The sequence below is a fragment of the Pseudomonas sp. S36 genome, assembly GCF_016647875.1.
Classification (GTDB): Bacteria; Pseudomonadota; Gammaproteobacteria; order Pseudomonadales; family Pseudomonadaceae; genus Aquipseudomonas; species Aquipseudomonas parafulva.
The window spans coordinates 1-53908 of the sequence record NZ_JACVVG010000005.1 but is presented as its reverse complement, the minus strand read 5'-3'; the positions used below and the strand labels follow the sequence as shown (position 1 = coordinate 53908).

Sequence of the window (53908 nt, the reverse complement as noted above, 5' to 3'; positions counted from 1 at the left end):
CGTTGCCTGCTTGCTGGTTCAGGTTCAGCCGGTAGCTCAGGCGTTCGCTCAGGCTGCCACCGCTGTCCAGGCCCACTTGTTGGCGATCCCAGGAGCCATAGCCCACACGCAGGTGGTTGCGCACCTCGCCGGCGAGGGGTTTCTTGGGAATCACGTTGACTACCGCGCCGGTCGCCCCTTCGCCGTGCAGCACGGATGCCGGGCCACGGACCACCTCGATGCGCTCGACCATCCACGGGTCCACCGGGAAGGTCTGGGTGCCCGCCCCGGTGTACAGGCGTGCGCCGTCGAACAAGGTCATGACCGAGCCGTGGCCGGTGAAGCCACGGGCAGACAGCCCTGTGCCGCCATCGCCCGGTGAGCCGATGAAGGTGATGCCGGGCGAGCGCGTGACGGCCTCCTGCACGGTGGCATTGTTGCGCTGCTGGATCTCGGCGGTGCCAAGGGTGCTGGTACTGGCCGGGGTTTCCAGCGGGCTGAGGCCAAGGCGCGACCCTGCCTGGCTGGGCGTTGCCAGGTTGGCGGCCGCGCTGTCATAGGCACCTGTGACCGCCGTGGAGGGCAGGGCCAGGGCCGCTGCCGGGAGGGTGTCGGCCTGGGCCGGCACGGCGACGGCCAGGCAGGCCGCCAAGGGGTGTAGCTTGAAGATACGGGACATGTCGTTCCACTGCTGCAGGAAAGAAGGAATCCCGGTGGAATACACGCAAAGGCGCACCTGGCACGCAGGCGCGCGCAGGCACTGGCCTGCGCCCGCCCACCGCGGGTTGCCATAGGGAGCTTCAGGCCGGTCTCCGGGCTTGCGAGGGGCATGAACCTTTCACCTTCCCATGCAGGTGCACAGTGGTGTGTCGAAAGGTTCGCTCGCTTACCGTTGCGGGGGCAGCGCCGGACTTGTCGTGGCTACACGACGCACCGGCTTCCCGTTTCACCCTGCGCACGGCGGCGCAGGGCACCTGAAACTGGCGCGCATCTGACCATTGAACAGCGCGGGCGTCAAATGCGCGGGTTGTGGGCCTTCAGAGGGCCTTTGAACGGCGTTCGCGTTTCAGGTGTTTTTATTTCGAACTTTTCTGAACAGGCAGCGCTCGAAGCGCTCGTGCACAACCCGTCAATACGTCATGGAGACTATTCGCATGTCTGCTCGTAACCTGCTGCGCCACACCTGCCTGCTCGCCTTGGTCGCCGCTCCGCTGGCTGCCACCGCAGCGCCAAGCACGGACCCGCTGTTCACCCTGGGCCTGCTGGGCTCCTACGACAAGTTCAAGTTCGAAGGCGGCAGCGAAACGGACAAGGATCACATGGGCCAGGGCGGTGTATTTGCCACCTTCGGCAACAAGATGACTGCCGAATCCGGCTTCATCTACCAGATCGGCGCAGAGGCCAAATACGGCAAGAAGAACGACAACAAGCTCAAGGAAGCCCAGGCTGACCTGGACCTTGGCTGGCGTGCGGCGCTGGACGCGCGCAACTTCGTCGACGTGACCGTCGGCGGCGGCTACAGCTGGTCGCGCTACGAGCCCGAGATCAACGACCTGGACACCAAGCTCACCCTCAAGTCGCCGTTCGCCAAGGCCGCGCTGGGCTACAACCACCAGTTCGACGCCTCGACCCTGCGCGTGGAAGTGGGTGCCCGTCACACCCTGGACGGCCGCGCACGGCTGAAAGTGGATGACTTCGGCAGCGACACGGTTGACCTGAAAGACCGCACCAACCCCTATGCTGAAGTCACGATGCTGATGAACCAGCAGGGCGCCATGCCGGTGCAGGCCGGTGTGTACTACACCCGCACCGAGTACAAGCTGGACGATAACTCGCCGGTTGCCGACAACACCAAGCTCAAGCGTGACGAGTTCGGTGTAAAAGTGGGCCTGGCCTTCTAACCCAGGTGCCCGGCCCCGCTGAACGATGCGGGGCCGGCGCGGCTGGCGGTGCTACCGCCCGCGTCTGCGTGACACCCGCGCCTCGATGTTCTTGCGCCCGATCAGCAGGGGCGGGGTTTCCACCACTGGCTCATCGGCCAGCCACTTGTACATCACCAAGCAGTCCACCAGCCCCAGGTGGGCATGGCGATAAGCCTTGGGCAAGCGGCCTACCGTTTCGAAACCCAGCTTGTGCCACAGGGCAACGGCCACCTCGTTGCTGGCGACCACCGAGTTGAACTGCAGGGCCAGAAAGCCTTCCTGGCGCGCCAGTTTCTGCGAATGCTCGCACATGAGACGCGCCACTCCTCGGCCACGCGCCTGCGGCGTGACCACATAGCCGCAATTGCCCACGTGCGCCCCAGGCCCTGCGGCGTTGGCCTTGAGGTAGTACGAGCCCAGCAGTTCCCCGTTTTCCTCTGCCACCCAGGTATACAGGGGCAGCTCCAGCCATAAGTGGCGGCCTTGCTCGGGGGTCATGTGCGGGTCAAGCGCATAGGTTTCCCGGGCCTGCACCGTGGCCTGCAGGGTGGGCCAGAAGCGCTCGAAATCGTCTGCGGTCATCGGGCGGATATGGATCATGCGGTTACTCCAAACGGCCTTCAGATGTAGATGAACACCAGCACCACTGCGGCGACCACAGCCCATTTTTCAAGGTAGTAGCGGGTACGGTTACGCTTTTTCAGCGCCTTGCCGCGCTCGCGGATCTTGTAGATGCGGGTGAACAGGCGGTTGATGCCACCGGTCTTGTCACCGGCATCGTTTGGCGCGGCGGCCGCTGCCATCACATTGCGGCTGAACCAGCGGTTGAACGCGGTTGCCCAGCGGTACTTGAGGGGGCGCTCGACGTCGCAGAACAGGATGATGCGGTTGTGCTCGGTGGTGTTGGCGGCGTAGTGGATATAGGTTTCATCGAAGACCACCCCCTGGCCATCGCGCCAGGAGTACTTCTGGCCGTCCACGTCGATGTAGCAGCCGTCATCGTTGGGCGTGTCCAGGCCAAGGTGGTAGCGGTACGAGCCTGCATACGGGTCGCGGTGGCGCACCAGCTTGGCCCCTGGCGGCAGGGTGGCGAACATCGCGGCCTTGACCGTGCCGATGCCTTGCAGCAGTTCAGTGGTGCGAGGGCACAAGGTCATTGCCGACGGGTGGCTCTCGCCGTACCACTTCAGGTAGAAGCGCTTCCAACCGGTTTTGAAGAACGAATTGAAGCCCACGTCATCGTAGTTGTCGGACTTCTTGATCTCGCCAACCTGTAGCAACTGCTGGGCTTCCTCGCGGATCTCCTGCCAGTGGTCCTGCAGCGGTTGCAGCTCCGGGAAGGCTTCAACGGGCAGGTAGGGCCTGGCCGGGTGCTTGGAGAACAGGTACAGGAAGCTGTTGACGGGGGCCAGGAAGCTGGAATGGTCGCCCAGCTGCCGCGTCAGCTTGTGACGAACCCGACCCCGCAGGTGAACGTAGGCGATCGAGAGGGCGAAGATAAGTACGAGTGCAATTTTCATGGACGTTTACTTGTCGAAAAATGGCCATGCGCCATGGCATAAGCCCGCCAGCATAAACAATCGCCAAGGCAGTTTGTACTTATTGTTACGAAACAGCCGGGCGACTTAAGTGTAATGATGGGGGTGTTACCCACGCCCCGAAGGTCAAGGAGATCGTATGGCTCAGGACACCCGCCTTAGTGGCAGCCCGTTCAAGCGGCTCTTTTTTGCAGTGCCGGTGGGGGACGCCCAGCGCCGCGATCTGGCCGCTTGGCGCCACGGTCTGGCCCTGCGTAACGGCAAGCCGGTGCCGGCTGCCAACTTCCATGTGACGCTGCTGTTTCTAGGCGATGTTGACACTGCCCTGGTGCCCTCGATCTGTGCGGCGGTGGACCAGCTCGCCCGCCCAGGCAGCGCGCCCAGGCTGCTGCTCGATCGCTTGCAGGTGTGGCAGAAGGCTGGCGCACTGGTGCTGGAAGCGCAGAGCACCCCGCCGGCCCTGTTGCACCTGGTGTACGGCTTGCAGCAGGCCCTGTTGCCATTGGGGTTGCAGGTGAGCAGCCGGGATTACCGCCCGCACCTGACGTTGTCCAGGGATTATCGGGGGCAGCCCCCGGAAGCGCCCACCGCCCCGGATTTCTACCTTCTGGCGCGGGAGTTTGTGCTCTACGAGTCGCGAAAAGGGGCCTACACCCCGTTGGCGCGGTGGTCGTTGGCCGGGTGAACCCGGGTGGGTGCTGTGTGTGCAGCAGGTCAGACCGGCAAGCTCTTGTACGGCAGCTCCTCCCCTGGGCTGTGCTCGAACTGGCGCTTGTATTCGCGGCTGAACTGCGACGTGCTCTGGTAGCCCACCCGATGCGCGGTCTGCGCCACCCCCAGCCCTTCGCCAATCAGCATCTGCTGCGCCTTGAGCAGCCGCAGGCGCTTCAGGTATTGCATGGGCGCCATGTCGGTGCAGCGCTTGAAATGCTCGTGGAACGTCGACACGCTCATATTGGCCCGTGCGGCGAGGGTCTCGACGTTCAGAGGCTCGCTGTAATGCTCGCGCAGGTGAGCCAGCGCCGCACCGATGCGGGCGAAGTGCCCTTGCTGCTCCACCAAGGCCCGCAGCACCCCGGCCTGCGGGCCGCGCAGGGCGGTGTACAGCACTTCGCGGACCCGCGCCGGGCCCAGCACCTTGGCGTCCAGCGGATCCTGCAGGCATTGCAGCAGGCGCTCCACGCTGTCGCGCATGGGCGCGTCCAGCGCGGCTGAGGTCATCGACTGGGGTGTCTGGGCCTGCACCACACCGCCCGCCGGCAAATCCATGCGCTGCACCAGTTCACTGAGCACCGAGCGGTCGATGTCCACGGCCACGCCCAGCAATGGCGCTTGAGGCGTGGCGAAGGTTTCGCACATGAACGGTACCGACAGCGCCTGCACCAGGTAATGACCGGCGCCATATTCCAGGGTGCGCGGCCCCAGGCGGGCCAGCTTGCTGCCCTGGGCCAGGATCATCAGGCTGGGTTCGTAGATTTGCGGGCTGCTGGCGACGTAATGGTCCCAGCTCAGCACCTGCACCTGTGGCAAATGGGTAGGGACGAACCCCGGGCGCGTGGCTAGGCGGCGGATCAGCGAGCAGAGCGGCGCATTGGCGTCGACGTGGCGGGTCAGTTGCATGGAGCACCAGGGCAGAGAATCGGACAGTACGATGATCGCAGATTGACAGCCCGGCGCCACATGCAAAACCGGATTCCCGGAGAATCAGGCATGTATGCCGGAGGATCAGCCGTGGGCGAGGGGGCGTCGAGCAAGCAAAATGGTTCGCCTGAATCGTTTCACTTCACTGCGAGGCCCAGTATGTATACAGCCATCGGTTACGCTGCCCAAACCCCGACCAGCCCACTGGCACCCATGACCTTCGAGCGCCGCAGCCCGCGCCCGGATGACGTCGCCATCGAAATCCTCTACTGCGGCGTTTGCCACTCCGACATTCACCAGGCCCGTAACGAATGGGGCATTGCCGTGTACCCCTTGATGCCTGGCCACGAGATCATCGGCCGTGTCACGGCGGTGGGCGACCAGGTGAGTGGGCACAAGGTGGGTGACCTGGTGGGTGTGGGCTGCATGGTCGATTCCTGCCGCCACTGCGAGGCCTGCGCCAAGGACCTGGAGCAATACTGCCTCGAAGGCCCGACCATGACCTACGCCACCCCGGACCGGGTCGACGGCAGCAATACCATGGGCGGCTATTCCAGCAGCATCGTGGTCAGCGAACACTTCGTGGTACGCATCCCTGACGGCATGGACCTGCCCAGCGCAGCGCCCATCCTCTGCGCTGGCATTACCACCTATTCGCCGCTCAAGCACCACGGCGTAGGCCCCGGGCACAAGGTGGGCATCCTTGGGATGGGCGGCCTGGGGCACATGGGCATCAAGCTGGCCAAGGCCTTGGGTGCGGAAGTGACCCTGTTCACCCGCTCTGCGGCCAAGGCAGCCGAGGCTCGCCGCCAGGGCGCCGACCATGTGATCGTGTCGAGCGATACCGAGCAGATGAGCGCGGCGGCCGGCCGCTTCGACTTCCTGCTCGACACCATCCCGGTGCAGCACGACCTCAACCCCTACCTGGAAACCCTCAAGTTCGATGGCGTGCACATTCTGGTGGGCCTGATCGAGCCCATCGACCCCGCCGTGCACGCAGCCAACCTGGTGTTGAAACGCCGGGTACTGGCCGGCTCGTTGATCGGCGGCATTGCCGAAACCCAGGAGGTGCTGGAGTTCTGCGCCAAGCACGACATCCGTTGCGATATCGAGATGCTGGATATCCGCAACATCAACCAGGCCTACGAGCGCATGATCGCTGGCGACGTGAAGTACCGCTTTGTCATCGACATGGCCACTCTGCAGGGCTGACCTGCAAGTTGCCCGTACCCGCGAGGGTGCGGGCAACCTGTGCTACCAGCGCAGCGGTTTGTCCCAGCCTTTCCAGAACAGCCAGCGCTGTGTTTCAGCATGGGGGCCGGTGCCGATCTGCCAGTCAGGCCGCCCGGTGTCCAGCGCGATCACCGCAACGAACCCGGCATAGGTCCCGGCTACCAGCGTGCGCCCGTCGCGGCTGATGTCCAGGGCACACAGGGTTGAGCCGATGAAGTGCTGCCAGCGCTCACTGCCGTCTTCGGCGAACGCCCGCAGATAGCCATAGGCATCGCCGACGATGTACTCCCCCTCACGCGCCACCCCGGCATACACCCGTGCGCCTTCCTGGATCACGGGCGTGCGCGGGTCGTCGCTGTAGTAATCGGTATCCAGCCCCGGCAGGTCGGCCACCCGTACTGCCAGCGTGGCACCGCTATAGAAGTGGCAGGCATTGAGCATCAATTGGTCACCTGCGGCGTTGAACAGCGCAAAGTGCGGGTACTCGCTCACCGGGCCCACCTGCGCCACCACCTGCAGGTTGTCGTCCAGCACCAGGTGCCGGCTGCATTGGTCACCCACCACGATCAGGCGACCGTCGGCCGATACCGTGCCATGGGCCATGCTCAGCCCCAGGTTGATATCGTCGGGGTCGATACCCTCGGCCAGGTCATCGAGCACCTGCTGCTGTTGCGGTAGCAGGCGTGTTGCGCCGTGGGCAGCCAGCAGGAAAATGCCCTCGTCGCTGACCAGCAGCACCTGCTGGCCATTGGCAAACGGGATCAGCGCGGTTGGGGTGGGTGGCATTTCAAACGGTTCGAACGGGTAGCCCTTGGGCAGCCCTTCAAGGCCGCTGGGCCAGGCCAGGCGCTGCACCAGCGGGCCGCCCCAGCCATCGGTCACGCGTACACCTTCGGCGTTGGCGAGGGCGAAATAGCGGCGTTCAGGGCAACGGCCAAAGTGCTCGACGCCGATCACCGGTGTGACGCTGTTGCCGTCGATCCGTACCACCTGGCCTTTTTCATGGGGCATGCCGATGCGCGCCAGCACGCTGCCGTCGTCCAACAACAGGAGTGTGGCGATCCCCTGGGCGTGCTCATCGAGCAACGGCACCAGGGGCTGGTGGGCCGGTGGCCAGGCCTGGCGGAATGCCTGGTGCGCCTGCTCATCCACGCCTGGCCGATTGGCCGATTGCAGGGCCGCCAGCCAGGCGTCGAGCAAGTGTTCAGTGGCAGGTGGCTGCGGCTCTTCGAGGTGATCCCAGCCCTGTGCCTGCCCTTGGGCAACGTACTGGTTGATGGCCTGAGCATAGGCCGTGACTGCCTGCTGCCACTGCTGCTGGGGAGGCTGCTTGTCCATGAGTGGATGGAACTCCTTGTTGCCCACGCGTTTCTGAGAATGCGCGCATGTTACTCCTTCGGCCCTGCGGTTGTGAGGCCTTGGTTTGACGCGTACCATGCCTGCATTCCTTCCAATAACAAAACGTGCGCCCCTCCCGCGACCAGCAGGTGCCAGGCGTGCGTGGTGTTGCCTTGCCTGCGGAGAACCGGTTTTTCATGAACGGACCCACCCCCACCCACCTGCCACCTACCGAGGGTACCGGCAGCTGGTTGAGCGTCATCGCCCTGGCGCTGGCCGCCTTCATCTTCAATACCACCGAGTTCGTACCGGTGGCGTTGCTGAGTGACATCGGCCGCAGTTTCGACATGAGTACCGCCCAGGTGGGCCTGATGCTGACCATCTATGCCTGGGTGGTGGCGCTGGCTTCATTGCCGATGATGCTGCTGACCCGCAACGTGGAGCGGCGTCGGCTGCTGCTGTTCGTGTTCGTGGTGTTCATCGTCAGCCACCTGCTGTCATGGTTGTCGCAGAGCTTTGCCATGCTGCTGGTCAGCCGAATCGGCATCGCGCTGGCGCATGCTGTGTTCTGGGCCATTACTGCATCACTGGCGGTGCGCGTGGCGCCGCCTGGCCAGCAGGCCAAGGCGCTGGGCCTGCTGGCCACCGGCACCACCCTGGCCATGGTGCTGGGCATCCCCCTGGGGCGCGTGGTGGGCGAGGCGCTGGGCTGGCGCGTCACCTTCCTGAGCATTGCCGGGGTAGCGCTGGCCACCATGCTGTGCCTGATGAAGTCATTGCCGTTGCTGCCCAGCCAGAATTCTGGCTCGCTGCGCAGCCTGCCCATCCTGTTCAAACGCCCGGCGCTGGTGATCACCTACCTCCTGGTCACGCTGGTGATTACGGCACAGTTTACCGCCTACAGCTACATCGAACCCTTCGCCTTGCATGTGGCGCAGCTCAGCGGTGAGCGCACCACGCTGCTTCTGCTGCTGTTCGGCGGTGCCGGCGTGGTCGGTTCGTTCCTGTTCAGCCGCTACAGTGACCGTTTCCCTCAAGGTTTTCTGGTGGGCTCGATTGGCCTGCTCGCCGCCTGCCTGTTGTTGCTGCTGCCATTTGCCGGCAACTTCTACGCCTTTGCCGCACTGAGCATGTTCTGGGGGGTGGCCATCCTCAGCTTCAGCCTGGCACTGCAGTCCAAAACCCTGAAGCTGGCTTCCGACGCAACAGACGTGGCCATGGCGCTGTTCTCGGGTATCTACAACATCGGCATTGGCGGCGGCGCCTTGTTAGGCAGTATCGTCAGCAGCCAGATGAGCGTGGCCAACATAGGCCTGGTAGGGGGCGCGGTGGCGCTGGTGGGGCTGGTGCTGGCCTCTTGCAGCAGCAAACGCTTCCGCCAGGCATTGGTGCACTGATCAGAGCAACACCGCTGCCCAGGCCGAAACCAGCAATGCCAGGGCCAGAACCTGGTTGAACACGCGCATGCGCCGGGGTGCCAGCCACCTGGCGCTGCCGGCGCCCAGCAACGCCCACGCGGCCATGCACGGCAGGGCAATCAGCAAGAACAGCAGCGCCAGTTGCCACACTGCGACCGAGGGTGTGGCAAACACCCCGATCACGGCGACGGCCATCAACCATACCTTGGGGTTGATCACCTGCAGGGCGGCGGCATTCAGCGCATCGAACCCACGCCCACCAGCGCGTGAGTCGACCCCTGCCGGGCTGCGCAGCAGTTGCCAGGCAAGCCAGGTAAGCCACAGCACACCACCCCAGGTCATCAGTTGCCGGGCCAATGGATGGCGCAGCAGCAGTTCCCCCATGCCGAGGCCAACCACCAGCACGATGGCAGCCGCGGCGGTGCAGGCGGCCATGACGGGCGCCAGGGTCGCCCGCAGGCCCAGGCTGGCGCCCCGTGCAAGGATCAACAGGTTGGTGGGGCCAGGGCTGATACTGGCTACCAGGGCAAACAGCATGAATGGCAAAAGGGTAGGGGTCATGGAATGGGCTCCTGTCAAAGAAGCACCATGCTCACGGGTTGCTGCGCGTCAGTCTGGAATGTTTGAGCAAAGCCTGCGGTACTGCGCCGGGGTCAGCTGGTAGGCGCGGCGGAACCAGCGCCCCAGGTGGCTTTGATCGGCAAAGCCCAAGGCAATCGCCACGTCGGCTGGGCGCTGGCCCAGCGCCAGACGGCGGCGGGCATGGGCCAGGCGCAGCTGGATAAGGTAGGCGTGGGGTGCCAGGCCAAACGCCGCCTTGAATGCACGGGTGAGGCGGAAACGGTCGATGCCGCAGGCAAGCGCCAGCTCCTCCAGGCCGATATCCCGCTCCAGGTTGTCATGCAGGTAGTCCCGTGCCCGTTGCGCTGTCAGCGGCAGGCGCGGGTCGGGGTTCTGGCGGCGGCGCCAGTGCAGGTGGCGGGTAAGGCTGGCCAGCAACGCGTCGGTCGCGCTCTGCCGGACGATGCGCAGGTCCTGCTGGTGCACCGCTTGGAAGGCGAGGGCGGTGGCCTGGGCCAGCTGCACGTCGTGGCTGAGGGTATCGGCAAAGCTCGGCAGGCTGTCGCGGGGCACCTGTTCGAACAGTGCACCCAGTTGCTGGTCCAGCCAGGCAGGCTGCAGGTACAGCGTCGAGTAAGTGAACCCATCCTCGGTCGGGGCCAGGCCATCGTGAATGTCACCGGGCTCCAGCAGAAAAACCTGTCCAGGGGTGCTGCGGTGGCGTACCCGGCGGCAATTGAATTGCTGCACCCCCTGCTCGGTAACGCCAACCAGAAAGCTGTCGTGCCAGTGGGGATCGTAGGCATGCCCGACGAAGTGCGCACGCACCGACTCGATGCCGGTATCAGCGTCCGTTTTCAGGTCGATCCAGTTGCCCATGGCCGTCTCCACCCAGGGTAAACAGCTACCTTAGCGCAGTTGCCCGTATCAGTCTGGAAGGTTTGTGCAACTGCTCCGCAGCGCCTCGAACCGTTCGCGCAACCACAGGTGCAACTGGCCGACCGCGGGGGTGAGTTGCTTGCGGTGTGGGCATACCAGCGTGACCGGGGTCGGCTCGCCTGCCAGGTCGGGCAGGACGATTTCCAGCTCGCCGCTGGCCAGGTCGTTGCTCACATCCAGCCAGGACTTGTAGACGATACCTTCCCCCAGAATCGCCAGCCGGCGAATCACATCGGCGTCGTCGCTGACCAGCGGCCCGCGCACCTGCACCGTGCGGTTACCCAGCTGCCATTTGTCATACACGCGACCATATTGCATGTACAGCAGGCAGGCGTGTTGCTGCAGGGCATCGGGCGTCTGCGGCCGGCCATGCCTGTCCAGGTAGGCGGGCGAGGCCACCAGTACCCGGCGGTTCCAGGCGGCCAGGGGCAGTGCGATGTAGTTGGCGTCCTGATTGCGCCCATAGCGGATGGCAACGTCCACCGGGTCACGGTTGAGGTCGGCAATCTGGTCAGACAACAGAAAGCGCAGGTGCAAGGCGGGGTGCGCGCGGCGGAACGCGCTGAGCCACGGCAGCAACATGTTGCGGCCCAGGTCCGAGGGTGCCGACACCTGCAGGGTGCCGCGCAGCGTCCCTGGGTTGCCGTGCAGGTCTTCATGGCCCTGGCGCAGGGTTTCCAGCGCGGTCACGGCAGTGGGCAGGTAGCGCTCCCCTTCGGCGGTAAGGCGCAGGCTGCGGGTGGTGCGGGCGAACAGGCGCACATCCAGGTCGCGCTCCAGGCGCTTGATGGCGGCGGCTACCTGGCCGGGCAGCAGCCCAGCTTCCAGGGCGGCTGCGGTAAAACTGCCCAATACGCTGCTGCGCACGAACAGTTCGAGGTCGGCGAGGCGCAGCATTTTCACTCCGGCAAGAAAAGTGTTGCTCGATTGTGCCGGTTTTTATTTGCTGCAGGAAAGATAATATGGCCCACCTGTCCCCCTGAAATGCCTGGAGCCACCCCATGGATACCGTTTCGCTGGCCAAGCGCCGCTACACCACCAAGGCCTATGACGCATCGCGTCGCATTCCCCAGGCCACCCTTGACGCGCTGCTCGAGCAACTGCGCCACAGCCCGTCCTCGGTCAACTCCCAGCCCTGGCATTTTGTCGTTGTCGGCAGCGATGAGGGCAAGGCCCGCCTGGCCAAGAGTACCGACGCCGACTACGCCTACAACTCGCCGAAGCTGCGGGATGCATCCCATGTGATCGTCTTCTGCGCCCGTACCACCATGACCGAGGCGCACCTGGATGCTGTGTTGGCCCAGGAGGCCACCGACGGGCGCTTCCGCGACGAGCAGGCACGGGCAGCGCAGAACAACAGCCGGCGCCACTACGTGGACCTGCATCGCCATGACCTCAAGGACATCCAGCACTGGATGGAAAAGCAGACCTACCTGGCCCTGGGTACGGCCCTGCTCGGCGCGGCGGCCTACGGCCTGGATGCGACCCCCATGGAGGGCTTCGACAGCAAACGCCTGGACGCCGAACTGGGGCTGCGTGAGCGCGGTTTGACCAGCGTGGTGATGTTGTGCCTGGGCTATCACGGCGAGGCAGATTTCAACGCCGGCCTGAGCAAGTCCCGCTTGCCTGCCGAACAGGTGTTCACGTTCCTGTAGTGGGGGTGGGGCTCACAAGGCCCCGCAACCTCACCAGAGCGCGGCCGAGGATGCAGTCAGCACCCTGGTGAACACTGCAATCGCGGTTTCTACATCCGCCTCGCGGGTAAACCTGCCCACACTCAGGCGCACGCTGTTGCGTGCCTTGCGCTCATCCAGCCCCAACGCCAGCAGCACATGCGAAGCCGCATTGCTTGCCGAGTTGCACGCCGAAGTGGTCGACAGCGCCAGCTCGGTCGCCAGTGCGGCGCTGTTGAACCCTGTACTGTCGATACACAGGTTGAGGGTGTGCGGCACGCGTTGCCGGGCGCAGCCATTGAGGCTGACGCCGGGCAGTGCCAGCAGCCCATCGCGCAGGCGCCAGGCCAACCGCTCCAGGCGTTGGTATTCGCTGCCCCCCGGCTGCCCTGCGAGGGCGAAGGCGCTGCCCATGCCGGCGATCTGGTGGGTCGCCAGGGTACCGGAACGCAACCCCTGTTCATGCCCACCGCCATGGATCTGCGCACGCAAGTGGGGGCGTGCCCGCGGCCCCACGTAGAGCGCGCCAATGCCTTTGGGGCCGTACACCTTGTGCGCCGAGAACGACATCAGGTCTACCGCCTGTGCTGCCAGGTCGATGGGCAGTTTACCCACGGCCTGGGCAGCATCCACGTGCAGCAAGGCGCCGTGGGCACGCACCCGCTCGCCGATGGCGGCAAAGTCGGTGACCGTACCCAGTTCGTTGTTCACCGCCATCAGCGACACCAGACGGGTGTCTGCGCGCAGCGCAGCGTGCACGGCAGCGGGTTGAATCAGCCCGGCGGCGTCAGGGGGCAGGCGCGTGACCGACCAGCCCTGGCGTTCAAGCTCTGCCACCGTGTCCAGCACGGCTTTGTGTTCCAGCTGGCTGGTGATCAGGTGTGCAGGTTGCCCCAGGCCCTGGGCGATGCCCTTGAGCGCCAGGTTGTTGGATTCGGTTGCGCCAGACGTCCACACCAACGCATCCGCCGTCGTGCCCACCCGCTCTGCCACCTGCTGGCGCGCCTGATCGACGGCAGCGCGAGCGGCTTGGCCGTACGCGTGACCCCTGGAAGCAGGGTTGCCGAAGTGGGCCTCTCGCCCGAGGCTGGCGAGCATGGTTTCGATCACCCGTTCATCAACGGGCGTAGTGGCGGCGTAGTCGAAATAGAGCGGGGCGTCAGGCATGGGCAATTCCGTGTGTGGCCAGAAAGCTTCAAGTGATTGAGCAAGATTACCCGGCGCCGGAAGATGGTTTTACCTTTAGTTGCCCTGTTTTAAGAATATTTCGCGAAAAAATTCTCCCTGCTGGGAATAAGGAGAATTTTTTTCTAAGGTTAAGCCACCAGGGGGTTCATTACTGACCTGGTAAGCGCGTTCAAGGCTGCATCGTTCTCTCTTCTTGCGCCACCACACGCTCGCACAGCTCGGTGATCTGCTCGCGCATCCAGCGGTTGGCCGGGTCCTGGTCGGTGCTCTCGTGCCAGTACAGGTGGGTTTCCAGTGCGGGTACCTCCACCGGCAGCGGTTTGTAGCAGAGCTGGTGGCGACGGGCGAAGCGCTCGGGCACGGTCATCGCCATGTCAGTCTGTTGCAGCACCTGAGAGGCCATCAGGTAATGCTGCGAGCGCAGGGCAACCTTGCGCTGCACGCCCATTTTGCCGAGGGCCAGGTCTACGTAACCCAGGCCATTGCGCCGGCTGGAAATATGAATGTGCGTCATGCCCAGGTAGCTTTCCAGGGTGAGCGTGCTGTCTGCCAGCGGGTGGCCCTGGCGCAGCGCGCACACATAGCGGTCCTGCATGAGCTTGACATGCCGTACTTGGGGGTCGGTGTTGAGCGGGGCATCAATGGCGAAATCCAGGCGGCCGGCGGCCAGCTCCTTGGTGGTTTCGCGTCGCTTGCACAAAAAGCTCTCGATCAGCACCGAGGGCGCCAGGCGCCGCAGGCGCTGAAACAGCGGGGGCAATATCACCGCCTCGGTCAGGTCGGTCATGCTGATACGAAATGTCTTGTTGGCCTGCTGCGGGTTGAACGTGCGGCTTTCCTGCACCGAGGTGCGCAGCAGCGCCAGGGCATTGCGCACCGAGCCGATGATGTTCTGCGCCATGGGGGTGGGCACCATGCCCTGGGCGGTGCGCACGAACAGTGGGTCGTTGAAGGTTTCGCGCAGGCGCGACAGGGCGTTGGACACCGCCGGCTGGGTAATGCCGACGATCTGCCCGGCGCGTGTAAGGTTGGCTTCGGTGTAAATCGCATCGAACACGATGAACAGGTTGAGATCGACCTTGCTGAGGTTCATGGGCGCCGCTCGTTGTTTGAATTATTCGCCGATCATATATCGGTTATGAATGTTAATACACGGCGAAAATAGACTAGGTGGATGGCGCATGGCTGCTCTAGGCTCTGCTCACTTACCCCGAATCATGAAGGTAGCCCCGATGGATTTCGCCTATTCGCCCAAGGTGCAGGCACTGCGCGAGCGCGTCAGCGCGTTCATGGACACCCATGTATACCCCGCTGAAGCGGTGTTCGAGCGCCAGGTTGCTGAAGGCGACCGCTGGCAGCCCACGGCAATCATGGAAACCCTCAAGGCCAAAGCCCGCGAGGAAGGCTTGTGGAACCTGTTTCTGCCGGAATCGGAATACGGCGCGGGGCTGACCAACCTTGAATACGCACCGCTGGCCGAGATCATGGGCCGCTCGCTGCTGGGGCCGGAACCTTTCAACTGTTCAGCGCCTGACACCGGCAACATGGAGGTGCTGGTGCGCTATGGCACCCCGGCGCAGAAGCGCCAGTGGCTGGAGCCGCTGCTGCAGGGCCAGATCCGCTCGGCGTTTGCCATGACCGAGCCGGATGTGGCCTCGTCGGATGCCACCAACATGGCGGCCACCGCGTTGCGCGAGGGTGACGAGTGGGTGATCAACGGCCGCAAGTGGTGGACCTCCGGGGCCTGCGACCCGCGCTGCAAGGTGATGATCTTCATGGGCCTTTCCAACCCACAGGGCCCGCGCCACCAGCAGCATTCGATGGTGCTGGTGCCCATGGATGCGCCGGGCGTGAAGGTGGTACGCCCGTTGCCCGTGTTCGGCTACGACGACGCCCCCCATGGCCATGCCGAAGTGCTGTTCGAAAACGTACGGGTGCCCTACGACCATGTGATCCTCGGCGAAGGCCGTGGTTTCGAAATAGCCCAGGGGCGGCTTGGCCCCGGCCGTATTCACCACTGCATGCGCTCCATCGGCATGGCCGAACGGGCACTGGAACTGATGTGCAAGCGCGCCGTGTCGCGCACGGCATTCGGCAAGCCGCTGGCGCGCCTGGGCGGCAATATGGACAACATCGCCGATTCACGAATGGAAATTGACATGGCGCGGCTGCTCACGCTCAAGGCGGCGTACATGATGGACACCGTGGGCAACAAGATTGCCCGCAGCGAGATTGCCCAAATAAAAGTTGTCGCGCCGAATGTGGCCTTGAAGGTCATTGATCGCGCCATTCAGCTTCACGGGGGCGCGGGTGTAAGTGGGGACTTCCCATTGGCGTATATGTACGCCATGCAACGCACCTTGCGCCTGGCCGATGGGCCGGACGAAGTGCACCGTGCGGCGATTGGCAAGTATGAGGTTGGCAAGTATCTGCCTGTGCAGATGACGAAGTAAACAGCGAGGCAAAGGGTGCGCAGTGAGAGGGCAGCGCGTGTATTGAGCGTGGCTGGGCAAAAGGGGTTGGTACAGTCTATAACTGGGAGTACGACAGGCTGAAGGTGCCCGGGCAAGTTCGACAACGTGTTGAACCAATATACTGTTCGGTGCCACTAAGCAGTTGATAACGCGTTATTACCTGGCCGTCTTGAAAAAGGAACCATGCCCATGTCCCGTCTCGCCGAATTCCGCCAACTTGAACAAAAGCTGGCGTCGCAACTTGCTGAACTGGAAGCCATGAAAGGCAGCCCGGAGCTGCAGAAAGAAATCGAGTTTGAAACCAAACTGCGCAACCTGTTGGCCAAGTATGAGTACAGCCTGCGCGACATCGTCAATTTGCTCGACCCGCAGGCCGGGCAACACAAGGCCGCACCCGCTGTTGGGCAAAAAGCGCCGCGCCGTGCGCGGCAGGTCAAACAGTACAAGAACCCGCACACCGGTGAAGTGATCGAGACCAAAGGCGGCAACCACACCAAGCTCAAGTCGTGGAAAGCCGAATACGGTGCCGACGAAGTGGAAAACTGGCTGGCCCGCTAATGTTTGGCAAGCGCTACCCCACCACCCCGGACGGCCGATACTTCGTGGTCCGGGGGCGGCTGTGGCGCTGCTCCAACCCCTCATTGTCAGACGCGCAGCGCAGCACCTGGGTGCATGCGCTGATGCAGGCACGGCGCGACGTAAAACATGCCAGGGCGCACAGTGACTCAAGCCTACTCCAGCAGGCACGCGCCCAGGTGCAGGCGGCCAAGCAGGCCCTGGGCGAGCGCGGGCCGGTATGGTGGTCCGACGGCAGCCCGGACTTCAACCGGCACATGGCAGTCAACACTCCTTATGCCCAGTGGTATCGCGCGCTTGAGCAGCCCCTTGCGCAGGCAACTGCTGCCCCCGCGTCTTGATCAGCGACATCACCACCCCGCCCAGCAGCAAACCGAACGTCACCCCCAGTGACAACAGGGCCGGCACTTTGCCCACCATGCCGTGATAGAAGATCTTGCAGCCGATGAAAATCAGCACCAGGGCCAGCGCGTATTTGAGGTATACGAAGCGGTGCATCAGCGCCGACAGCGCGAAGTACAGCGAGCGCAGGCCGAGGATGGCAAAGATGTTCGAGGTGTAGACGATGAACGGGTCCTGGGTGATGGCGAAAATCGCTGGCACGCTGTCCACCGCGAATACCAGGTCGGCCAATTCGATCAGTACCAGCGCCAGGAACAGAGGCGTGGCGTGGCGTAGCGGCTTGGTGTGCCCAGGCGGGGTGTGCTGCACGAAAAACCGTGAGCCGTGGATGTCGTCGGTCACGCGCATGTGCCGGCGCACGAACTTCAAGATCGGGTTGTTGGCGAGGTCTGGCTTGTCGTCATCCTTGGCCAGGGCCATTTTTATGCCTGTGAACAACAGGAAGGCGCCGAACAGGTACAGCACCCAGGCAAAGTTCTGCACCAGCGCCGCGCCCACGCCGATCATGATCGCCCGCAGGAACACCACCCCCAGGATGCCCCAGAACAGCACCCGGTGCTGGTAGCGGCGGGGCACGGCGAAATAACCGAAGATCATGGCCATGACGAACACGTTGTCCATGGACAGCGATTGCTCGACCAGAAAGCCTGTGTAGAACTCCAGTGCTGACTGGGCACCCAGCTGGAACCACACCCAGGCCCCGAACAACAGGCCGACACTGAAGTAGCCTGAGTACAGCAACAGGCTTTCGCGCATTTCAATTTCCCGGTCCTGGCGATGCAGCACGCCCAGGTCGAGCACCAGCAAGCCGATGACGATCGCGATGAAAACCAGCCACAACCAGGTGCTGGTACCAAGAAACGGGGTGGTGAGCAATGTGTGCAGAGCTGTCATGAGCCCCTCCTTGATTGTCGATGTTGCAAGGCAACAGTGATCCGACATGGCGGCTTGGCAGCCGTCAGAGGGGCCCGGTATCACATGGGTTTCAGGCTAGACGAGGTTACCGGCGGGGAGGGTGGCCAGCTGTTACATTTCTTTGCCGGCACCTGTCAGTACACCCACACCTCTACCCGACGGTTGCGCAGGCGGCCCTGCTCACGCTCATTGTCGGCTACCGGCAGGTCGTCCCCCAGGCCGATCAGTTCCAGCACCTCGACACCTTCGCGGGCCAGCACGCGCCGCACCGCTTGCGCCCGCAGCCGCGACAGCAGGGCTGCGCGCCCTGGGGTGTCCTTGGGGTCACCGAACCCCACCAGTACCGCCCGGCGCTGCAGCTTGCCGGCCTGGTCGAGGTAGCGGGCGACCCGCTGGATGTCGCGCAGCGCCTTGTTGTCCAGCACGGCGCTGCCTGGCTGGAAGCGCAAACTCACACTCAACCGCCGCGCCTGCTGCGCCAGGCTGCGATAGCGCGGCGGCATCGTCGGGCGGGTGCTTACCTGTTGCGCTTCGATCTGCTGGGAAACGAAACCTTGCCGGGCGACGATCGCCTGGCCGGCAGGGCTCTGGGCGAACTCGGCCAAGGCCATGGCCTGCGGCTTGGGGTGGGCTGGCAGGTACAGGAACAAACGCCTGGAGAGCGGGTAATCCTCACTGGCGACCTGCGCCGACGTGGGTAGCAGAGCGGGGGTATCGCCGTCCGCCACAGGCAACACTTTGGCCCGGTGGACGGCGGCCAGGCTGCTGAAGCCAATCGCCTGCCGGTCGTTGGCCACCGCTGCGGCCAAGGGTTCGCTGGCTTCGAAGCGTTGGGCGTTGTGCGCCAATGGGCACTGACGGGGTGCCAGCACCATCGCTTTGAAGCTGGCATAGGTGCCCGAGCGGTTGTCCCGCGCATAGAGATGAATGGCGCCACCGGGCACACCCAGCTGCTCCCAGTGATGAACCTGGCCACAGAACACCTGGGCGAGCTGATCGGTGGTGAGTTGCGCCAGTGGGTTGTCTGGGTGGGTGATCACGGCAATGCCATCCAGGGCGATCACCTGCTCGGTGTCGGCCTCGCGCAGGTTGCCCAGCGCGTGCAGCGCGCGTTGTTCGCGCTCGGTGATGGGGCGCGACGCTGCTGCCAGGTCGGCGTCACCGCGGCCCAGGGCGACAAAGCCGGTGCTGCTGCCGTGGGCGGCTATATCGACCCGAATGGGGCTGCCGGAGGCGTCGACGGCAGTGATGACTGTTTCATTGGCGGTTTGGCCTGGCTGGGTGTGCACCGCGGTTGCCTGCTGCGCCTGCAGTTGCCCGACCACCAGTGCAGGCAGCAGGGTCGCACCCATGGTATTGGAGCCGGCCAGGCGCAGGTGCACGGGCTCGGCCAGGGCTGTCAGCGGGAGCAGGTTGAACAGCAGGATGAGCAGGCGAGGCATGCCGGAAGGCCCGTGACACAGAGGTGGCCGGCAGATTACGACAGTTGCGTGATGTTTATATGACTGCGCTGGCGCAGCGGCGCCGCAGTGGCACCGCCGCGTTCAATGCTTTAATGGGCCCCGGCCGACTTGCTCAGGTCGCTCTCTGCCCATTCGGTGTAGATGCACGCATCGGCCACCGCCCAGCGCACGTGCACCGCATCCCCTGGCTGCATCGGCATGCCGGCAGCCGACAAGGCCTTCACGGTCAGCTCGGTCCCCCCCGCCGTGATCACGTGGCAGGTTTGGCTTTCGCCCAGGAACAACACCTCGCCGACCTTGGCGCTGACTTCGTTCCAGCCCGAGGGCAGGGGCTGTGCCGCGGCCTGTTCGGCGGTCAGGGCCAGGGCTTTTTCAGGCCGCACCATCACCAGCGCATCCTGCTCGGCAACCAGCCCCGGGGTGAGGCGGATGGCCACCGGCTGCCCCTCGAAGCGCCCGGCACCGTTGCCGGTGGCCTTGATGCGCAGGAAGTTGGAGTTGCCTAGGAACGAGGCCACGAACGCATTGGGCGGGTTCTGATACAGGTCGTAGCCGGTGCCCAGGCCGACGATCTTGCCATGGCTGAAAATGGCAATGCGCTGGGACAGGCGCATGGCTTCTTCCTGGTCATGGGTGACATACACGATGGTGATGCCCAGCCGGCGGTGCAGCTGGCGCAGCTCATCCTGCAGGTCTTCGCGCAGTTTCTTGTCCAGCGCGCCGAGTGGCTCGTCCATCAGCAGGATGCGCGGCTCGTACACCAGCGCCCGGGCAATGGCCACGCGCTGCTGTTGGCCGCCGGACATCTGCGAGGGTTTACGGTGGGCGAACGGTTCCAGTTGCACCAGCTTCAGCATGGCATCCACGCGCTTTTTGGTTTCAGCAGCGGCGAGTTTGCGGATGGCCAGCGGGAAGGCGATGTTGTCGCGCACGTTCAGGTGCGGGAACAGCGAATAGCGCTGGAATACCATGCCGATATCACGCTTGTGCGGTGGCACATTGACCAGCGACTGGCCATCCACCAGGATCTCGCCACTGCTGGGGGTCTCGAAGCCGGCCAGCATCGACAGGGTAGTGGACTTGCCCGAGCCGCTGGAACCCAGGAAGGTCAGGAACTCGCCGTCCTGAATGTCCAGGTCGAGGTTGTCCACGGCGGTGAAGTCACCGTAGTGCTTGTTCAAGCCCCGCAGGCTGACCAGGGGCTTGCCTGTCGCGTTGTCTTTGATCACTGCATTCATTGTTGTTTTTCTCCGCGCGCTCAGGCGTTTGTTTCGGTACGCCGGCGCAAGGCGGCGGCAATGAACATCACAAGCAGCGAAAGGCCGATCAGCAGGGTCGAGGCCACCGCAATCACCGGGCTGAGGTCCTGGCGCAAGGTGGTCCACATCTTCACTGGCAGGGTCTGCAACTCAGGGCTTGCCATCATCACGCTCAGCACCACTTCATCCCATGACACCAGGAAAGCGAACAGGCCGCCTGCAATCATGCCCGGGCGGATGGCCGGGAACGTGACCTTGAAGATGGCCTGCAGGCGCGAGGCCCCGCAGATCACCGCAGCGTCCTCGATGGACTGGTCGAACAGCTTCAGCGAGTTGATGATCGAAATGATGGTGAAGGGCAGCGCCACGATCACGTGGCTGACCACGAAGGCGAACAGCGTGCCGGTGTAGCCCAGCTTGAGGAACAGCGCATAGACCGCCACGGCAATGATCACCAGCGGCACGATCATCGGCATGGTGAACAGGCCGTAGAGCATTTCCCGCCCGGGGAAGCGGCCGCGCACCAGCGCAAAGGCTGTTGGCAGGCCCAGTAGCACAGCCGCCACCGTGGTCAGCACGGCGACTTTCAGGCTGGCCAGCGCCGCGTCCATCCACTCAGGGTTGGAGAAGAACTGGCCGTACCATTTGAAGGTCCAGCCCGGCGGTGGGAACACCAGCCACTGGGACGAGCCGAACGAGAGCAACACGATGAACACCACTGGCAGCAGCAGAAAGGCCGCAATCACTCCGGTGGTCAGGTACAGGCCCGTTCGCAGCGGGCGGCCCATGGCATTGGGAGACAGGAGCATGGCGGTTTACCTCGCGTTGCCAACCGGGGATTCCGGTTGCAGCTTCAGGTACAGGTAAAAGAGCACCAGTGTGATCAGCACCAGCAAGGCGGCGGCGGCGCTGGCCAGGCCCCAGTTGAGGAACGACTGCACCTGCTGGATGATGAACTCGGGCAGCATCATGTTCTGCGCACCGCCCAGCAGGGCCGGGGTGACGTAGTAACCCAGCGACATCACGAACACCATCAGCGCGCCGGAGAACAACCCCGAGCGGCACAGCGGCAGGAACACCTTCCAGAAGTTGGTCCAGGGACTGGCGCCGCAGATCGAGCCCGCCTGCAGCACCATCGGGTCGATGGCATGCATGGTGGCCTGCAGCGGCAGCACGATGAACGGGATCATGATGTAGCTCATGCCGATCACCACACCGGTCAGGTTATGCACCATTTCCAGCGGGGCATCGATGATGCCCATGGCCATCAACGCCTTGTTGATCACCCCCGAACTCTGCAGCAGCACCAGCCAGGAATAGGTGCGCGCCAGCAGGCTGGTCCACATCGACAACAACACGATGTTCAGCAGCCAGCGGCCCCAGCCTTTGGGTACCAGGGTAATCGCCCAGGCCAGGGGGAAGCCCAGCAGCACACTGATCAGGGTCACCAGCCCGGCTACCGAAAAGGTGTTGAACAGCACCCGGGCGTAGGCGGAGTTGGCGAACAGCTGCTCGTAGTTGCCAAGCCCGGGGGTGGGCTCCAGTACACCACGCAGCAACAGGCCGACCAGCGGGGCGAAGAAGAACAGGCCGAGGAACAGCAGGGCGGGCAGCAGGTTGCGGCTGCCTTTCCAGCGCTGGCCAAGGCTGGCCCGCCGTGGCGCCGCAGCGGTGCCGCCGGTGCCCGAGGGGGCACCTTGGGCATTGTGCAGGGCGTTGATGGCAACCTTCATTTGACCAGCCACTCATTCCAGCGGGCAGCAATGGCCTGGCCGTTTTTTGCCCAGTAGGCGAAGTCCAGGGTGACTTGGTCCTGGGCATAGGCGGTTGGCAGGTTCGGGGCCAGGGCCTTGTCCAGTTTGGCCACGCTGTCGACGTTGACGGGGGCGTAGGCGGTCTTGTTGGCGAACTCGGCCTGGCCTTCGGCGCTGCTGGCGTTGGCCAGGAATTTCATGGCCGCGTCCTTGTTCTTGGCACCTTTGGGGATGACCAGGAAATCGGCCATGACCAGGTTCTGCTCCCAGCTCACACCCACCGGTGCGCCATCTTGCTGCAGGGCGTACACGCGGCCGTTCCAGAACTGGCCAAGGGAGGCTTCACCCGAGGCCAGCAGTTGCTGGGACTGGGCGCCACCGCCCCACCAGACAATGTCCTTCTTGATGGTATCGAGCTTCTTGAAGGCGCGGTCCAGGTCCAGTGGGTACAGCTTGTCGGGGGCGACGCCATCGGCGAGCAGGGCCAGTTCAAGCACGCCCGGGCTTGGCCATTTATACAGGGCACGCTTGCCGGGGTAGGTCTTGGTGTCGAACAGCGCGGTCCAGTCGGTGGGTTTGCTGGCGCCCAGCTTGCCCTCGTTGTAGCCGAGCACGAAGGAGAAGAAGAACGAGCCGACACCATGGTCGGAGACGAACCGGGGGTCGATCCTGTCGCGTTTGATCTGGGTGAAGTCGAGGGGTTCGAGCAGGCCTTCGCTGGCGGCGCGCAGGGCAAAGTCGGCTTCTACGTCGACCACGTCCCACTGCACGTTACCGCTTTCCACCATGGCCTTGAGCTTGCCGTAGTCGGTCGGGCCGGCCTGCACCACCTTGATGTCGGTGGCTTTGGTGAAGGGCACTGCCCACGCTTCCTTCTGGGCGTCCTGGGTAGTGCCGCCCCAGCTGACGAAATTGACGCTTTCGGCGGCCTGGGCAGCCTGGCACGCCAGGGTCAGCAGGCTTGCAGACAGCACTGCGGTTACACGTTTGCTCAACAGCATGGTTACGCCCTCGTTGCTTTTTGTTATTCGAGGCGGGTGTGGTGCGCCCGCCAACAGTATTCGGGGAGCAGCTACAGCAGATTCAAGGTCTACGGGATATCATATTATGGTATTCCAAACTTTTCGCAAGAGGCATGAGGCGACCGGCCATCACTCCGCGCTTTGCCCGGCGCCGCAGGTTCAGCCGAGCATCCCGGGTTCGAAGGGGATGCTTTGCACCACTTCCAGCTCATAGCCGGCAAGGCCTGCGTATTTCAACGGCGGCCCCAGGTGACGCAGCTTGCCGACGCCCAGGTCCTGAAGAATCTGCGCGCCGGTACCCACCTCCGAGTACACCTTCGACTGGCCCCGCTGGTAGGGCCTCAGCGGTTGCGTAAGGTGCGGCACGCGCTCCAGCAAGGCCTGGGAAGACTCATGGTTGGCCAGGATCACCACCACGCCGGCACCTTCCTGGGCCACTTTCTGCAAGGCGGCCCACAACGTCCAGTTGGCAGGGCCGGCGTATTCGGCGCCCACCAGATCGCGCAGCGGGTCGATCACATGCACCCGCACCAGGGTCGGTTGTTCGCGGCGAATGTCGCCCATCACCATGGCCATGTGCACACCGCCTTCGATGCCGTCTTCATAGGTGACCAGGCGGAAGGTGCCATGCACGGTCGGCAGTTCACGTTCGCCGATGCGCTTGACGGTCTGTTCGTTGCTGAGGCGGTAGTGGATCAGGTCGGCGATGGTGCCGATCTTGATGCCATGGCGTGCAGCGAATACTTCCAGGTCGGGGCGCCGCGCCATGGTGCCGTCGTCGTTGAGCACTTCCACGATCACCGACGCCGGGCTGAAACCGGCCAGGCGCGCCAGATCGCAGCCCGCTTCGGTATGCCCCGCGCGGTTCAGCACACCGCCTTCACGCGCACGCAAGGGGAAGATATGGCCCGGCTGCACCAGGTCCTCCGGGCGCGCGTCTGCGGCCATCGCGGCGGCCACGGTGCGGGCGCGGTCGGCGGCAGAAATACCGGTGGTTACCCCGGTAGCCGCTTCGATCGACACGGTGAACGCGGTGCTGAAGACGCTGCCATTGGCCGGCACCATCTGCTCCAGGCCCAGGCGCTGGCAGTGCTCGTCGGTCAGGGTCAGGCAGATCAGCCCGCGGGCTTCGCGGGCCATGAAGTTGATTGCCTGGGCATCGCAACGTTCGGCTGCGATCAGCAGGTCGCCTTCGTTTTCCCGGTCTTCATCGTCTACCAGCAACACCATCTTGCCTTGGCGGTAGTCCTCGAGAATTTCATCGACAGTGTTGAAAGCCATGTTGCACACTCGCTGTGGCTGGTTGATTATTATGGTATACCATCATACATAAAATCATTTCGAGAGGAGAGTTACGCATGAAGGCCTACTGGATCGCCCATGTGGACGTCACCGACCCTCAGCAGTACCTGCAATACACCCAGCGTGCCCCGGCGGCGTTCCAGGCGTTTGGCGGGCGGTTTCTGGCGCGCGGTGGGCGCAGCGAGGCGGTGGAAGGGCGTGCCACCCCTCAGCGTAGCGTGGTCATCGAGTTCGACTCCTACGAACAGGCGCTGGCCTGCTACCACTCAGACCAGTACCAGCAAGCCTGTAGCCACCGCCAGGGGGTGGCTCGGGCCGAGGTGATCATCGTCGAGGGGGTCGAGGGCTGAACCACAAGGCAGGGGCCACAGTGCAGGTAAAACTGGCTATGCTTGGCCGATGACCAGCCCTGCACCCCTGCGCCAACCTTGCCCGCCGGGTGCCTGTAACTGCGGCCGTGAACAACTGGCCACCCACGCACAGGCCGCCCAGCGCATTCTTCTGCTGAACCGGCAGGAAGAAAAGCGCCTGCTCGAACGGCTGGAAAACCTCCAGTCCCTCGAAGATCTGTACCGCTTGCAGCAACGCCTGTACGACAACCTCGGTATCCGGCTGCACATCGCCCCCGGCCACCATGAGGTGCGCACCATGCGGGGCATCGTCATCGAACTGGACGATCAGCCGGGGCTGTGCCGCAAGACTCGCCAGGCCATCCCGGCGGCCATCCGCCGGGGCCTGGAGCGTAACCCACAGGTGGCGTTCCGCTTGCTCGACACCCATGACTTGCTGCGCGATGCCTGATCCCAGGCAGCGCTGCCACGCGGGGCTAATTTTTTTACAACCTGCCACGTCTACTTCAAAGCCCCCTGCGCCCTTGGCGCTGCGGCCCTCATCATTCAAGGAGACAGGCAATGACTTCCGTTTTCGACCGTGACGACATCCAGTTTCAGGTCGTGGTCAACCACGAAGAGCAATACTCGATCTGGCCCGACTACAAAGCTATCCCTGATGGCTGGCGCGCCGTGGGCAAAAGCGGCCTGAAGAAGGAGTGCCTGGCCTACATCGACGAGGTGTGGACCGACATGCGCCCGCTGAGCCTGCGCCAGAAAATGGCGGAAGCTGCTGCGCAGTGACTACTGTCAACCTGCTGTGCCTGCCGTACTCGGGCGCCAGCGCCATGGTGTATAGCCGCTGGCGGCGCAAGCTGCCCGCCTGGTTGCAGGTGCGCCCGGTCGAGCTGCCCGGGCGTGGCGCACGCCTGGGCGAGCCCTTGCACACCGACATGCAGGGCCTGGCCCGGCAACTGGCGGCCGAGCAGCGCCTGGCGGCCAGCGCCCCTTATGCCTTGCTTGGCCACAGCCTGGGTGCGCTGCTGGCGTTCGAACTTGCCCATGAGTTGCAGGGGCTGGGGTGCACCCCACCCTTGGCGCTGTTCGCCTGCGGTACGGCGGCGCCCACCCGCCGTGAAGACTACGATGGCAACAATTGGCGCGAGCCCAAAACCGATCCCGAGTTGCTCGACGAACTGCGCACGCTGCAGGGTACGCCGGAAGAAGTGCTGGCCAACCCTGAACTGATGAGCCTGACGCTGCCCATTCTGCGGGCCGACTTTCTGCTGTGCGGCACCTACGCCTACCGCCAGCGGCCTGCGTTGCAATGCCCGTTGCACGTGCTGGGCGGCGAAAACGACCGCGCCAGTGATGAGCAACTCGACGCCTGGCGGCTGGAGACGCGCGGTGCCTTCTCCAGGCAGATGTTCAGCGGCGGCCATTTCTTCATCCACGAGCATGAAGACCGCGTACTGGCTGCCCTGACCCGCGCACTGGAACCGTTGCGCCAGTCCGCCTGATTGACGTCCCCGGTTGCCTGGGAGAGGCTAGGGCTTTTCCCAGGCAAGGGGCAGGCAATGCTGATTGACCCGATCAAGGCCACGCTGCTGGTCATCGACATCCAGGAAAAACTCATCGGCGCCATGAGCGACCCTGAAGGCACCCAGGCCCGCGCTCGCTGGTTGCTGGCGGTGGCAGCAGAGCTGAAATTGCCGACGGTGATTTCGGAGCAATATCCCAAAGGTCTTGGCCCTACACTCGGGCCGTTGCTGGAAGCCGCGCCGGGGGCCAAGGTGGTTGAAAAAAACCATTTCTCCTGCGTCGCTGCCCAGTGCCTGCCCAGCGAGCTGATGGCGCGTGAGCAGGTCATCGTCTGCGGCATGGAAACCCACGTGTGCGTGTTGCAAACCGTGCTTGGCCTGCTGGCGCTGGGCAAGCAGGTGTTCGTGGTGGAGGACGCCTGTGACAGCCGTACCCAGGCCAACAAGGCCGCCGGGTTGGCGCGCATGCGCGGTGCCGGGGCGCAGGTGGTGACCCGCGAGATGGTGGTGTTCGAGCTGATGGGCAGTGCCAGCCACCCGTCTTTCCGGCATATCAGCAAGACGTTTCTGGTAGGGGAACAGCCCTGAACCGGCGCGCGGTAATGGGCGTGGTGATCGCCCTGGCGCTGCTGCAAGGCTGCGCCGGGCGCCGCGAACCCACCCCCCAGGCCGACCCGGCGCAGGTGCGTGCGCAGCTCATGCGCCTGCTGCCGGCACAGGCACGCGACCGTGCGGGCTGGGCTGACGATATCCAGACCGCGTTTCAGGCCCAGGGCCTTGAGCCCAGCCAGAGCAACCTGTGTGCGGTGCTGGCGGTGACCGAGCAGGAGTCCACCTTCAACGCCGACCCGCAGGTACCCAACCTGGGGCGTATCGCCCGAGAGGAAATCGACCGCCGTGCGGCGCGGCTGCATATCCCCAGATTGCTCGTCGACGGTGCATTGAAAACCCCCTCCGGCAACGGTCAGAGCTACCAGCAGCGGCTGCTGTCGGTGCGCAGTGAGCGGCAACTCAGCGAACTGTACGATGAGGTGATCGCCCGGGTGCCGTTGGGCAAGACCTTGCTCGGTGGCCTGAACCCGGTGCGCACCGGTGGGCCGATGCAGGTGAGCGTCGCCTTCGCTGAACGGCATGCACAGGGCTACCCCTACAGCCAGGCTGGCAGTATCCGCCAAGAGGTGTTCAGCCGCCGTGGCGGAATGTATTTCGGCATCGCCCACTTGCTGGGTTACCCGGCCAATTACGACCGCCAGCTGTACCGTTTTGCCGACTTCAACGCAGGCTGGTACGCCAGCCGCAATGCTGCGTTCCAGGCGGCGTTGAGCCAGGTGACGGGCGTGCAACTGGCACTGGACGGTGACCTGATAGCCCCTGGTGCGATCATGCCAGGTACCACAGAGCAGGCTGCGCGCAGGCTGGGCGCCAAGCTTGGCTTGCGCAACCCGCAAATCCGCAGCCAGCTGGAGCAGGGCACCCAGCTGGACTTCGAAGACAGCCGTTTGTACGCGGGGGTGTTTGCGTTGGCCGATGCCGCCGCTGGCAAGCCACTGCCACGTGCGGTGCTACCCGGCATCGAGCTAAAAAGCCCGAAGATCACGCGCAAACTGACCACGGCTTGGTTTGCCGGGCGGGTGGATGAGCGGTATCAGCGGTGCATGCGGCGTTAGCGACGCGGGTCTCGGTTCCCATAGCCGGCAAGCCGGGTGCCACATGCCCCAGCTGAAGCCGGCACACCCTGCATCAACTGTCGACCAGCGCCTTGATAACCTGGTCGACACTGGCCTTCAGCCCCCCCAGCGCATCCTCAGGGTCACTCTCCACCACCACCAGTTTGGCCCCGGATGCCCTGATCACCTCAGCCACGGCAGCTTCTGGCTGCCGATGGTCCAGCACCAGGGCCACATCCTGCGCCTTCAGGTTTGCCCCCAGCGCCTCGAGCGCGGCGGTATCCCAATCGTTCGGCAGCGGTTGCTCAACCACATCCAGGTTCAACCCGCTGGCCAGGTAGCTCAGCCGCTCCGACAGGCTCACCACCGTCAGGTTGTCGACCTTGGCCAGGCGGGTCTGGCTGCTGGCGGCCAGCTCCAGCAGTTGGCGCTTGAGCCCCGCCAGGTTGCTCTGGATCCTGGTTTTGTCCTGGGGCGAAAGCCGCTCCAGGTCATTGGCCATCACATCCGCCATGCGCCCGAGGTTGGTGGGGTTCAGCCAGGGGTAGGCGGCATGGGCATCGTCACCGCTCACTGCGATGCCCGGCAGTGCACCGTCGACGGGGCGCGCCGCATCAATTTCCACGATGCGGATATTGCTGCGCCTGGCCACCGGGTAAAGCGGGTCGTCGCGCCATAGGGAGCGCAGCCCGATCACCGCGTCGGCCTGCTGAGCCGCCTTCTGCAAACTGGCGCCGCCGCGCCCGCTGAAGTACGACGGTTGCCGGCTGGCAGGCAGGTTGGCCGGTGCTGCCCGCTTCAGCTCCACCGTGGTGCCGTCCAGCAGGGCGCTCGCCAGGCTATGGGTCACGGGCAGGGCGGTCAGCACTTGGGTGGCGAACGACAGCGACGGCAGGCTGGCCAGGGCCACTGTCAGGGTCAGGCGTTTCAGGTTCATGCCGGGTTTCCTTGCAGGCGTGGGACGAGGGCGCGGGCCAGTGCCGCGAGGGCGAAGCAGATGCCGGCAACCAGGATGATCGCGGCGCCTGAAGGCACCGGCAGGTCGCAGACGATGGGCAGCAAGATACCGAGCAGGGTGCTGAGCGTGGCGATCAGCACCGACAAAAAGAAGAAGCCTTTGAGCGACTGGCTGACCAACCGCGCGGCGGCAGCGGGGATCACCAGCAGGGCACCCACCAGAATCGCGCCGATCACTTTCACCGAGGCCACGGTGACCAGCGTGACCAGCACCACGAACAGGTAATCCAGGGTTTTCACCGCTACGCCGCGCACGGCAGCCAGCTGCGGATTGAAGCTGGCCAGCATGATCCGGTTGTACAACGGCAAGGCCAGGGCCAGTACAAGCGCAGCGACGATGCCGAGCACGACCAGGTCCTGGCCGCTTACGGTCAACACCGACCCGAACAACACGTTTTCCAGGATGTGCACGTTGATCTTGCCGGCCAGCATCAACAGCAGGCTGGCCCCGAGGGCCAGGGACACCGACAGGAACACGCCGATCAGCGTATCCGGCGACAGCCCCGTGCGGTTGCGCAGGAAGTTGAGCAGGATGCCGAACAGCAGGCAGTAGCCAAACAGGCTGCCATAGGGGCCGGTATAGGGCTCGCCCAGCAGGATGCCGATTGCCACGCCGGTGAGGGCCGCATGGCCGACCGCTTCAGAGAAGAACGCGAAGCGCTTGACCACCACCAAGGTGCCGAGCCCACCCAGGACCGGGCCGATCATCAGGCCTGCCAGCAAGGCGTTGACCACAAAACCGTAGGCCAGTGCCTCCGGCAGGTAGCCCAATGTGGCCCACTGCTGGACCAGTTGACGGAAGGATTCGAAGCTCATCAGGCAAGGCTCTCGCTGCGCGGGTGAACGGAGAACAGGCCGAGCAGGCGCTCGGGCGTGAGGGCCTGGGCGGGCGGTGCGTCAAACAGCACCTTGCGGCTCAGGCCGGTGACCCGGTCTGCCAGGCGCAGCACCGCCTCCAGGTCGTGTTCGATCCACAGCACTGTTGTGCCGGCCTGGCGCCAACCGGCCAGCAACTGCTCGAAAACCTGAATGCCTGCCTCGTCCAGCGCCGACATGGGCTCGTCCAGCACCAGCAATTGCGGCTCGGGGATCAGGCCTTGGGCCAGCAGCACCCGTTGGCGTTCGCCACCCGACAGCGCGCCCATGCGGCGCTTGCGTTTGTCCAGCATGCCGACCCGCGCCAGCGCGGCGTCGATGGCGGGCTGCACCCGCCGGGACAAGCCCAGGAACGCGGGGCGTTTCTGGCACATGGCGGCCATGAAGTCATCGACGGTCATGGGTAGCCCACGGTCGAATTCCAGCGCCTGCGGCACATAGCCGATAACCTCCTGCTCGCCCGGCCAGCGCAGGGTCAACTGACCCTGGTGCGGCATCTGCCCAAGCAGTGTCTTGATCAACGAACTCTTGCCGCCACCATTGGGGCCGACGATGGCGTGCACGGTGCCGGGCGCGACGCTGAAGGCCACCTGCTCAAGAATGCGCGTGCGCCCCAGGGTGAGGTCGATGCCACCGAACTCGATGGCCGGGCCACAAGCCGGCTGCACGTGGGCGGCGGCGGTCATGCGCGGTTCTCCTGGATGGCACGCACCACGGTATCGAGGTTGCGCTTCATCTCCACTTCATACTTGTCCTTGGTGTATTCCCCGTAGGAGATGTGGGTCAGTGGGTACAGGCGAACGCCGGCCTCGCGCTGGATGGTTTCCACGTAGGCGGAAGGGAAGTCCATCTCCGAGAAGATCACCCGCACATCCAGCGCCTTCAACTGGTCGATGGTCTTTTTCAACTGGGCGGGGCTGGGTTCGATGCCATGGGCCGGCTCTACCACCGCGGTGACTTCCAGGCCGAAGTCGCGCACCAGGTAGTCGTAGGCGGCATGGATGGTGGCCACGCGGAAGGTGGCGCTGGGTGCCTCGGTCACCTTGGCCAGGGCCTCGGCCCGCAGGGTGCGCAGGCGCTTGCCATAAGCGCGGGCGTTCTGCGTGTAGAACTTGGCGTTCGCCGGGTCCAGCTTGCCAAGCTCGCGGGCGATGTTGTTGACCTGCGCAATGGTGGTGCTGATGGACAGGAAGGTATGGGGGTTGACGACCTTGCCCGCACCCCGTGCGGCGATGCCTGTGGCGGCGAGCAACGGGACGTTCTGGTTGGATTCGATGGTGGCGATGCCGGGCTTTTCGCTGGCGGCGATCATGCGGTCGGCAAAGTCGTCGTGGCCGACGCCGTTGAGCACCACCACGTCCAGCGTGCCGATGCGCTTGATGTCCTCAGCCCGGGGCTCGTAGGCGTGGGGGTTGAAGCCCGCGGGAATCAACGGCACCACTTCGGCCTTGTCTGCGACGATATTGCTCACATAGCTGTAGTACGGGTGCAGGGTGATGCCGATGCGCAGTGGCTTGCCACTGTCGGCCAGGGCCGTGGCCGGCAGGGCGATGGCCAGAAGCAGGGCGAGGGCGGAGCGAAACATGGGAAGTCCTTTTGGGTTCAGTGGCGGTGTTCGCGGGTGACACCGGCGTCGTAGTGGCTGACCACCTGCCGCCAGCCCGCTGCAATCAAGGCTGCCTGGCCGAGGTCGTCAGGTGGCATGTGGCTGCTGTCGCGGCGTAGCCAGATATCCGGTTGGCCGTCGTTGCCAGCGGGCAGGATCAGCAGCAGGCTGCCGGCGATGTCCTGGGCCTGGCTGCGGCCGAGGTAGGCGCCGGCCTGCAGCCACGTCCACTGATGGTTGCCGCGGCTCTGGCTGCCGGCGTCATCGACGAAAGGCGGCAGGCCGTCTTCGGCCAGCGCCTGCACACCCGGGGCAGCCTGGTGCTCTTCGCGCAGCATCTGGATTTCATCGAAGGCCACCCGCAGGTCGGTATACAGCCCCTGTTCGGCCGCAGTTAGGTCGCGACGTGCATCGAGCTGGTGGCGCTCTATGGCCTGCTCGTCTTCACGCTCGCCACGCAGCGCCACCACCCCTGCTGCCAGCAACACGATCAGTGCGCTGACCAGCAGCACGTACAGCGTTTCGTGCCCGGCACCCGCCGGGCGTATCACCTGGGCGCGGCTCATGGTTGTGGGATGTCGGCGTAGTCGACTTCCACCACATGCCCGGGGCCGGCGTCGAACAGCACATAGAACTCGCCATCAGGGCGCTTGAAGGTCAGGGTCGAGTCTTCCCCCAGCTTGCCGCCGACCAGCACCTGCTCGTCGTAACCAATCACGTCCAGGGTTACGCCAGGGGCGCCGCTGCCATCGGAGAAGCCCCCCGTGCACTTGACCTGGCCGCTGGCAAGTTCCTCGCATTCGCACATGGGGTTGTGGGCCATCGCCGGGGCGGCGGCCAGTAGCAGCATCGGTAGCGCGAAGGTGCGCATCAGGTGTTTCATTTCTTGCCTCCTTGTTTCTTGAGCCACGCCACGGTAGAGGGCGATGCCTGGGCCAGTGGGACCGAAGCCTGGTGCATGCTGCCGTCCCAGCCTTCCAGGGTGATCCAGATCTGGGCGTCGGGGCTGGTGCGCGGGGGAATGGGCAGTGAGGTGCTCATGTTGTAGGGCGCACCAAAGAAAATAGTGCCGGCAGCGCGCAGGCTGCGGGGTTTGCCGATACGCAGGTAGGTCGCCTTCACGTCCTGGATGCAGGCCTTGCACAGTGCTGCGTTGAAATCCTTGAAGTAACCTGCCGGGCCGTCCGCCAGCGGCGCTTCATCAAGCATTTCGGCCAGGTCCAGGGTGTACGGGCCGACCTGGATGTCGTGCACGATGTTGGCCCCCAGGCCGGCTTCGCCACGGAACAGCCTGGCATCGGCAAAATATTTGGGCATGAAGCCCAGCGGAATGAGGATCAGCAGGATGTTCAGGTGAAAGCGCCATTTCAGCCAGGCCTGTTTCAGCGGACTGGCAGGGAGGGGCTGGGCATGTCTCATGAATGGATCTCCACGGGGGTTTCACGCCGTGCGGGACGGGTAGCGCGTTCGCCACGCTTGAGCGCGGCTGCAGTGGCCTGGGCCGTGCGCTTGGTCCAGATCAGCAGGCCGCTGAACACCATCAATGTCAGCACCAGCCCGAAGAAGAACCACACCAGCTTGATCGGCAGGCCGCCGAAATCGCCTGTGTGCAACGGGCGCATGGACTCGGTGACAAACTCCAGCGCAGAGCGGTCGCTGATCAGAAAGCGGCTGTCGACGTTGCGGGTATAGGGGTTCACTGCCGCATTCTGGTACATCAGCGGGTACCAGCCTGGGCCCGACAGGCTGATATGGCTGTAGGCAGTGGACGGCAGGGTCACGAAGCTGACCTCCAATCCGGGGATTGCCATGCTGGCCAGGCGCACGGCCTCGTCCACATCGATGCGCGGGGCAGGGGTGCCGTCAGGGTTTTGCGGGACCTCCTCACGGGCGATGACCGGTACGATTGGCCTGCTGGAGAGGGTGATGTGGTTGTCCCCCAGCACCGCCTGGATCAGGAACCAGGTGCCGGTAATGGAGATGACCGCGATGAACCAGATCGACCAGACCCCCGCCAGGCGGTGCAGATCACCCCAGAAAATACGCGAGCCATGGCCAGTGCGTACGGGTTTGAAAAAACCTCTCCAGAACTTCTTGTACACCACCAGCCCGGTCACCAGCGAGGCCAGCATGGGCAGGCCCAGTATCGAGACCAGGTACCACCCCCAGCTATAGCCATTGGTGAAGGGCACCAGCCACCAACCGTGCAGCGCGCGGGTGAATGCCTCGAAGTTGAAGTCCGGGGTCTTGCCCTGGATAGCGCCGGTGTAGGGGTTTACATAAAGCGTCGGGCTGGTGCCGTCTGGCAGGGTGACATTGGCCTTGACGGCGAAATGCGAGCCATCTGGCTGGCTGAGGCCACCCACGATCATGTCTGGCTTGGCTTCATGCAGGGCATCCAGTACCTGCTGGAATGTCATACGCTGCACGTCGCCATCAGGCTTGTTCGCCCGCACCGCCGGGTCGGCCAGCCAGACGATCTCCTGGCTGACCACGGCGAGCATGCCAGTGAAACAAACGATGAGCACGAAGAACCAGATCGGCAAGGCGAGCCAGCTGTGGACCAGGAACCACAACCTGGACTTGGATTTTTTCGGTGTTTTGGCCATCAGACAGTCTTCTGCAGGGGATAGTCGAGCGTGAGCCCAACCAAAAAGGGCTGTACTGATAAGGACGAATGAGAATCAAAAAACCGTCGTTTTAAATGCAAGCAAATGTTTCAGATGGCCGAAGCCGGCCCGTGGTGGAACCATGGGCCGGCCTGGAAAAGGTGGGTCAGGCGCTGGTCAGCGCTACAGCAGGTTGCGGTTTGCCTTGCAGGTGCGACAGGTCGTGGTAGAGGGCCCGGCCAATTTCTGCTGCACGCGATGGCAGCACAGAAAGCAGGGTGTCGCTCAGGCCGTGGCTGTTCTCACAGAACCCTTGCAGATACACCGCAGCCTGCAGATCGGGGCTGGCCAGTACCCGGTAATTGCGGTCGACGTTGAAGTCGTCCAGGTAGCCTGCCAGCGGCGCCAGCAGCTCGCGGTGCGAGCGGCGTTCGTAGCCGGTCGCCAGGATCACGGCGTCGTAGCGGTGCGTCTGCTGCTGGCCGGTGGCGAGGTCACTGAGTGTCAGCTCCAGCCCGTCGCGGGTGGCCACCACCGCTTCCACCTGGCGCCGGCACAGCACGTTGTGACGGTGCTGGTGGGCGACCTTCTGCCGGTAGAGCACGCCGTAGATGCGTTCGATCAGGTTCAGGTCCACGACCGAGTAGTTGGTGTTGTGGTATTCACCCAGCAACTTGCTGCGTTGATCGGCCGGCTCGTTGAAGACCAGGTCGGTGTAGTCCGGGGCAAAGATTTCGTTCACGAACGGGCTGTCGTCTGCGGGCTTCAGGGCCGTGGCACGCAGGATCATGTCCACCTTGACCGACGGGTAGCTGTCATTCAGGTCGATGAATGCCTCTGCGGCGCTCTGGCCCGAGCCGATCACTGCAATGCGCATGGGCTTGCCGTCGGTGCAAGGCAGTTTCTTCAGGCTGCTGAGGTATTGGGAGTGATGGAATACCCGGGGGTCATCCTTGAACGCGCCGAATTTCTGCGGAATTTTCGGGGTGCCACCACTGCCCACCACCACCGAACGGGTACGACGGCTGTATTCCCGGCCCTGGGCGTCGCGCGACACCAGCCGCAAATGTTCGACGCGGCCGGCTACAACCTCGGGCTCGATGCGCAGCACTTCTTCGCCATACACGGCCTGGGTGGCGAAATGCTCCGCAGCCCAGCGCAGGTAATCGTTGTACTCCAGGCGGCACGGGTAAAAGGTGCCCAGGTTGATGAAATCGGCCAGGCGTTGCTTCTGGTGCAGGTAGTTGACGAAGCTGTAGGGGCTGGTGGGGTTGCGCAGCGACACCAGGTCCTTGAGGAACGAGATCTGCAACTCGCTCTGGGTCGCCAGGGTTTCGCCATGCCAGCGGTAGTCCTGCTGTTTGTCGATGAACAGTGCATCCAGTGCATGGCCCTGCACTTCGGCGAGTTCCTCCAAGGCGATGGCCAGGGCGAGGTTCGAGGGGCCAAAGCCCACGCCGATCAGATCTTTGATAGTTTCCTGCTGTGAGGCCTGGGTCATGGCTGCAATTCCCTGAAGGTCGAATGTGAGCGCGCCAGCGCTGATACATGTTTTGGAACGAGCCAGGGGATAGGGAATTTAGCAGCCTAAAGACCCGGCCACGGCGGCCGATAGGCAGAGGTAGGACGAACATAACCTTTGAAGGGAGCCCACATGGCAGGGATAAACGCAGGCAACCTGATGATCAATGGGGTCTCGGCCCAGGCACTGAGTGAGGCCGCCGCTACTGCTCAGGCCGCCGCCCCTGGCGGTGCTGTGACCATCCCCAGCGACAGCATGCGGATTTCCAAGGCTAGCCAGGCGCAAGACACCGAGGCCAGCGACCTGGGTGAATCGGAAGCGGTGAAGCAACTGCGGCAATTGATCAAGGATCTGCAAAAGCAGCTGGCCGAGGAGCAGAAGCAGCTGGCAGCACTGATGGCCAGCAACATGGAGGACACCGCCAAGGCCGCTGCGGTGGCGGCCAAGCAAGCCAGCATCGCCAACCTCAGCGGGCAGATCTTGGCGGCCTCCGGGCAATTGCTGCAGCTATTGAAGGACAGCGGCAGCAGCAGCGCCGGCGCCACGTTCAGCGCCGAGGCCTGACCTGTTGTAAGGCCTACTCCGCCGCCACACGGCCCTTGCCGTGTCTATCGGCCTTGTATTGCATGGCCACGGCCGGGGCCGGCTTGGTCGCACCGGTTTCCAGCCATTGGCGCATACGGCTGGCATCGGCGAAGTGGGTGTACTTGCCAAACGCATCGAGAATCACCATCGCCACAGGGCGGTTGTCCATGCGGGTCAACAGCACCAGGCAGTGCCCCGCCTCGTTGGTGAACCCGGTCTTGGTCAGCTTGATGTCCCAGTTGCTCTTGTTGACCAGGTGGTCGGTGTTGCGGAAACCCAGGGTGTAGTTGGGCTTGCGGAAGGCCACCGTTTTTTCACGCGTGGTCGACAGGCTGCTGAGCATGGGGTACTTGCGCGATGCCATCAGCAGCTTGGTCAGGTCCCGCGCGGTGGAGACGTTCTGGGTGGACAGCCCGGTAGGCTCCACATAGCGTGTGTGGGTCATGCCCAGGCTGCGGGCCTTGGCATTCATTGCCTTGATGAACGCCGGGTAGCCGCCAGGGTAATGGTTGGCCAGGGTGGTGGCCGCACGGTTTTCCGATGACATCAGGGTAATCAGCAGGGTTTCGTGGCGGTTCAGTTCACTGCCCAGCCGCACCCGGGAGTAAACGCCTCTCATCTCCGGGTTGTTGGCGATGGTCATGGTCAGCATTTCGTCCATCGGCTGCTTCGCGTCAAGCACCACCATCGCCGTCATCAACTTGGTGACCGAGGCGATGGGCAGCACGCGGTCTGGATGGCTTGAATACAGTTCCTGGTTGGTGTTCAGGTCGATCAGCAACGCGCTGCCCGATGCCAGGTGCAGTTTGGCAGGGTCGCGCTGAAGTTGGGCGTGAGGCTGAGCGGCAGCAGCAATCGACGTCTGGGTTGCGGTACCTGTGAACAACAGCAGCAGGCTGAGGATGGACAGGGTTGTTTTCACGTTGTGACTCACTAATGGTTGGTATGTCGTTGGCTGTGCGAGGGTTTTGCCCAGAACCGGCGCATTCTGGAGTATGGCTGAACAGCTGTCGAATGCCTTATTCCAAAAGGGCGCAAGGTGAAGAGAATTTAATCCGAGGCGCAAGGCGGCCCCAAGTCATATGAGTACGCACTCGCCCTCGGCCGCCTTGCCCAGGCGTGCGCTGAACGGGGCGCTGATGGTGCAGCGCAACCCTTCAACGTGGTAGGCAAATTCCGCCTTCCCATCGAACGCATTGCGCAAGCTGCCGTGAATCATCAGCGAACCATACCCTTTGCGCTGGGGAGGGCAGACCGGCGGGCCATTGTGTTCCTGCCATGCGAACCTGAATTGGCAGCCTTCTTCGGCATGGTCTTCCAGGTGCCAGCGGATAGTCGCCGCGCCCCCAGGCTGGGAGAATGCCCCGTACTTGGCGGCGTTGGTTGCCAGTTCGTGCAAAACCAACGCCAATGCGGAGGCAGCCTCGGGCGCCAGGATGATGTCGGGGCCCGAGTAGCAGCCTGCCGTCTCTGCCATGTACGGGGCCAGGGTTTCAGCCAGCAACTCAGTGAGGCGCGATGATTTGTCGGCCAACGCCAACGCGTGCGCTTTCTGCATCATCAACAAGCGGTTATCCAGCGTTCTACGAAACTGCGGGAACTCCGGGTAGTGCCTTGCTGTGAGCACCGCGACCGCACCGATGGTGCTGAACAGGTTTCTCATGCGGTGATCGAGTTCCGCGATGAGTATCTGGTTAGCTTCCTGGGTGCGGCTGTAGGCACACAGTTGCGCACACAGCCGTGAAGCGCAGGTGATGGCGTGGCGCTGCTCGGCACTGGGTGGCCTCTGCGGGTCGTAGATGACGGCCAGCGTACCCTGCACATCGCCCTCTTTGCTCAAGGCAGGGAATGAGGCTAGTGCCAGCAAGCGGTGCTGGTGAAACAGGTTTTTCCATTCGGGAGAAAAACGCGCATCGGTGGCGACTTCAGGCACCTCTATGACCTTGCCACTTAAAATCGCCAGGCCGCAGGAGCCGCGCTTGCCGGTAATCGGGTTGCCCACCAATTGTTTGCTGAAGTCGGCCGGCAGGCTTGGGAAGAGCGAGTACCGAAAGGTTTTACCCGGCTTGTCGAGGATGTTGACACCCACATGGCTGCCGGGAATACCCGCAGCCAGGGCAATGACCAAGGCTTCGAGTAGCGGCAGAATCGAACCGCCCCTGGCCATGACATCCACGGCTCTATCACGAAAATCATCGACCAATGCGGTCATATGCAGGAAGCCTCGTCCGGAAAGACCAACGCTGTTCGTCAGCGGGCGGACGAATGCTCAGCCTTGGAAGGTTACCGCTTTTTGGTACTGGCCGCAGTAGCGATGAAAACGGCGTGCACCGAACCGCAAAAAAAGAGCCCGCACGAAGGCGGGCAACAAGGGAGGGAGCAACGCATCAAATGGGGTGTCATGCCAGCAACATGCCGGGTTGCAACTGTTCGGCCAGCGCTTTGGCCGATGCCAGGCTACGCAACGGGCCACTCACCGCTTCGCCGTTGCGCATCAGGTACCAGCAGGCCAACAGGCCCTGCTCCCGCAGCGGGGTAGGCACTGCGCTGCCGACAACGGACATGATCTGGATAGTGGCCATGGGTGCCTCCTGTGGAACATGGCTCTACCTTAGCCAGCAGCGCGTGGCATGAGAAATCAACGTGCTCAATAGTCGTTATCAGTTCTTTCAACCTTACCAACGGGGTGGGCCGTAATAGACCGGTGGCGGGCCATAGTAGGCGCGGTAGCCCGGCGGCGGTGGCGGGGCGGGCGCGTAGTAAGGCTGGTAGTACACCGGCTGGGGCGGTGGCTGTACGTAAACCGGTGGTGGCGCGTAGTACACGGGCGGGCGTTCGACGTAAACGGTGCGGTCATGGCCGCCGTAGGCCGTGGCGCCGATCACTGCACCGACCACAGCGGCACCCAGCAGGGGCCCGGGCCCGGCCCAACCGCGACCATGGGCAGCAGCGGGCCCGCTGATGGCCAAGGCGCCGGCCAGCAGTGCGATTGCGGCAATATTACGGTTCATGGAGCAACCTCATGGAAAACCCCGAGTCGGGGCCTGCTTACTATGACTCGGCACTCGGTCAGCTGTGTATGGGGGAAGGGTAAAGGTTGTGTAAGGGGCGACAAATGGAGCGCTCTGGTACGCTGCTCAATCGTTTTACTCATGACCGAGGAGCACCCATGTCCACCACCCCCAGCAGGGATACCGTACTGTGCATTTCCCTGGCAGGCCGCCCTGGCACCTTTGGTGTGCGCTTTCATAACCACCTGTATCAACAGCTCGGCCTGGACTTCTACTACAAGGCCATGCGCACCGATGACCTGCCAGCTGCGGTGGCGGGTATCCGCGCACTGGGCATTCGCGGGTGCGGGGTCTCCATGCCCTACAAAGAAGCCTGCATGGCGCTCGTGGATGAGATCGACCCTTCCGCAGCCGCCATCGAGTCGGTCAACACGCTGGTGAATACCGACGGCCACCTGAAGGCCTACAACACCGATTACATGGCCGTGCGCCAGTTGCTGAGCCAGCATCAGGTCGACCCTGGTACCGCGTTTGCGTTGCGCGGCAGCGGCGGCATGGCCAAGGCGGTGGCCAGCGCCCTGCGCGATGCAGGCTTTACAGAAGGCATCATCGTCGCCCGTAACGAGCAGGCGGGCCGCCAGTTGGCGGATGTTTGCGGCTATCGCTGGCTACCCGAACTGGGCGACCTGTGCCCACCGATGCTGGTGAACGTTACACCGGTGGGCATGGCCGGCGGCCCGGAGGCCCATCAGCTGGCATTCAGCGAAAACGCCATCGCCGCGGCCGAGCGGGTCTTCGATGTGGTCGCCATGCCTGCGCAAACGCCACTCATCAGCCGCGCCCACGCGTTGGGCAAGCCGGTCATCACCGGCCTGGAGGTGATCGCCTTGCAGGCGCTGGAGCAGTTTGTGCTGTACACCGGTGTGAGGCCCACGCACAGCCAGGTGCAGGCAGCTGTGGCCTACGCCAGGGACGCCTGATGCCCGATCACGATGCCTCAGAACACCTGCTGCCCATCGTCCAGCTGGCGATCGACCAGTGCGCGACCGTGGGCCAGCGATACGTGCTGGGCATTGCCAAGGTCGGAGAAAAACTGCATCGGCATCGACAGGCGTCTGCTCATGTGCCCATCAGGGGCAGTAATCAGGCAGCCGGCGCTATAGGGCAGGGGCGAGTCGGGGTGGGGCATCACACTGGCGGTGATGATGTGCTGGCGGTATTCACAGTGCAGGGATTGCATGGTCAGTACCTCGCTGTGGCAGGTGAAGCCTTCACTCCATATACCACAGCGGGGTGCCTGGGAAATTCGGCCCGACGAGCGAGCCTGGCAGGGCCTTAGCCCTTGAGGTCGGTGGGCTGGATCACTTCAACCCAGTAGCCATCAGGGTCCTTGATGAAGGCCAGGTGGTTCATGCGGCCATCCTGCAAGCGCTTCTGGAAGGGTACGCCCAGGGCTTCGAAGCGTGCGCAGGCGACACGGACATCCGGTACCGAGACACAGATATGGCCGAAACCACGTGGGTCGGTATTGCCATCGTGATAGGCAAAACCGGCATCGCTTTCAGTGCCGTGGTTGTGAGTAAGCTCGAGTACACCCGGGATCGATTTCATCCACTGGTGGCGTGCGTGGTCATCTTCGGGAATGTGCTGTGGATCGACCAGGGCTAGGAAGTACAGGCTGAATTCGGCCTCGGGAAAATCGCGCTTGTCCACCAGGCGGAAGCCCAGTACACGGGTGTAGAAGTCCAGCGATTTCTGGATGTCCTTGACCCGCAGCATGGTGTGGTTGAACACGAACTGGGCGGTGGCAGTATCGGGTTGGGCGGTCACGCCCGGCAGGGTTTGCAGATCGTGCAGGCTCATGTGTACTCCTGAGACGGGCCGGGAGTGGTACCCCGGCAAAACGGACAGGCTGCCCATGATACGGCAGTGAATCGATTGCGCAAATAAAACGCCCTGCACGGGGCAGGGCGTTGGAATTAGAGGCCCGCGTGTGCGGGCGCTTGATGGGGTCGCTAATCCTTTAGCTGTGTTGATGATGCCCCCGGCGGTGTGAAAAATGTGTGAAGCAGGTGTTCATGTTTCATCATGATTTGTCAAAACCACCTGCGCATCGCACGCTATGCTCGCGCCTACGAATCCGCGAATCAAACAGTCTGGAAGGCACACGTGTGAAAGAAGTCTTGCTCATCGGCATCGGCCCGGGCGACCCCGCCCAGGTCACCTACCAGGCAGTCACCGCCCTGCGCCGCGCCAGCGTGCTCTTCATCATGGACAAAGGCCCTGACAAGCAAGACCTGTTGCACCTGCGCAAACGTATCCTCGAACGCTACCGCCCGGAGGGCGGCTACCGCCTGGTACAAATGCCCGACCCTACACGGGAAGGCAACCCAGCCGACTACGTGGGGGCCGTGCGTGATTGGCACCGCGAGCGCGCCACCGTCTATGCCACGTTGATCGAGCAACACATCGCTGCGGGCGAGTGCGGCGCGTTCCTGTTATGGGGCGAGCCAACGCTGTACGACAGCACGCTGCGTATTTTAACGCGGGTGCAAGAGCAGGGTGTGCGCCTGCAGGTGCACGTCATCCCTGGTATCAGCAGCGTGCAAGTATTGGCAGCGCGTCACCGGATAGCCCTCAACCGCATTGGCGAGCCTCTGCTAATACTGCCCGGGCGGCAATTGGCGGGGGTCGATCGAATTGACAACGTGGTAGTCATGCTCGATGGCCAGTGCGCATTCGCCACCCTGAATGACCCGGCCCTTACGATCTACTGGGGCGCCTACCTGGGCACCGAGGACGAATTGCTGGTCGCCGGCCCTCTGGAGGCCGTCAAAGCGCGCATCCTTGAACTGCGGGCCGGCGCGCGGCTTCGCAAAGGCTGGATCATGGACACGTACCTGTTGCGACGCGAAACAGCGGGCGAAACCTGTTAACCCTCGTCCCCCGCACCTGGGCCCACGATCGCGGCCACCTTGTCCCGGAGCTGATCGATGCTGAACGGCTTGCTGATCCGGTGCATGCCCTCCGGCAGATCGAAGCTGTCGGCATAGCCACTGGCGAACATGATGTTGAGCACCGGGCGCAAGCCCCGCGCACGGGCCGCCAACTCTTCACCCCGAATGTCGGGCAAACCCACATCGGTTATCATCAGGTCCAGGTGCTGGTTAGCGTCCTCGAGTACTCGCAGGGCAGACGTAGCGTCTTCTGCTTCGATGATCTCGTAGCCGAGTTCTTCGAGCACATCGACCATGAGCATGCGTACGATGTCGTCGTCTTCGACTACCAGAAGGGGCATGGTTGGGATCCTGTCATTAATAGTGTCTCTAATCTGTACGCTGAAAGGCCCCAGAAGTTCCCGAGGATACCTTTCTCATCAATTAGATGGAACGATTGGCGCAGGCATCTTTCAAATACTGGCTAAATGCCCCGCCCTGACCGACCAGGCAGGATTTGCTTCACGCAGGCGGTGGCTCACAATAACGAATGATCGGCCATGGCCTACATGGACGTTAATTGCTCGGGCGTTATCACATGATTCAAGCAGCCTCGATGGACCAACGCAGCTTTCGCAGGCTGCTGAGCCGCAATATTGGCCTGCCACTGGGCCTGGGCCTGCTGGGCGCCGTGGCGTTCGTTGCCGTGATCAACTATTTGCTCTCGGCCATGCAGTGGGTGGAGCACACCGACCGGGTGATCAGCGACGCCAACGAGACACTGAAACTGTCCATCGACATGGAAACCGGCATGCGCGGGTTTCTGATCAGTGGTGATGAGCGTTTCCTGGACCCGTACGAAGTGGCCAAGCCGCGTATCTTCAACAGCCTGCAGGGCCTGCGCGGGTTGGTGGAAGACAACCCGCTGCAAGTCGCCCGGATTGATCGGCTGATCGCGCTGCAGCGGGCCTGGAACGATTTCGGCGCAGAAATGATCAGCCTGCGGCGCGGCGAGGGTGACTACCGCGATATGATCGGCAAAGGCCGCGGCAAGCGCCTGACCGATGAAATCCGCCGGGAGTTCGAGGACTTGATCGGTGCAGAACAGCAACTGCGCCTGACGCGTAACGAGTCGGTCAGCACCATTACCGTTACCTCCATTGCCGCCTTCATTATTCTGCTTATCGGGCTCAGCGCGCTGCTCGCCTACCTCGGCCGCCGCGACCTGATTGCGCTTTCCAGCAATTACGACCAGAACCTGCGGGCGCAGCAACGTGCCGCTGAGCGGCTGGAACATCAGGCGTGGCTGCGCAACGGCCAGACGCAACTGGCTCAGCAGGTGCTTGGGCAACTGACACTGCCCATGCTGGGTGACAACATCCTGCGCTTTTTCGCCTCCTATCTGGGCAGCGTGGTAGGCGCGGTTTATGTGCGCGACGAGCACGGCAACCTGGTGCGTGTCGCCAGTTATGGCCTGGGCGCCGAAGAGCAGGCGCGTGAGCAGCGCCTGGGCGACCATCACGGGTTGCTGGCGCAGGCGGTGCGCGAAGAGCGCATCATCCGCCTGGACGATCTGCCCCAGGATTACTACCGTCTCGCTTCCGGGTTGGGCAGCGGCCTGCCGCGCAGTGGCCTGATTGTGCCTGCGACCGAGGACGGCCTGGTCAACGGTGTCATCGAGCTAGGGTTGTTGCGACCGCTCCAGGACCGTGATGCCGAGATGCTCGAGCGCGTGGCTGGCAACCTGGGCATGTCCATCGAAACCGCCCGCTACCGCCAGCGCCTGCAGGAAGTACTGGCCGAAACCCAACAGCTCAACGAAGAACTGCAAGTGCAGCAGGAAGAGCTGAAAACGGCCAACGAAGAACTCGAAGAACAGTCGCGCGTGCTCAAGGAATCCCAGGCCTACCTGGAAACCCAGCAAGCGGAACTTGAGCAGACCAACGAGCAGTTGTCCGATCGCACCGACGCCCTGGACCTCAAGAACGAGGAACTCAGCCGTGCCCAGGCCGAGTTGCAGGCCCGCGCCGACGAGTTGCAGCGATCAAGCAAATACAAGTCCGAGTTCCTGGCCAACATGTCCCACGAACTGCGTACCCCGCTCAACAGTTCGCTGATTCTGGCCAAACTGCTGGCAGAGAACGGTGAAGGCAACCTTAGCCAGGAGCAGGTCAAGTTCGCCGAGTCCATCTATTCGGCGGGCAATGACCTGCTCAACCTGATCAACGACATTCTCGACATCGCCAAGGTCGAGGCCGGCAAGCTCGAAGTGCGACCCGAAACCACCCACGTCGAGCGCCTGGTCGAAGGCCTGCGCGACATGTTCAGGCCGCTGGCCGGTCAGAAAGGCCTGGCCTTCGAGGTCACCGCCGACGCCCAGGTCCCGGCCACCCTCTTTACGGACCGCCAGCGCCTGGAGCAGATCCTGAAGAACCTGTTGTCCAACGCCATCAAGTTTACCGAGCGCGGGCAGGTCAGCCTGAACATCGGCTACACGCCCGGTACGGGCATCACGTTCACCGTGCGCGATACCGGTATAGGCATCGCCGGCGACCAGCAGCAGGCGATTTTCGGCGCATTCCACCAGGTGGATGGCACCAGCAACCGCCGCTACGGCGGCACGGGCCTCGGGCTGTCGATTTCCCGTGACCTTGCCCGCCTGCTGGGTGGGCAGATTACCGTCGACAGCACACCCGGCGAGGGCAGTGTGTTCAGCCTGACGCTGCCGGAGCACCATGATGCCGTCGAGCAGCAGTTCCAGCCCCTGAACCTGCGCCCGGCAGCAGAGCCAGTACCCCTGGCACCCGTGCCATCCGCCCTCGCGCCCAAGGCGCCGCCGCTGGCCTTCACCGATGACCGCGAGCGTGCGCCGTTCGCCAACCGCTGCATCCTGGTAATCGAAGATGAGCCGAATTTCGCGCGCATCCTGTTCGACCTGGCTCATGAACTGGGCTACAGCTGCCTGGTGGCCCATGGCGCCGACGAAGGCTTCGAGCTGGCCGCACGGTTCATCCCCGACGCCATCCTGCTCGACATGCGCCTGCCGGACCACTCTGGGCTCACGGTGCTGCAGCGCCTCAAGGAGCAGGCCAATACCCGGCACATCCCGGTACACATCATTTCGGTGGAGGACCGTGTAGAGGCGGCCATGCACATGGGCGCGGTGGGCTATGCGGTCAAACCCACCAGCCGTGAGGAACTCAAGGAAGTGTTCGCCCGGCTGGAGGCCAAGCTCACTCAGAAGCTCAAGCACATTCTGCTGGTGGAAGACGACGACCTGCAGCGCGAGAGCATCGCGCGCCTGATTGGCGACGACGATGTCGAGATCACTGCAGTGGGCATGGCGCAGGAGGCGCTGGCACTGCTGCGCGAGAACATCTACGACTGCATGATCATCGACCTCAAGCTGCCCGACATGTTGGGCAACGAACTGCTCAAGCGCATGACGGCAGAAGACATCCGCTCGTTCCCGCCGGTCATCGTCTACACCGGCCGCAACCTCACCCGCGAGGAAGAGGCCGACCTGCTCAAGTACTCGCGCTCGATCATCATCAAGGGCGCACGCTCGCCGGAGCGTTTGCTCGACGAGGTGACGCTGTTCCTGCACAAGGTCGAATCGCAGCTCTCCCATGAGCGCCAGCGCATGCTCAAGACCGCGCGCAGCCGCGACAAGGTGTTCGAAGGCCGCAAGATCCTGCTGGTGGACGACGATGTGCGCAACATCTTCGCCCTGACCAGCGCCCTGGAGCACAAAGGTGCCATCGTCGAGATTGGCCGCAACGGGCGTGAAGCCATCGAGCGCCTGGAGCAGCATGAAGACATCGACCTGGTGCTGATGGATGTGATGATGCCGGAAATGGATGGCTTCGAGGCCACCCGGTTGATCCGCCAGCAACCGCGCTGGCGCAAGCTGCCGATCATCGCCGTGACCGCCAAGGCCATGAAGGATGACCAGCACCGCTGCCTGCAGGCAGGTGCCAACGACTACCTGGCCAAACCCATCGACCTGGACCGCCTGTTCTCGTTGATCCGCGTATGGCTACCGCAACTGGAGCGAATTTGAGTAGCGAACGTAACACCGACATTGAAATCCGTTTGCTGATCGAGGCGATCTACCTCAAGTACAGCTACGATTTTCGCAATTATTCCGGTGCTTCGATCAAGCGCAGGATCCTGCATGCCTTGCGCCAGTTCGACTGCCATACCGTCTCGGCCCTGCAGGAGCGTGTGCTGCACGACCCGAGCATGTTCATGCAGTTGCTGCAGTACCTGACGATCCCGGTCAGCGAGATGTTCCGAGACCCCGGCCACTTCCTGGCCTTGCGCCAGGAGGTGGTGCCGTTGCTGCACACCTGGCCGTCGATCAAGGTGTGGATCGCAGGCTGCAGCACAGGTGAAGAGGTGTATTCAATGGCCATCCTGCTGCGCGAGGAGGGCCTGCTGGAGCGCACCATCATCTATGCCACCGACATCAACCCTCATTCGCTGGAAAAAGCCAAGCAAGGCATCTATTCCATGCAGAGCATGCGTGAATATGCCGAGAACTACCGGCTGGCGGGTGGGCGCCGGGACTTCGCCGAGTACTACACGGCAGCCTACGGCAACGCGATCATGGACAGCACCTTGCGCGAGCAGGTGACCTTTGCCGATCACAGCCTGGCCACCGACAGTGTGTTTTCTGAAACCCAGCTGGTCTCTTGCCGCAATGTGCTGATCTATTTCGACAAGGCATTGCAGGACCGCGCCCTGGGCCTGTTCCATGAATCGTTGTGCCACCGCGGCTTTCTGGTGCTGGGCAGCAAGGAGTCGATCGACTTTTCTGCCTACGGCCAGCGCTTCGAGCCCTGGGTTCGGCCCGAGCGGATTTACCGCAAGCTATGAAGGGTATCCGTGCTGTGGTAATTGGCGCCTCGGCAGGCGGCGTGACAGCGCTGTTCAAGGTGCTGGGCGGGCTGCCGGCCGACATGGCAGTGTCGGTCCTGTGCCTGCTGCACTTGCCGCACAACCGCGAAAGCCACCTGGCCGATGTGTTGCAACGCCGGCTTGGCCGGCCGGTGTGCGAAGCGCGTGACAAGCAGCCTTTGCAGCCGGGGGCGATCTACGTGGCCGGCCCTGGCTACCACCTGTCGGTAGAGCGTGACCTGACCCTGTCGCTGAGCCAGGAGCCCCCGCGGCATTTTTCCAGGCCTTCCATCGACTACCTTTTCATGTCGGCAGCGGACGCCTTTGGCAAAAGCCTGCTGGGTATACTGCTCACCGGTGCCAATGAAGACGGCGCCGAAGGGCTGGCCTACATCAAGAACAGCGGCGGCCGGACCATTGTCCAAGACCCCCGCGACGCACAGGTTGCGCTGATGCCGGAGGCCGCCCTGGCCCTGCACAGGCCTGACCATATTCTTCCTCTGAGCGGCATCGAGCAGTTGCTCGCAACCCTGGAACCCAGCGCATGCTAAGCCACACCATCGCCAAATTGCTGATCGTCGATGATTTGCCGGAGAACCTGCTGGCCCTCGACGCCCTGATCCAGGGCGAGGACCGTGAGGTGCACCAGGCACAGTCCGCCGAAGCCGCATTGTCGCTGTTGCTCGAGCACGAGTTCGCCCTGGCGATCCTGGATGTGCAGATGCCCGGCATGAATGGGTTCGAGCTGGCCGAACTGATGCGTGGCACAGAGAAAACCCGCAACATTCCGATCGTGTTCGTGACCGCAGCCGGGCGCGAGAAGGACTATGCCTTCAAGGGCTATGAAAGCGGGGCAGTGGATTTTCTCTACAAGCCGCTGGATACCTTCGCGGTGAAGAGCAAGGTCTCGGTGTTCGTCGACCTTTACCGCCAGCGCAAGGTGCTGGACCGGCAGTTGCAGGCGCTGGAGCGCAGCCGTCAGGAGCAGGAACAGCTGCTTGGCCAGTTGCAGGCTGCACGTGGGGAGCTTGAGCGTGCCGTGCGCATGCGTGACGACTTCATGTCGATCGTGTCCCACGAAGTACGCACCCCGCTCAATGGCCTGATTCTGGAAACCCAACTGCGCAAGCTGCACCTGGCACGCGGCAACCTCGATGCCTTCAGCCGCGACAAGCTCCAGGCCATGGTCGAGCGCGATGAACGGCAGATCAACAGCCTGATCCGCCTGATTGAAGACATGCTCGACGTTTCGCGCATCCGCACCGGCAAACTGTCCCTGCGCCCGAAGGCATTCGACCTGTGCCAGCTTGTGCGTGGCCTGGCGGAAAACTTCGCTGCCCAGGCCGCTGCGCTGGACACGCGTATCGAGTTGCAGTGCCCTGGGCCTATGCACGGTGAGTGGGACGAATTTCGGATTGAACAAGTACTGGCCAACCTGTTGTCCAATGCTTTGCGTTATGGCGAACGCAAACCTGTACAGGTTCGCGTGTTCCAGGAGGACGACATGGCGTGCGTCCAGGTGCGGGACCACGGCATCGGTATTGGTGCCGCCAACCAGCGGCGCATCTTCCAGCAGTTCGAGCGGGTGGCGACGCAGCAGGCCACAGGCGGGCTGGGGTTGGGGTTGTACATTTCCGACCAGATCGTACAGGCCCATGGCGGGCGTATAGTGGTGGAAAGCGAGGAGGGCGAAGGTGCCACCTTCACCCTGCAATTACCGCTCGGTGAGCGAGAACAACAAAACGATCAGGTGCGGGCAACCTCTGCCTGAGCCTGGGGTCTGATGGCCAACTGCAAGAATTTCAAGGTTTCGATATGAGTGAAGATGCGCAAGATGTGGTGCTGGTGGTGGAAGATGAGCCGGCAATCCGCATGATTCTGCGGGACTACCTGGCCGGTGAGGGCTACCACGTGCTGGTGGCGGAAGACGGCGAGCAGGCGTTCGCCATTTTGGCGAGCAAGCCGCACCTCGACTTGATGGTGACCGACTTCCGCTTGCCTGGCGGCATTTCCGGTGTAGACATCGCCGAGCCCGCGGTAAAGTTGCGCCCGGACCTGAAGGTGATCTTCATCAGTGGCTACCCGGCGGAAATCCTTGAGTCTGGCAGCCCTATCGCGCGCAAGGCGCCGATTCTGGCCAAGCCATTCGACCTGAACACGTTGCGCGATCAGATCCAGAACCAGCTGTGCTGATGCAGGGCGGGGGTAACGTTGCCAAAAAGTGGGGTGCCTAAGCCAGGGCCCGCTCCAGCCCGCCCAGTACAATGCGTTCCATGAGGGCCAGGCCCTCGCGCTCGGGCAATGCCTGGAGCATGCCCGGCAACTGATTCAGCAACGTTGCCAACACCTGCGCGGTGGCCAGCAACGCCTGTTTGTTCAGCCTGGCCTGCGGTGCAATCAGCCGCAACAACTCCGCCTGATACCGTGAACGCAAAGCCGCCAGCTGTGCCTGCTGCGCCTCGTTGAGGCAGCACAGGTCACGCTCTGCCAGGCGGAACTGCAAGGGCCGCTCGGCATGCAATTGCCAGTGCGCCGCAACCAGGCAACTCAGCGCCGATACCCCACGTGCCATCGCCTGGCGGCTTTGGCCGAGGGTGGCATGCAGCTCTTCGTACAGCTCCTCGATCAGGTCGAACAGCAGGTCCTGCTTGCTGGGGAAGTGGTGGTACAGCGAGCCGGCGCTCAGCCCGATGTGGGCGGCCAGTTCGCGCATGCTGACCTGGCCGAAGCCTTTTTCTGCGAACAGCGCCATGGCCCGGTCACGTCGCTCTTCAAAATTGGCACAGCGCAGCGCGGCATCGAGTGGGGGCATGGCGCATCGCCTCAGTAGGTGAAGAAGCCGCGGCCGCTCTTGCGCCCGAGCCAGCCCGCCGCAACCATTTCCCTTAGCAGAGGGGCAGGTCGGTACTTGCTGTCGTTGAAGCCCTCGTGGAAGGCCTCCATGATCGCCAGCAAAGTGTCCAGGCCGATCAGGTCAGCGAGTGCCAACGGGCCGATGGGTTGATTACAGCCCAGGCACATGCCCGTATCGATGTCTTCAGCACTGGCCAGGCCTTCCTGGCGCACGAAGATGGCTTCGTTGATCATTGGTACCAGAATACGGTTGACCACGAAGCCGGGGCGGTTACCGGCACTGATCGGGCGCTTGCCGAGCTTTTCGGTCAACAGCAGCGCCTGGGCGTAGGTGCCGTCGCTGGTCTGCAACCCGCGGATTATCTCGACCAGTGCCATCATGGGCACGGGGTTGAAGAAGTGCACCCCGATAAAGCGCTCCGGGTGCTCGATACTGGCGGCCAGCTGCGTCACTGAAAGCGACGAGGTGTTGGTGGCGATCACGCAGTCAGTGGCAACGTTGGCCGCCACTTGCTGGAGGATGCGCTGCTTGAGCTGCAGGTTTTCGGTGGCAGCCTCGATGACCAGCTGCGCAGTGCCAAGCCCGGCATAGTCGGTGGTGGTGCGGATACGGGCGCTGGCGGCGGCTGCCTGCTCGGCGGTCAGCGTGCCTTTACTCACCTGGCGCTGCATGTTCTTGTTCAAGGTGGCGACACCGCGCTCCAGCGCCGCGTCAGCAACATCCACCAGCACAACCGGGTAACCCGCTATGGCACAGACCTGGGCGATCCCGTTGCCCATGGTGCCGGCGCCGATCACGGCGATGTGTTCGATGTTCATGGGGCAGCCCTGTTCAGACGCGTTCGAAGACGACGGCAATGCCTTGGCCGCCGCCGATGCACATGGTGGCCAGGGCGTAACGCCCCTGGATGCGTTGCAGTTCGTGGATGGCCTTGGTGGCGATGATTGCCCCGGTCGCGCCCACGGGGTGGCCCAGGGAAATGCCCGAGCCGTTGGGGTTGACCTTGTCCGGGTCCAAGCCCAGCTCACGGGTGACGGCGCAGGCCTGGGCAGCAAAGGCCTCGTTGGACTCGATCACATCCAGGTCTTGCACCTTGAGCCCCGTGCGCGCCAGCACGTTGCGGGTGGCCGGGATCGGCCCCAGCCCCATCAGCGCCGGCTCTACACCCGCGTGGGCATAGCCCACCACACGCGCCAGCGGCATAAGGCCCAGGCGCTTGACCGCATCGCCACTGGCCAGTACCAGGCCGGCAGCGCCATCGTTGATGCCGCTGGCGTTGCCCGCAGTGACCGAACCGTCTGGCTTGAACACGGGTTTCATGCCCGCCAGTTGCTCAGCGGTGACATCTCCGCGTACGTGCTCGTCAACGCTGAACTGCACCGTGCCTTTACGCGTTTTCAGCTCCAGCGGCACGATCTGGCCCGCAAAACGGCCCTCGGCGATGGCGCGGGCTGCGCGCTGCTGGCTGACCAGGGCGAGTTCATCTTGCATCTGCCGGGTGATGCCGCACTGGGTGGCGACGTTCTCGGCGGTAATACCCATGTGAAAGTGCTGGAACGGGTCCTGCAGTACCCCGACGGTGTAGTCGATGCCTTTCAGGTCCCCCATACGCGCGCCCCAACGGGCCTGTGGCAACAGGTAGGGGCCGCGGCTCATGGACTCGGCGCCAGCGGCCACGGCCACCTCGGCATCGTCCAACAGCAGGCACTGGGCTGCCGAAACAATGGCCTGCAGGCCCGAACCACACAAGCGGTTGACGTTGAACGCCGGGGTTTCCTTCGGCAAGCCGGCGTTGATGGCCGCCACCCGCGCCAGGTAGGCATCGCGCGGTTCGGTGGGGATGACCGTACCCATCACCAGATGGCCAATGTGTTCGGCTGCCACACCTGAACGCTCGATGGCGGCCCGGGTAACCGTGCTGGCGAGGTCGGCCAACGGCAAGTCTTTCAGTGCGCCGCCAAAGCCACCGATGGCGGAACGGACGGCACTGACCACGTAGATTTCTTTGCTGCTCATGGGCGCTCCAGAAGCTAAAGCATGGCGGGACCGGCCCAGCCTCTGCGAGAATGGCCGGTGACCCGGGAGTGGGTCCGAGTCTAGGCAAAGGCACCGCTGCAGCCTATGCCGGAACTGTTCAGAACCCTTGGCGTTTTTTGCCACTCAGCATAGACAGCGAACACCACCATGCGCGATAGCGATTCGGTCGCCGTGTACTTCCTCAGCCCCATGCTGCACGCACTGCGCAACGACCCCACCGTGCGCGACTCATACCTGCGGGCGGCGGGCATCGACCCGCACGTGCTGCAGCAGCCGCAGGGGCGCGTGCCGGCCAAGGCAGTTGCCAGGCTGTGGCTCGCCCTGATCCAGCACCTGGACGACGAGTTCTTCTGCCTGGACAGCCATGGCATGCCGTTGGGCAGCTTTGCCCTGATCTGCCGGGGAGTGATCCTGGAGCCCAGCCTGGAAAAAGCCCTGCGCCAGTGCCTGGCAGGGTTCGGCCTGTTCCTGCGTGACCTGCGCGGCAGCCTGAGCGTGCGCGGTGGCAGGGCGCTGCTGAGCGTGCAATCGAGTATCCCGGACCCTCTGACCCGTGTTTATGCCGAAGAAACCTACCTGGTACTGATGATTGGCATGCTTTGCTGGCTGGCCGGGCGGCGCATTGCCATCGACCGCACCGAACTGGCGGTCGGGCGCCCGGCTCAGGAGGACGACCTGCTGTTGTGGGGGCCGGACCTGCGGCTGGGCAGCGGGCGCACCGAAGTGGAGTTCGACAGTGGGTACCTGCAGTTGCCCGTGGTGCAGAACGTGGCTGCCCTTAAAACCTTTTTGCGCAGCGCACCTCAGGGCCTGGTGATCCGCTTTCGCAACCATGATGGCCTGGTCGCCAAGGTTTACCGCCATCTGCGTGCCCGGCGCCATGGGCAGTGGCCCACCCTGGCGGTGCTGGCGCAACAGCAAGGCATCAGCGCCAGCACGTTCCGCCGCCAGTTGGAGCGTGAGGGCCGTTCGTACCAGCAGATCAAGGACGAAGTGCGCCGCGCCAGGGCCTTTGAGCATTTGCGCGAGGGCGTGCTGAGCATCGCCGAGATTGCCGAACAGGCCGGCTTCCAGGAGCCCAGCGCGTTCCACCGCGCTTTCAAGAAGTGGACTGGCCAGAGCCCGGGCAGCTACCGGGCGCTGCTGGCCCAGCACTGAAGCACCGGGTGGGCGGTCAGGCGGGTACCATCGCAAAGCCTACGCCGAACCTGTTCCAGGCATTGATGGTGGCAATGGCCAAGGTCAGGTTGACCACTTCGCCAGGCTCGAAATGGTCGTGCAGGGCTTCGTACTCGGCCTGCGGCGCACCGCGCTCCGGGAGCCGCGTCAGGCTTTCCACCCAGGCCAGGGCGGCCCGCTCACGGGGCGTGAAGTAGGCGGTTTCCTGCCACACGCACAAGGTTTGCAGGCGCGCCTCGGTTTCGCCCGCCTGGCGCGCGTCGTTGGCATGCAGGTTGACGCAGTAGGCGCAGCCATTGATCTGCGAGGCGCGCAGGCGGACCAGTTCCAGCAGGTCGCTTTCCAGGCCACTACTGGCCAGGGCCTGTTCCAGGCCAAGCATGGCTTTACGGGCTTCGGGCGCGTGCCTGGCCCATTCGATTCGGTTGTGCACGGTAGGCCTCCTGAGGCTGTGGAAGGGGCCTACACTAACGCCCCTCTACACGGCCCACGATAGCCAATCCCGACAATAACCCAGAGGCCAATTCACCACCGCTCTGTAGCAAAAAGCCATTCTGTGGGAGCGGGTTTACCCGCGAAGCAAGCACCGCGGTGTGTGGCACCGGCTTTGCCGGTGTTCGCGGGTAAACCCGCTCCCACA

The 53908-nt window shown here is 63.5% G+C and carries 60 protein-coding genes and 1 riboswitch (1 of these 61 cut by a window edge); of the genes, 23 read left to right on the top strand and 37 right to left on the bottom strand.

The window, feature by feature from the left end:
- Positions 1–658: the 5' portion of a TonB-dependent receptor gene (locus IAE36_RS04085; RefSeq protein WP_201210404.1), read on the bottom strand. 1469 nt of this gene lie to the left of the window's left edge; 658 of the gene's 2127 nt are visible here — the first part of the coding sequence; its start codon is at positions 656–658; its stop codon lies off the left edge, out of view.
- Positions 659–765: 107 nt separating this feature from the next.
- A riboswitch (cobalamin riboswitch) is annotated at positions 766–972 on the bottom strand.
- 161 nt (positions 973–1133) lie between these two features.
- Here IAE36_RS04085 and IAE36_RS04080 point away from each other — a divergent pair.
- The gene (locus IAE36_RS04080) at positions 1134–1880 is read left to right on the top strand and encodes an outer membrane beta-barrel protein (protein WP_028634454.1); all 747 of its coding nucleotides are present in this window, start codon (positions 1134–1136) and stop codon (positions 1878–1880) included.
- A 51-nt stretch (positions 1881–1931) separates the two neighbouring features.
- Here IAE36_RS04080 and IAE36_RS04075 read toward each other — a convergent pair whose 3' ends face one another.
- Together IAE36_RS04075 and lpxO are read right to left on the bottom strand one after the other, a co-directional pair.
- Positions 1932–2501 (bottom strand): GNAT family N-acetyltransferase, encoded by a 570-nt coding sequence (locus IAE36_RS04075; protein WP_201210402.1) that lies wholly within the window; start codon positions 2499–2501, stop codon positions 1932–1934.
- A gap of 20 nt (positions 2502–2521) precedes the next feature.
- Positions 2522–3421, bottom strand: a complete 900-nt coding sequence (gene lpxO / locus IAE36_RS04070) for a lipid A hydroxylase LpxO (RefSeq protein ID WP_028634452.1) — start codon at positions 3419–3421, stop codon at positions 2522–2524.
- Between the two features lie 157 nt (positions 3422–3578).
- On the opposite strand from lpxO, the gene thpR reads away from it, so the two are divergent.
- Entirely contained in the window at positions 3579–4124 is a 546-nt protein-coding gene (gene thpR, locus IAE36_RS04065) for an RNA 2',3'-cyclic phosphodiesterase (protein ID WP_201210400.1), read from the top strand.
- A 29-nt stretch (positions 4125–4153) separates the two neighbouring features.
- Here thpR and IAE36_RS04060 read toward each other — a convergent pair whose 3' ends face one another.
- The gene (locus tag IAE36_RS04060; protein WP_201210392.1) at positions 4154–5059 is read right to left on the bottom strand and encodes an AraC family transcriptional regulator; all 906 of its coding nucleotides are present in this window, start codon (positions 5057–5059) and stop codon (positions 4154–4156) included.
- Positions 5060–5239: 180 nt separating this feature from the next.
- Here IAE36_RS04060 and calA point away from each other — a divergent pair, with 180 nt between their 5' ends.
- On the top strand, positions 5240–6292 hold the full coding sequence (gene calA, locus IAE36_RS04055; protein WP_201164101.1) for a vanillin reductase: 1053 nt from the start codon (positions 5240–5242) through the stop codon (positions 6290–6292).
- 42 nt (positions 6293–6334) lie between these two features.
- On the opposite strand, the gene IAE36_RS04050 is transcribed toward calA, so the two are convergent.
- Positions 6335–7651 (bottom strand): PQQ-like beta-propeller repeat protein, encoded by a 1317-nt coding sequence (locus tag IAE36_RS04050; RefSeq protein WP_201210385.1) that lies wholly within the window; start codon positions 7649–7651, stop codon positions 6335–6337.
- A 197-nt stretch (positions 7652–7848) separates the two neighbouring features.
- Between IAE36_RS04050 and IAE36_RS04045 the strand changes: the two genes are divergently transcribed.
- Entirely contained in the window at positions 7849–9048 is a 1200-nt protein-coding gene (locus IAE36_RS04045; RefSeq protein ID WP_201164103.1) for a sugar transporter, read from the top strand.
- Here the strand turns inward: IAE36_RS04045 and IAE36_RS04040 are convergent, their stop codons facing one another.
- The 3 genes from IAE36_RS04040 to IAE36_RS04030 are packed head-to-tail and all read right to left on the bottom strand — an operon-like array spanning position 9049 to position 11466.
- On the bottom strand, positions 9049–9630 hold the full coding sequence (locus tag IAE36_RS04040; protein ID WP_060481220.1) for a LysE family translocator: 582 nt from the start codon (positions 9628–9630) through the stop codon (positions 9049–9051).
- A 48-nt stretch (positions 9631–9678) separates the two neighbouring features.
- Entirely contained in the window at positions 9679–10509 is an 831-nt protein-coding gene (locus IAE36_RS04035) for an AraC family transcriptional regulator (protein WP_201210383.1), read from the bottom strand.
- A gap of 48 nt (positions 10510–10557) precedes the next feature.
- Positions 10558–11466, bottom strand: a complete 909-nt coding sequence (locus tag IAE36_RS04030; protein ID WP_201210381.1) for a LysR family transcriptional regulator — start codon at positions 11464–11466, stop codon at positions 10558–10560.
- Positions 11467–11570: 104 nt separating this feature from the next.
- On the opposite strand from IAE36_RS04030, the gene IAE36_RS04025 reads away from it, so the two are divergent.
- Positions 11571–12224: an oxygen-insensitive NAD(P)H-dependent nitroreductase NfsB gene (locus IAE36_RS04025; protein ID WP_028634443.1), complete on the top strand. Its 654-nt coding sequence runs from the start codon at positions 11571–11573 to the stop codon at positions 12222–12224.
- A 30-nt stretch (positions 12225–12254) separates the two neighbouring features.
- Here the strand turns inward: IAE36_RS04025 and IAE36_RS04020 are convergent, their stop codons facing one another.
- Both IAE36_RS04020 and IAE36_RS04015 read right to left on the bottom strand, forming a co-directional pair.
- The gene (locus IAE36_RS04020; RefSeq protein ID WP_201210380.1) at positions 12255–13409 is read right to left on the bottom strand and encodes a cysteine desulfurase family protein; all 1155 of its coding nucleotides are present in this window, start codon (positions 13407–13409) and stop codon (positions 12255–12257) included.
- Between the two features lie 190 nt (positions 13410–13599).
- On the bottom strand, positions 13600–14523 hold the full coding sequence (locus IAE36_RS04015; RefSeq protein ID WP_028634441.1) for a LysR family transcriptional regulator: 924 nt from the start codon (positions 14521–14523) through the stop codon (positions 13600–13602).
- Between the two features lie 139 nt (positions 14524–14662).
- On the opposite strand from IAE36_RS04015, the gene IAE36_RS04010 reads away from it, so the two are divergent.
- The 3 genes from IAE36_RS04010 to IAE36_RS23625 all read left to right on the top strand — a co-directional run bounded on the left by IAE36_RS04010 (position 14663) and on the right by IAE36_RS23625 (position 16821).
- Positions 14663–15883 carry an acyl-CoA dehydrogenase gene (locus IAE36_RS04010; RefSeq protein ID WP_201210379.1) on the top strand — a complete coding sequence of 407 codons (1221 nt, stop codon included), beginning with the start codon at positions 14663–14665 and terminating at the stop codon, positions 15881–15883.
- 210 nt (positions 15884–16093) lie between these two features.
- Positions 16094–16462 carry a histone-like nucleoid-structuring protein, MvaT/MvaU family gene (locus IAE36_RS04005; RefSeq protein ID WP_028634439.1) on the top strand — a complete coding sequence of 123 codons (369 nt, stop codon included), beginning with the start codon at positions 16094–16096 and terminating at the stop codon, positions 16460–16462.
- Positions 16462–16821 (top strand): hypothetical protein, encoded by a 360-nt coding sequence (locus IAE36_RS23625; RefSeq protein ID WP_236408564.1) that lies wholly within the window; start codon positions 16462–16464, stop codon positions 16819–16821. The genes IAE36_RS04005 and IAE36_RS23625 overlap by 1 nt, the downstream gene beginning before the upstream one ends.
- On the opposite strand, the gene IAE36_RS04000 is transcribed toward IAE36_RS23625, so the two are convergent.
- The 7 genes from IAE36_RS04000 to ribBA form a co-directional block, all read right to left on the bottom strand.
- Positions 16745–17776, bottom strand: a complete 1032-nt coding sequence (locus tag IAE36_RS04000; protein WP_201210378.1) for a TerC family protein — start codon at positions 17774–17776, stop codon at positions 16745–16747. The genes IAE36_RS23625 and IAE36_RS04000 overlap by 77 nt on opposite strands.
- Positions 17777–17931: 155 nt before the next feature.
- A complete protein-coding gene (locus IAE36_RS03995; RefSeq protein ID WP_201210377.1) occupies positions 17932–19239 on the bottom strand; it encodes a substrate-binding domain-containing protein in 1308 nt (435 codons plus the stop codon).
- Between the two features lie 110 nt (positions 19240–19349).
- Positions 19350–20498: an ABC transporter ATP-binding protein gene (locus tag IAE36_RS03990; RefSeq protein WP_201210376.1), complete on the bottom strand. Its 1149-nt coding sequence runs from the start codon at positions 20496–20498 to the stop codon at positions 19350–19352.
- Between the two features lie 20 nt (positions 20499–20518).
- Complete coding sequence (locus tag IAE36_RS03985; protein ID WP_028634435.1) at positions 20519–21328, bottom strand: ABC transporter permease; 810 nt, start codon at positions 21326–21328, stop codon at positions 20519–20521.
- Between the two features lie 6 nt (positions 21329–21334).
- Complete coding sequence (locus tag IAE36_RS03980) at positions 21335–22252, bottom strand: ABC transporter permease (protein WP_201210375.1); 918 nt, start codon at positions 22250–22252, stop codon at positions 21335–21337.
- Positions 22249–23274: a polyamine ABC transporter substrate-binding protein gene (locus IAE36_RS03975; protein ID WP_201210374.1), complete on the bottom strand. Its 1026-nt coding sequence runs from the start codon at positions 23272–23274 to the stop codon at positions 22249–22251. The genes IAE36_RS03980 and IAE36_RS03975 overlap by 4 nt, the downstream gene beginning before the upstream one ends.
- 180 nt (positions 23275–23454) lie before the next feature.
- The gene (gene ribBA, locus IAE36_RS03970) at positions 23455–24576 is read right to left on the bottom strand and encodes a bifunctional 3,4-dihydroxy-2-butanone-4-phosphate synthase/GTP cyclohydrolase II (protein WP_028634432.1); all 1122 of its coding nucleotides are present in this window, start codon (positions 24574–24576) and stop codon (positions 23455–23457) included.
- Between the two features lie 77 nt (positions 24577–24653).
- Between ribBA and IAE36_RS03965 the strand changes: the two genes are divergently transcribed.
- From IAE36_RS03965 to IAE36_RS03940, 6 genes are all read left to right on the top strand, one after another.
- A complete protein-coding gene (locus IAE36_RS03965) occupies positions 24654–24947 on the top strand; it encodes a DUF1330 domain-containing protein (protein WP_201164117.1) in 294 nt (97 codons plus the stop codon).
- A gap of 49 nt (positions 24948–24996) precedes the next feature.
- On the top strand, positions 24997–25398 hold the full coding sequence (locus IAE36_RS03960; RefSeq protein WP_028634430.1) for a hypothetical protein: 402 nt from the start codon (positions 24997–24999) through the stop codon (positions 25396–25398).
- Between the two features lie 110 nt (positions 25399–25508).
- Positions 25509–25730, top strand: coding sequence for an MbtH family protein (locus IAE36_RS03955; protein WP_028634429.1), 222 nt, complete (start codon positions 25509–25511; stop codon positions 25728–25730).
- Positions 25727–26446 (top strand): thioesterase II family protein, encoded by a 720-nt coding sequence (locus IAE36_RS03950; protein ID WP_201210373.1) that lies wholly within the window; start codon positions 25727–25729, stop codon positions 26444–26446. Before IAE36_RS03955 ends, IAE36_RS03950 begins: the two co-directional genes overlap by 4 nt.
- Before the next feature lie 57 nt (positions 26447–26503).
- Entirely contained in the window at positions 26504–27055 is a 552-nt protein-coding gene (locus IAE36_RS03945) for a hydrolase (RefSeq protein WP_201210371.1), read from the top strand.
- Positions 27056–27069: 14 nt separating this feature from the next.
- A complete protein-coding gene (locus tag IAE36_RS03940) occupies positions 27070–28134 on the top strand; it encodes a DUF1615 domain-containing protein (RefSeq protein WP_177331154.1) in 1065 nt (354 codons plus the stop codon).
- 73 nt (positions 28135–28207) lie between these two features.
- Here IAE36_RS03940 and IAE36_RS03935 read toward each other — a convergent pair whose 3' ends face one another.
- The 9 genes from IAE36_RS03935 to IAE36_RS03895 all read right to left on the bottom strand — a co-directional run bounded on the left by IAE36_RS03935 (position 28208) and on the right by IAE36_RS03895 (position 35743).
- Positions 28208–29071, bottom strand: coding sequence for a metal ABC transporter solute-binding protein, Zn/Mn family (locus tag IAE36_RS03935; RefSeq protein ID WP_201210369.1), 864 nt, complete (start codon positions 29069–29071; stop codon positions 28208–28210).
- A complete protein-coding gene (locus tag IAE36_RS03930; protein WP_060481235.1) occupies positions 29068–29967 on the bottom strand; it encodes a metal ABC transporter permease in 900 nt (299 codons plus the stop codon). Before IAE36_RS03930 ends, IAE36_RS03935 begins: the two co-directional genes overlap by 4 nt.
- The gene (locus IAE36_RS03925) at positions 29967–30713 is read right to left on the bottom strand and encodes a metal ABC transporter ATP-binding protein (RefSeq protein WP_201210360.1); all 747 of its coding nucleotides are present in this window, start codon (positions 30711–30713) and stop codon (positions 29967–29969) included. The genes IAE36_RS03930 and IAE36_RS03925 overlap by 1 nt, the downstream gene beginning before the upstream one ends.
- Complete coding sequence (locus IAE36_RS03920; RefSeq protein ID WP_201164123.1) at positions 30710–31612, bottom strand: metal ABC transporter substrate-binding protein; 903 nt, start codon at positions 31610–31612, stop codon at positions 30710–30712. The genes IAE36_RS03925 and IAE36_RS03920 overlap by 4 nt, the downstream gene beginning before the upstream one ends.
- A gap of 17 nt (positions 31613–31629) precedes the next feature.
- Positions 31630–32199: a DUF6162 family protein gene (locus tag IAE36_RS03915; protein WP_201210358.1), complete on the bottom strand. Its 570-nt coding sequence runs from the start codon at positions 32197–32199 to the stop codon at positions 31630–31632.
- On the bottom strand, positions 32196–32516 hold the full coding sequence (locus IAE36_RS03910) for a hypothetical protein (protein ID WP_060481237.1): 321 nt from the start codon (positions 32514–32516) through the stop codon (positions 32196–32198). Before IAE36_RS03910 ends, IAE36_RS03915 begins: the two co-directional genes overlap by 4 nt.
- Positions 32513–33052: a thiamine pyrophosphate-binding protein gene (locus tag IAE36_RS03905; RefSeq protein ID WP_201210356.1), complete on the bottom strand. Its 540-nt coding sequence runs from the start codon at positions 33050–33052 to the stop codon at positions 32513–32515. The genes IAE36_RS03910 and IAE36_RS03905 overlap by 4 nt, the downstream gene beginning before the upstream one ends.
- Entirely contained in the window at positions 33049–34242 is a 1194-nt protein-coding gene (locus tag IAE36_RS03900) for a PepSY-associated TM helix domain-containing protein (protein ID WP_201210354.1), read from the bottom strand. The genes IAE36_RS03905 and IAE36_RS03900 overlap by 4 nt, the downstream gene beginning before the upstream one ends.
- A gap of 166 nt (positions 34243–34408) precedes the next feature.
- Positions 34409–35743, bottom strand: a complete 1335-nt coding sequence (locus tag IAE36_RS03895; protein ID WP_201210352.1) for a lysine N(6)-hydroxylase/L-ornithine N(5)-oxygenase family protein — start codon at positions 35741–35743, stop codon at positions 34409–34411.
- Between the two features lie 153 nt (positions 35744–35896).
- Here IAE36_RS03895 and IAE36_RS03890 point away from each other — a divergent pair, with 153 nt between their 5' ends.
- On the top strand, positions 35897–36328 hold the full coding sequence (locus tag IAE36_RS03890; RefSeq protein WP_201210351.1) for a hypothetical protein: 432 nt from the start codon (positions 35897–35899) through the stop codon (positions 36326–36328).
- Positions 36329–36341: 13 nt separating this feature from the next.
- Here the strand turns inward: IAE36_RS03890 and pbpG are convergent, their stop codons facing one another.
- From pbpG to IAE36_RS03870, 4 genes are all read right to left on the bottom strand, one after another.
- Positions 36342–37271 carry a D-alanyl-D-alanine endopeptidase gene (gene pbpG, locus IAE36_RS03885; RefSeq protein WP_201210349.1) on the bottom strand — a complete coding sequence of 310 codons (930 nt, stop codon included), beginning with the start codon at positions 37269–37271 and terminating at the stop codon, positions 36342–36344.
- Between the two features lie 156 nt (positions 37272–37427).
- On the bottom strand, positions 37428–38561 hold the full coding sequence (locus tag IAE36_RS03880) for an HWE histidine kinase domain-containing protein (protein ID WP_201210342.1): 1134 nt from the start codon (positions 38559–38561) through the stop codon (positions 37428–37430).
- Between the two features lie 187 nt (positions 38562–38748).
- Complete coding sequence (locus IAE36_RS03875; RefSeq protein ID WP_060481243.1) at positions 38749–38931, bottom strand: hypothetical protein; 183 nt, start codon at positions 38929–38931, stop codon at positions 38749–38751.
- Positions 38932–39024: 93 nt separating this feature from the next.
- Positions 39025–39360: a hypothetical protein gene (locus tag IAE36_RS03870; protein WP_201210340.1), complete on the bottom strand. Its 336-nt coding sequence runs from the start codon at positions 39358–39360 to the stop codon at positions 39025–39027.
- 158 nt (positions 39361–39518) lie between these two features.
- On the opposite strand from IAE36_RS03870, the gene IAE36_RS03865 reads away from it, so the two are divergent.
- The gene (locus tag IAE36_RS03865; protein WP_201210338.1) at positions 39519–40340 is read left to right on the top strand and encodes a shikimate 5-dehydrogenase; all 822 of its coding nucleotides are present in this window, start codon (positions 39519–39521) and stop codon (positions 40338–40340) included.
- Between the two features lie 17 nt (positions 40341–40357).
- Here the strand turns inward: IAE36_RS03865 and IAE36_RS03860 are convergent, their stop codons facing one another.
- Positions 40358–40600, bottom strand: coding sequence for a hypothetical protein (locus IAE36_RS03860; protein WP_060481246.1), 243 nt, complete (start codon positions 40598–40600; stop codon positions 40358–40360).
- A gap of 95 nt (positions 40601–40695) precedes the next feature.
- Positions 40696–41223 (bottom strand): lactoylglutathione lyase, encoded by a 528-nt coding sequence (gene gloA, locus IAE36_RS03855; RefSeq protein WP_028634409.1) that lies wholly within the window; start codon positions 41221–41223, stop codon positions 40696–40698.
- 308 nt (positions 41224–41531) lie between these two features.
- Between gloA and cobF the strand changes: the two genes are divergently transcribed.
- Positions 41532–42296, top strand: coding sequence for a precorrin-6A synthase (deacetylating) (cobF, locus tag IAE36_RS03850; protein ID WP_201210331.1), 765 nt, complete (start codon positions 41532–41534; stop codon positions 42294–42296).
- Here cobF and IAE36_RS03845 read toward each other — a convergent pair.
- Positions 42293–42658, bottom strand: a complete 366-nt coding sequence (locus tag IAE36_RS03845; protein WP_060481248.1) for a response regulator — start codon at positions 42656–42658, stop codon at positions 42293–42295. The two genes, cobF and IAE36_RS03845, sit on opposite strands and share 4 nt — an antisense overlap.
- Positions 42659–42894: 236 nt before the next feature.
- Between IAE36_RS03845 and IAE36_RS03840 the strand changes: the two genes are divergently transcribed.
- From IAE36_RS03840 to IAE36_RS03820, 5 genes are read left to right on the top strand one after another with little or no spacing between them, the layout of a single operon-like run.
- Positions 42895–46359, top strand: a complete 3465-nt coding sequence (locus IAE36_RS03840) for a response regulator (protein WP_201210329.1) — start codon at positions 42895–42897, stop codon at positions 46357–46359.
- Positions 46356–47177, top strand: coding sequence for a CheR family methyltransferase (locus IAE36_RS03835; protein WP_028634405.1), 822 nt, complete (start codon positions 46356–46358; stop codon positions 47175–47177). Before IAE36_RS03840 ends, IAE36_RS03835 begins: the two co-directional genes overlap by 4 nt.
- Positions 47174–47749 (top strand): chemotaxis protein CheB, encoded by a 576-nt coding sequence (locus IAE36_RS03830; protein ID WP_201210327.1) that lies wholly within the window; start codon positions 47174–47176, stop codon positions 47747–47749. The genes IAE36_RS03835 and IAE36_RS03830 overlap by 4 nt, the downstream gene beginning before the upstream one ends.
- Complete coding sequence (locus tag IAE36_RS03825; RefSeq protein WP_201210325.1) at positions 47743–48969, top strand: hybrid sensor histidine kinase/response regulator; 1227 nt, start codon at positions 47743–47745, stop codon at positions 48967–48969. The genes IAE36_RS03830 and IAE36_RS03825 overlap by 7 nt, the downstream gene beginning before the upstream one ends.
- A 44-nt stretch (positions 48970–49013) precedes the next feature.
- Positions 49014–49391: a response regulator gene (locus tag IAE36_RS03820; protein ID WP_028634402.1), complete on the top strand. Its 378-nt coding sequence runs from the start codon at positions 49014–49016 to the stop codon at positions 49389–49391.
- A 37-nt stretch (positions 49392–49428) separates the two neighbouring features.
- Here the strand turns inward: IAE36_RS03820 and IAE36_RS03815 are convergent, their stop codons facing one another.
- The 3 genes from IAE36_RS03815 to IAE36_RS03805 are packed head-to-tail and all read right to left on the bottom strand — an operon-like array spanning position 49429 to position 52068.
- Positions 49429–50010, bottom strand: coding sequence for a TetR/AcrR family transcriptional regulator (locus IAE36_RS03815; RefSeq protein ID WP_201210323.1), 582 nt, complete (start codon positions 50008–50010; stop codon positions 49429–49431).
- A gap of 11 nt (positions 50011–50021) precedes the next feature.
- Positions 50022–50870 (bottom strand): 3-hydroxybutyryl-CoA dehydrogenase, encoded by an 849-nt coding sequence (locus IAE36_RS03810; protein WP_028634400.1) that lies wholly within the window; start codon positions 50868–50870, stop codon positions 50022–50024.
- Positions 50871–50883: 13 nt separating this feature from the next.
- Positions 50884–52068, bottom strand: coding sequence for an acetyl-CoA C-acyltransferase family protein (locus IAE36_RS03805; protein WP_201210321.1), 1185 nt, complete (start codon positions 52066–52068; stop codon positions 50884–50886).
- Positions 52069–52236: 168 nt separating this feature from the next.
- Here IAE36_RS03805 and IAE36_RS03800 point away from each other — a divergent pair, with 168 nt between their 5' ends.
- Positions 52237–53247: an AraC family transcriptional regulator gene (locus IAE36_RS03800; protein ID WP_201210319.1), complete on the top strand. Its 1011-nt coding sequence runs from the start codon at positions 52237–52239 to the stop codon at positions 53245–53247.
- 16 nt (positions 53248–53263) lie between these two features.
- On the opposite strand, the gene IAE36_RS03795 is transcribed toward IAE36_RS03800, so the two are convergent.
- Positions 53264–53701: a carboxymuconolactone decarboxylase family protein gene (locus IAE36_RS03795; RefSeq protein ID WP_028634397.1), complete on the bottom strand. Its 438-nt coding sequence runs from the start codon at positions 53699–53701 to the stop codon at positions 53264–53266.
- Between the last annotated feature and the right edge of the window lie 207 nt (positions 53702–53908).

What these genes read in the sequence shown, in the direction of transcription:
- IAE36_RS04080 (WP_028634454.1), top strand. Translation starts at nt 1,134, where the DNA reads ATGTCTGCTCGTAACCTGCTGCGCCACACCTGCCTGCTCGCCTTGGTC.
- IAE36_RS04075 (WP_201210402.1), bottom strand. Translation starts at nt 2,501, where the DNA reads ATGATCCATATCCGCCCGATGACCGCAGACGATTTCGAGCGCTTCTGG.
- lpxO (WP_028634452.1), bottom strand. Translation starts at nt 3,421, where the DNA reads ATGAAAATTGCACTCGTACTTATCTTCGCCCTCTCGATCGCCTACGTT.
- thpR (WP_201210400.1), top strand. Translation starts at nt 3,579, where the DNA reads ATGGCTCAGGACACCCGCCTTAGTGGCAGCCCGTTCAAGCGGCTCTTT.
- IAE36_RS04060 (WP_201210392.1), bottom strand. Translation starts at nt 5,059, where the DNA reads ATGCAACTGACCCGCCACGTCGACGCCAATGCGCCGCTCTGCTCGCTG.
- calA (WP_201164101.1), top strand. Translation starts at nt 5,240, where the DNA reads ATGTATACAGCCATCGGTTACGCTGCCCAAACCCCGACCAGCCCACTG.
- IAE36_RS04050 (WP_201210385.1), bottom strand. Translation starts at nt 7,651, where the DNA reads ATGGACAAGCAGCCTCCCCAGCAGCAGTGGCAGCAGGCAGTCACGGCC.
- IAE36_RS04045 (WP_201164103.1), top strand. Translation starts at nt 7,849, where the DNA reads ATGAACGGACCCACCCCCACCCACCTGCCACCTACCGAGGGTACCGGC.
- IAE36_RS04040 (WP_060481220.1), bottom strand. Translation starts at nt 9,630, where the DNA reads ATGACCCCTACCCTTTTGCCATTCATGCTGTTTGCCCTGGTAGCCAGT.
- IAE36_RS04035 (WP_201210383.1), bottom strand. Translation starts at nt 10,509, where the DNA reads ATGGGCAACTGGATCGACCTGAAAACGGACGCTGATACCGGCATCGAG.
- IAE36_RS04030 (WP_201210381.1), bottom strand. Translation starts at nt 11,466, where the DNA reads ATGCTGCGCCTCGCCGACCTCGAACTGTTCGTGCGCAGCAGCGTATTG.
- IAE36_RS04025 (WP_028634443.1), top strand. Translation starts at nt 11,571, where the DNA reads ATGGATACCGTTTCGCTGGCCAAGCGCCGCTACACCACCAAGGCCTAT.
- IAE36_RS04020 (WP_201210380.1), bottom strand. Translation starts at nt 13,409, where the DNA reads ATGCCTGACGCCCCGCTCTATTTCGACTACGCCGCCACTACGCCCGTT.
- IAE36_RS04015 (WP_028634441.1), bottom strand. Translation starts at nt 14,523, where the DNA reads ATGAACCTCAGCAAGGTCGATCTCAACCTGTTCATCGTGTTCGATGCG.
- IAE36_RS04010 (WP_201210379.1), top strand. Translation starts at nt 14,663, where the DNA reads ATGGATTTCGCCTATTCGCCCAAGGTGCAGGCACTGCGCGAGCGCGTC.
- IAE36_RS04005 (WP_028634439.1), top strand. Translation starts at nt 16,094, where the DNA reads ATGTCCCGTCTCGCCGAATTCCGCCAACTTGAACAAAAGCTGGCGTCG.
- IAE36_RS23625 (WP_236408564.1), top strand. Translation starts at nt 16,462, where the DNA reads ATGTTTGGCAAGCGCTACCCCACCACCCCGGACGGCCGATACTTCGTG.
- IAE36_RS04000 (WP_201210378.1), bottom strand. Translation starts at nt 17,776, where the DNA reads ATGACAGCTCTGCACACATTGCTCACCACCCCGTTTCTTGGTACCAGC.
- IAE36_RS03995 (WP_201210377.1), bottom strand. Translation starts at nt 19,239, where the DNA reads ATGCCTCGCCTGCTCATCCTGCTGTTCAACCTGCTCCCGCTGACAGCC.
- IAE36_RS03990 (WP_201210376.1), bottom strand. Translation starts at nt 20,498, where the DNA reads ATGAATGCAGTGATCAAAGACAACGCGACAGGCAAGCCCCTGGTCAGC.
- IAE36_RS03985 (WP_028634435.1), bottom strand. Translation starts at nt 21,328, where the DNA reads ATGCTCCTGTCTCCCAATGCCATGGGCCGCCCGCTGCGAACGGGCCTG.
- IAE36_RS03980 (WP_201210375.1), bottom strand. Translation starts at nt 22,252, where the DNA reads ATGAAGGTTGCCATCAACGCCCTGCACAATGCCCAAGGTGCCCCCTCG.
- IAE36_RS03975 (WP_201210374.1), bottom strand. Translation starts at nt 23,274, where the DNA reads ATGCTGTTGAGCAAACGTGTAACCGCAGTGCTGTCTGCAAGCCTGCTG.
- ribBA (WP_028634432.1), bottom strand. Translation starts at nt 24,576, where the DNA reads ATGGCTTTCAACACTGTCGATGAAATTCTCGAGGACTACCGCCAAGGC.
- IAE36_RS03965 (WP_201164117.1), top strand. Translation starts at nt 24,654, where the DNA reads ATGAAGGCCTACTGGATCGCCCATGTGGACGTCACCGACCCTCAGCAG.
- IAE36_RS03960 (WP_028634430.1), top strand. Translation starts at nt 24,997, where the DNA reads ATGACCAGCCCTGCACCCCTGCGCCAACCTTGCCCGCCGGGTGCCTGT.
- IAE36_RS03955 (WP_028634429.1), top strand. Translation starts at nt 25,509, where the DNA reads ATGACTTCCGTTTTCGACCGTGACGACATCCAGTTTCAGGTCGTGGTC.
- IAE36_RS03945 (WP_201210371.1), top strand. Translation starts at nt 26,504, where the DNA reads ATGCTGATTGACCCGATCAAGGCCACGCTGCTGGTCATCGACATCCAG.
- IAE36_RS03940 (WP_177331154.1), top strand. Translation starts at nt 27,070, where the DNA reads ATGGGCGTGGTGATCGCCCTGGCGCTGCTGCAAGGCTGCGCCGGGCGC.
- IAE36_RS03935 (WP_201210369.1), bottom strand. Translation starts at nt 29,071, where the DNA reads ATGAACCTGAAACGCCTGACCCTGACAGTGGCCCTGGCCAGCCTGCCG.
- IAE36_RS03930 (WP_060481235.1), bottom strand. Translation starts at nt 29,967, where the DNA reads ATGAGCTTCGAATCCTTCCGTCAACTGGTCCAGCAGTGGGCCACATTG.
- IAE36_RS03925 (WP_201210360.1), bottom strand. Translation starts at nt 30,713, where the DNA reads ATGACCGCCGCCGCCCACGTGCAGCCGGCTTGTGGCCCGGCCATCGAG.
- IAE36_RS03920 (WP_201164123.1), bottom strand. Translation starts at nt 31,612, where the DNA reads ATGTTTCGCTCCGCCCTCGCCCTGCTTCTGGCCATCGCCCTGCCGGCC.
- IAE36_RS03915 (WP_201210358.1), bottom strand. Translation starts at nt 32,199, where the DNA reads ATGAGCCGCGCCCAGGTGATACGCCCGGCGGGTGCCGGGCACGAAACG.
- IAE36_RS03910 (WP_060481237.1), bottom strand. Translation starts at nt 32,516, where the DNA reads ATGAAACACCTGATGCGCACCTTCGCGCTACCGATGCTGCTACTGGCC.
- IAE36_RS03905 (WP_201210356.1), bottom strand. Translation starts at nt 33,052, where the DNA reads ATGAGACATGCCCAGCCCCTCCCTGCCAGTCCGCTGAAACAGGCCTGG.
- IAE36_RS03900 (WP_201210354.1), bottom strand. Translation starts at nt 34,242, where the DNA reads ATGGCCAAAACACCGAAAAAATCCAAGTCCAGGTTGTGGTTCCTGGTC.
- IAE36_RS03895 (WP_201210352.1), bottom strand. Translation starts at nt 35,743, where the DNA reads ATGACCCAGGCCTCACAGCAGGAAACTATCAAAGATCTGATCGGCGTG.
- IAE36_RS03890 (WP_201210351.1), top strand. Translation starts at nt 35,897, where the DNA reads ATGGCAGGGATAAACGCAGGCAACCTGATGATCAATGGGGTCTCGGCC.
- IAE36_RS03880 (WP_201210342.1), bottom strand. Translation starts at nt 38,561, where the DNA reads ATGACCGCATTGGTCGATGATTTTCGTGATAGAGCCGTGGATGTCATG.
- IAE36_RS03875 (WP_060481243.1), bottom strand. Translation starts at nt 38,931, where the DNA reads ATGGCCACTATCCAGATCATGTCCGTTGTCGGCAGCGCAGTGCCTACC.
- IAE36_RS03870 (WP_201210340.1), bottom strand. Translation starts at nt 39,360, where the DNA reads ATGAACCGTAATATTGCCGCAATCGCACTGCTGGCCGGCGCCTTGGCC.
- IAE36_RS03865 (WP_201210338.1), top strand. Translation starts at nt 39,519, where the DNA reads ATGTCCACCACCCCCAGCAGGGATACCGTACTGTGCATTTCCCTGGCA.
- IAE36_RS03860 (WP_060481246.1), bottom strand. Translation starts at nt 40,600, where the DNA reads ATGCAATCCCTGCACTGTGAATACCGCCAGCACATCATCACCGCCAGT.
- gloA (WP_028634409.1), bottom strand. Translation starts at nt 41,223, where the DNA reads ATGAGCCTGCACGATCTGCAAACCCTGCCGGGCGTGACCGCCCAACCC.
- IAE36_RS03845 (WP_060481248.1), bottom strand. Translation starts at nt 42,658, where the DNA reads ATGCCCCTTCTGGTAGTCGAAGACGACGACATCGTACGCATGCTCATG.
- IAE36_RS03840 (WP_201210329.1), top strand. Translation starts at nt 42,895, where the DNA reads ATGATTCAAGCAGCCTCGATGGACCAACGCAGCTTTCGCAGGCTGCTG.
- IAE36_RS03830 (WP_201210327.1), top strand. Translation starts at nt 47,174, where the DNA reads ATGAAGGGTATCCGTGCTGTGGTAATTGGCGCCTCGGCAGGCGGCGTG.
- IAE36_RS03825 (WP_201210325.1), top strand. Translation starts at nt 47,743, where the DNA reads ATGCTAAGCCACACCATCGCCAAATTGCTGATCGTCGATGATTTGCCG.
- IAE36_RS03820 (WP_028634402.1), top strand. Translation starts at nt 49,014, where the DNA reads ATGAGTGAAGATGCGCAAGATGTGGTGCTGGTGGTGGAAGATGAGCCG.
- IAE36_RS03815 (WP_201210323.1), bottom strand. Translation starts at nt 50,010, where the DNA reads ATGCCCCCACTCGATGCCGCGCTGCGCTGTGCCAATTTTGAAGAGCGA.
- IAE36_RS03810 (WP_028634400.1), bottom strand. Translation starts at nt 50,870, where the DNA reads ATGAACATCGAACACATCGCCGTGATCGGCGCCGGCACCATGGGCAAC.
- IAE36_RS03805 (WP_201210321.1), bottom strand. Translation starts at nt 52,068, where the DNA reads ATGAGCAGCAAAGAAATCTACGTGGTCAGTGCCGTCCGTTCCGCCATC.
- IAE36_RS03800 (WP_201210319.1), top strand. Translation starts at nt 52,237, where the DNA reads ATGCGCGATAGCGATTCGGTCGCCGTGTACTTCCTCAGCCCCATGCTG.